The sequence below is a fragment of the Faecalibacterium sp. An121 genome, assembly GCF_002160915.1.
GTDB classification, from domain to species: Bacteria; Bacillota; Clostridia; order Oscillospirales; family Ruminococcaceae; genus Faecalibacterium; species Faecalibacterium avium.
The window spans coordinates 55,544-110,566 of record NZ_NFLM01000005.1; the positions used below are offsets into that span (position 1 = coordinate 55,544).

General features: G+C 62.7%; 54 protein-coding genes, 2 tRNA genes and 1 pseudogene (1 of these 57 running past the window's edge). 14 read left to right on the top strand and 43 right to left on the bottom strand.

Going from position 1 to position 55,023, the window contains the following annotated elements; genetic code table 11:
- Nucleotides 1-11: 11 nt before the first annotated feature.
- The 4 genes from B5E66_RS04045 to coaBC all read right to left on the bottom strand — a co-directional run bounded on the left by B5E66_RS04045 (nt 12) and on the right by coaBC (nt 3,526).
- Nucleotides 12-87: transfer RNA gene (locus B5E66_RS04045), tRNA-Val, on the bottom strand.
- 66 nt (nt 88-153) lie between these two features.
- Nucleotides 154-717 (bottom strand): GNAT family N-acetyltransferase, encoded by a 564-nt coding sequence (locus B5E66_RS04050; RefSeq protein WP_087228984.1) that lies wholly within the window; start codon nt 715-717, stop codon nt 154-156.
- A gap of 7 nt (nt 718-724) precedes the next feature.
- Nucleotides 725-2,110: a UDP-N-acetylmuramate--L-alanine ligase gene (gene murC / locus B5E66_RS04055; RefSeq protein ID WP_087228988.1), complete on the bottom strand. Its 1,386-nt coding sequence runs from the start codon at nt 2,108-2,110 to the stop codon at nt 725-727.
- 222 nt (nt 2,111-2,332) lie between these two features.
- Nucleotides 2,333-3,526, bottom strand: coding sequence for a bifunctional phosphopantothenoylcysteine decarboxylase/phosphopantothenate--cysteine ligase CoaBC (gene coaBC / locus B5E66_RS04060; RefSeq protein ID WP_087228991.1), 1,194 nt, complete (start codon nt 3,524-3,526; stop codon nt 2,333-2,335).
- A 208-nt stretch (nt 3,527-3,734) separates the two neighbouring features.
- On the opposite strand from coaBC, the gene B5E66_RS04065 reads away from it, so the two are divergent.
- The 5 genes from B5E66_RS04065 (at nt 3,735) to B5E66_RS13150 (ending at nt 8,847) form a co-directional block, all read left to right on the top strand.
- Entirely contained in the window at nt 3,735-5,102 is a 1,368-nt protein-coding gene (locus B5E66_RS04065) for a prolyl oligopeptidase family serine peptidase (protein ID WP_087228994.1), read from the top strand.
- A 133-nt stretch (nt 5,103-5,235) separates the two neighbouring features.
- Nucleotides 5,236-6,693, top strand: a complete 1,458-nt coding sequence (locus B5E66_RS04070) for an ABC transporter substrate-binding protein (RefSeq protein ID WP_158098317.1) — start codon at nt 5,236-5,238, stop codon at nt 6,691-6,693.
- 9 nt (nt 6,694-6,702) lie between these two features.
- Entirely contained in the window at nt 6,703-7,527 is an 825-nt protein-coding gene (locus B5E66_RS04075) for a carbohydrate ABC transporter permease (protein WP_087228999.1), read from the top strand.
- On the top strand, nt 7,514-8,254 hold the full coding sequence (locus B5E66_RS04080; RefSeq protein ID WP_087229002.1) for an ABC transporter permease subunit: 741 nt from the start codon (nt 7,514-7,516) through the stop codon (nt 8,252-8,254). The genes B5E66_RS04075 and B5E66_RS04080 overlap by 14 nt, the downstream gene beginning before the upstream one ends.
- Nucleotides 8,255-8,439: 185 nt before the next feature.
- A complete protein-coding gene (locus B5E66_RS13150) occupies nt 8,440-8,847 on the top strand; it encodes a hypothetical protein (RefSeq protein ID WP_087229005.1) in 408 nt (135 codons plus the stop codon).
- Nucleotides 8,848-8,987: 140 nt separating this feature from the next.
- Here the strand turns inward: B5E66_RS13150 and B5E66_RS04090 are convergent, their stop codons facing one another.
- From B5E66_RS04090 to B5E66_RS04100, 3 genes are read right to left on the bottom strand one after another with little or no spacing between them, the layout of a single operon-like run.
- Nucleotides 8,988-10,826, bottom strand: coding sequence for a carboxylesterase family protein (locus B5E66_RS04090; RefSeq protein ID WP_087229008.1), 1,839 nt, complete (start codon nt 10,824-10,826; stop codon nt 8,988-8,990).
- On the bottom strand, nt 10,783-12,189 hold the full coding sequence (locus tag B5E66_RS04095) for a PTS transporter subunit EIIC (protein ID WP_162609597.1): 1,407 nt from the start codon (nt 12,187-12,189) through the stop codon (nt 10,783-10,785). The genes B5E66_RS04090 and B5E66_RS04095 overlap by 44 nt, the downstream gene beginning before the upstream one ends.
- A gap of 25 nt (nt 12,190-12,214) precedes the next feature.
- Nucleotides 12,215-13,648 carry a 6-phospho-beta-glucosidase gene (locus B5E66_RS04100; protein ID WP_087229014.1) on the bottom strand — a complete coding sequence of 478 codons (1,434 nt, stop codon included), beginning with the start codon at nt 13,646-13,648 and terminating at the stop codon, nt 12,215-12,217.
- Between the two features lie 291 nt (nt 13,649-13,939).
- On the opposite strand from B5E66_RS04100, the gene B5E66_RS04105 reads away from it, so the two are divergent.
- Nucleotides 13,940-14,833 carry a MurR/RpiR family transcriptional regulator gene (locus tag B5E66_RS04105; protein ID WP_087229017.1) on the top strand — a complete coding sequence of 298 codons (894 nt, stop codon included), beginning with the start codon at nt 13,940-13,942 and terminating at the stop codon, nt 14,831-14,833.
- A gap of 47 nt (nt 14,834-14,880) precedes the next feature.
- Here B5E66_RS04105 and B5E66_RS04110 read toward each other — a convergent pair whose 3' ends face one another.
- Complete coding sequence (locus B5E66_RS04110; RefSeq protein WP_158098319.1) at nt 14,881-15,807, bottom strand: AEC family transporter; 927 nt, start codon at nt 15,805-15,807, stop codon at nt 14,881-14,883.
- A 329-nt stretch (nt 15,808-16,136) separates the two neighbouring features.
- Nucleotides 16,137-16,991 carry a PTS sugar transporter subunit IIA gene (locus tag B5E66_RS04115; RefSeq protein WP_158098320.1) on the bottom strand — a complete coding sequence of 285 codons (855 nt, stop codon included), beginning with the start codon at nt 16,989-16,991 and terminating at the stop codon, nt 16,137-16,139.
- Between the two features lies 1 nt (nt 16,992).
- On the opposite strand from B5E66_RS04115, the gene B5E66_RS04120 reads away from it, so the two are divergent.
- Nucleotides 16,993-17,730: a family 1 glycosylhydrolase gene (locus B5E66_RS04120; RefSeq protein WP_242958080.1), complete on the top strand. Its 738-nt coding sequence runs from the start codon at nt 16,993-16,995 to the stop codon at nt 17,728-17,730.
- A 268-nt stretch (nt 17,731-17,998) separates the two neighbouring features.
- Here the strand turns inward: B5E66_RS04120 and B5E66_RS13505 are convergent, their stop codons facing one another.
- The 8 genes and pseudogenes from B5E66_RS13505 to pdxR all read right to left on the bottom strand — a co-directional run bounded on the left by B5E66_RS13505 (nt 17,999) and on the right by pdxR (nt 22,336).
- Nucleotides 17,999-18,226: a transposase domain-containing protein gene (locus B5E66_RS13505; RefSeq protein WP_087229028.1), complete on the bottom strand. Its 228-nt coding sequence runs from the start codon at nt 18,224-18,226 to the stop codon at nt 17,999-18,001.
- A 59-nt stretch (nt 18,227-18,285) separates the two neighbouring features.
- Nucleotides 18,286-18,405: pseudogene (locus tag B5E66_RS13590) on the bottom strand (hypothetical protein); the annotation flags it as partial.
- Nucleotides 18,375-18,554 carry an IS66 family insertion sequence element accessory protein TnpB gene (gene tnpB, locus B5E66_RS13595; protein ID WP_143406924.1) on the bottom strand — a complete coding sequence of 60 codons (180 nt, stop codon included), beginning with the start codon at nt 18,552-18,554 and terminating at the stop codon, nt 18,375-18,377. The gene tnpB (B5E66_RS13595) and the pseudogene B5E66_RS13590, both read right to left, overlap by 31 nt.
- A complete protein-coding gene (gene tnpB, locus B5E66_RS13600; RefSeq protein ID WP_143406925.1) occupies nt 18,484-18,642 on the bottom strand; it encodes an IS66 family insertion sequence element accessory protein TnpB in 159 nt (52 codons plus the stop codon). The genes tnpB (B5E66_RS13595) and tnpB (B5E66_RS13600) overlap by 71 nt, the downstream gene beginning before the upstream one ends.
- A gap of 1 nt (nt 18,643) precedes the next feature.
- The gene (gene tnpA / locus B5E66_RS12765; RefSeq protein WP_143406926.1) at nt 18,644-19,009 is read right to left on the bottom strand and encodes an IS66 family insertion sequence element accessory protein TnpA; all 366 of its coding nucleotides are present in this window, start codon (nt 19,007-19,009) and stop codon (nt 18,644-18,646) included.
- A 546-nt stretch (nt 19,010-19,555) separates the two neighbouring features.
- Nucleotides 19,556-19,642: transfer RNA gene (locus B5E66_RS04145), tRNA-Leu, on the bottom strand.
- A 115-nt stretch (nt 19,643-19,757) separates the two neighbouring features.
- Entirely contained in the window at nt 19,758-20,003 is a 246-nt protein-coding gene (locus tag B5E66_RS04150; protein WP_087229034.1) for a hypothetical protein, read from the bottom strand.
- Nucleotides 20,004-20,908: 905 nt separating this feature from the next.
- Nucleotides 20,909-22,336 carry a MocR-like pyridoxine biosynthesis transcription factor PdxR gene (pdxR, locus tag B5E66_RS04155; RefSeq protein ID WP_087229037.1) on the bottom strand — a complete coding sequence of 476 codons (1,428 nt, stop codon included), beginning with the start codon at nt 22,334-22,336 and terminating at the stop codon, nt 20,909-20,911.
- Nucleotides 22,337-22,481: 145 nt separating this feature from the next.
- Between pdxR and B5E66_RS04160 the strand changes: the two genes are divergently transcribed.
- Nucleotides 22,482-23,162: an ECF transporter S component gene (locus tag B5E66_RS04160; protein WP_242958081.1), complete on the top strand. Its 681-nt coding sequence runs from the start codon at nt 22,482-22,484 to the stop codon at nt 23,160-23,162.
- An 82-nt stretch (nt 23,163-23,244) separates the two neighbouring features.
- Nucleotides 23,245-24,633, top strand: a complete 1,389-nt coding sequence (locus tag B5E66_RS04165) for an alanine/glycine:cation symporter family protein (protein WP_087229040.1) — start codon at nt 23,245-23,247, stop codon at nt 24,631-24,633.
- A 56-nt stretch (nt 24,634-24,689) separates the two neighbouring features.
- Here B5E66_RS04165 and B5E66_RS04170 read toward each other — a convergent pair whose 3' ends face one another.
- From B5E66_RS04170 to B5E66_RS04180, 3 genes are all read right to left on the bottom strand, one after another.
- Entirely contained in the window at nt 24,690-25,571 is an 882-nt protein-coding gene (locus tag B5E66_RS04170) for an aldose epimerase family protein (protein ID WP_087229043.1), read from the bottom strand.
- Between the two features lie 117 nt (nt 25,572-25,688).
- Nucleotides 25,689-27,179: a UxaA family hydrolase gene (locus B5E66_RS04175; protein WP_087229046.1), complete on the bottom strand. Its 1,491-nt coding sequence runs from the start codon at nt 27,177-27,179 to the stop codon at nt 25,689-25,691.
- Between the two features lie 85 nt (nt 27,180-27,264).
- Nucleotides 27,265-28,779 carry a tagaturonate reductase gene (locus B5E66_RS04180; RefSeq protein ID WP_087229049.1) on the bottom strand — a complete coding sequence of 505 codons (1,515 nt, stop codon included), beginning with the start codon at nt 28,777-28,779 and terminating at the stop codon, nt 27,265-27,267.
- Nucleotides 28,780-29,098: 319 nt separating this feature from the next.
- Between B5E66_RS04180 and uxaC the strand changes: the two genes are divergently transcribed.
- Entirely contained in the window at nt 29,099-30,532 is a 1,434-nt protein-coding gene (gene uxaC, locus B5E66_RS04185) for a glucuronate isomerase (RefSeq protein WP_087229052.1), read from the top strand.
- Between the two features lie 176 nt (nt 30,533-30,708).
- Here uxaC and B5E66_RS04190 read toward each other — a convergent pair whose 3' ends face one another.
- The 17 genes from B5E66_RS04190 to B5E66_RS04265 all read right to left on the bottom strand — a co-directional run bounded on the left by B5E66_RS04190 (nt 30,709) and on the right by B5E66_RS04265 (nt 46,426).
- Nucleotides 30,709-31,638 (bottom strand): alpha/beta hydrolase, encoded by a 930-nt coding sequence (locus B5E66_RS04190; RefSeq protein ID WP_087229055.1) that lies wholly within the window; start codon nt 31,636-31,638, stop codon nt 30,709-30,711.
- Complete coding sequence (locus B5E66_RS13550; protein ID WP_087229058.1) at nt 31,635-32,390, bottom strand: TetR/AcrR family transcriptional regulator; 756 nt, start codon at nt 32,388-32,390, stop codon at nt 31,635-31,637. Before B5E66_RS13550 ends, B5E66_RS04190 begins: the two co-directional genes overlap by 4 nt.
- Nucleotides 32,336-32,944, bottom strand: a complete 609-nt coding sequence (locus B5E66_RS04200; protein ID WP_087229061.1) for a helix-turn-helix domain-containing protein — start codon at nt 32,942-32,944, stop codon at nt 32,336-32,338. The genes B5E66_RS13550 and B5E66_RS04200 overlap by 55 nt, the downstream gene beginning before the upstream one ends.
- 258 nt (nt 32,945-33,202) lie before the next feature.
- Nucleotides 33,203-34,606 carry a lipopolysaccharide biosynthesis protein gene (locus B5E66_RS04205; protein ID WP_087229064.1) on the bottom strand — a complete coding sequence of 468 codons (1,404 nt, stop codon included), beginning with the start codon at nt 34,604-34,606 and terminating at the stop codon, nt 33,203-33,205.
- Nucleotides 34,591-35,862 (bottom strand): O-antigen polymerase, encoded by a 1,272-nt coding sequence (locus B5E66_RS04210; RefSeq protein WP_242958085.1) that lies wholly within the window; start codon nt 35,860-35,862, stop codon nt 34,591-34,593. Before B5E66_RS04210 ends, B5E66_RS04205 begins: the two co-directional genes overlap by 16 nt.
- A gap of 41 nt (nt 35,863-35,903) precedes the next feature.
- Nucleotides 35,904-36,782, bottom strand: coding sequence for a hypothetical protein (locus tag B5E66_RS13090; RefSeq protein ID WP_158098324.1), 879 nt, complete (start codon nt 36,780-36,782; stop codon nt 35,904-35,906).
- On the bottom strand, nt 36,779-37,966 hold the full coding sequence (locus B5E66_RS04215; protein WP_087229070.1) for a glycosyltransferase family 4 protein: 1,188 nt from the start codon (nt 37,964-37,966) through the stop codon (nt 36,779-36,781). Before B5E66_RS04215 ends, B5E66_RS13090 begins: the two co-directional genes overlap by 4 nt.
- 2 nt (nt 37,967-37,968) lie before the next feature.
- A complete protein-coding gene (locus tag B5E66_RS04220; RefSeq protein WP_087229073.1) occupies nt 37,969-38,640 on the bottom strand; it encodes an acylneuraminate cytidylyltransferase family protein in 672 nt (223 codons plus the stop codon).
- Nucleotides 38,637-39,491 carry a 6-hydroxymethylpterin diphosphokinase MptE-like protein gene (locus tag B5E66_RS04225; RefSeq protein ID WP_158098325.1) on the bottom strand — a complete coding sequence of 285 codons (855 nt, stop codon included), beginning with the start codon at nt 39,489-39,491 and terminating at the stop codon, nt 38,637-38,639. The genes B5E66_RS04220 and B5E66_RS04225 overlap by 4 nt, the downstream gene beginning before the upstream one ends.
- The gene (locus B5E66_RS04230) at nt 39,473-40,624 is read right to left on the bottom strand and encodes a glycosyltransferase (protein WP_087229079.1); all 1,152 of its coding nucleotides are present in this window, start codon (nt 40,622-40,624) and stop codon (nt 39,473-39,475) included. Before B5E66_RS04230 ends, B5E66_RS04225 begins: the two co-directional genes overlap by 19 nt.
- 74 nt (nt 40,625-40,698) lie before the next feature.
- On the bottom strand, nt 40,699-41,373 hold the full coding sequence (locus B5E66_RS04235; RefSeq protein WP_087229082.1) for a sugar transferase: 675 nt from the start codon (nt 41,371-41,373) through the stop codon (nt 40,699-40,701).
- A 95-nt stretch (nt 41,374-41,468) separates the two neighbouring features.
- Nucleotides 41,469-42,197, bottom strand: coding sequence for a hypothetical protein (locus B5E66_RS04240; protein WP_087229085.1), 729 nt, complete (start codon nt 42,195-42,197; stop codon nt 41,469-41,471).
- 1 nt (nt 42,198) lies between these two features.
- A complete protein-coding gene (locus tag B5E66_RS04245) occupies nt 42,199-42,927 on the bottom strand; it encodes a CpsD/CapB family tyrosine-protein kinase (protein ID WP_158098326.1) in 729 nt (242 codons plus the stop codon).
- The gene (locus tag B5E66_RS04250) at nt 42,924-43,703 is read right to left on the bottom strand and encodes a YveK family protein (RefSeq protein WP_087229091.1); all 780 of its coding nucleotides are present in this window, start codon (nt 43,701-43,703) and stop codon (nt 42,924-42,926) included. Before B5E66_RS04250 ends, B5E66_RS04245 begins: the two co-directional genes overlap by 4 nt.
- A 20-nt stretch (nt 43,704-43,723) precedes the next feature.
- Nucleotides 43,724-44,725 (bottom strand): LCP family protein, encoded by a 1,002-nt coding sequence (locus tag B5E66_RS04255; RefSeq protein ID WP_087229094.1) that lies wholly within the window; start codon nt 44,723-44,725, stop codon nt 43,724-43,726.
- Entirely contained in the window at nt 44,722-45,435 is a 714-nt protein-coding gene (locus tag B5E66_RS04260) for a CpsB/CapC family capsule biosynthesis tyrosine phosphatase (RefSeq protein ID WP_087229097.1), read from the bottom strand. The genes B5E66_RS04255 and B5E66_RS04260 overlap by 4 nt, the downstream gene beginning before the upstream one ends.
- A gap of 280 nt (nt 45,436-45,715) precedes the next feature.
- Entirely contained in the window at nt 45,716-46,426 is a 711-nt protein-coding gene (locus B5E66_RS04265; RefSeq protein ID WP_087229099.1) for a Bax inhibitor-1/YccA family protein, read from the bottom strand.
- 111 nt (nt 46,427-46,537) lie between these two features.
- Between B5E66_RS04265 and hemW the strand changes: the two genes are divergently transcribed.
- Complete coding sequence (gene hemW / locus B5E66_RS04270) at nt 46,538-47,611, top strand: radical SAM family heme chaperone HemW (RefSeq protein WP_087229102.1); 1,074 nt, start codon at nt 46,538-46,540, stop codon at nt 47,609-47,611.
- Nucleotides 47,612-47,893: 282 nt separating this feature from the next.
- On the opposite strand, the gene B5E66_RS04275 is transcribed toward hemW, so the two are convergent.
- The 4 genes from B5E66_RS04275 to B5E66_RS04290 form a co-directional block, all read right to left on the bottom strand.
- On the bottom strand, nt 47,894-48,580 hold the full coding sequence (locus B5E66_RS04275) for a hypothetical protein (protein ID WP_087229104.1): 687 nt from the start codon (nt 48,578-48,580) through the stop codon (nt 47,894-47,896).
- Nucleotides 48,581-48,826: 246 nt separating this feature from the next.
- Entirely contained in the window at nt 48,827-49,411 is a 585-nt protein-coding gene (locus B5E66_RS04280; RefSeq protein ID WP_087229107.1) for an ABC transporter ATP-binding protein, read from the bottom strand.
- Nucleotides 49,408-50,175: an ABC transporter permease gene (locus B5E66_RS04285; protein WP_087229110.1), complete on the bottom strand. Its 768-nt coding sequence runs from the start codon at nt 50,173-50,175 to the stop codon at nt 49,408-49,410. Before B5E66_RS04285 ends, B5E66_RS04280 begins: the two co-directional genes overlap by 4 nt.
- Nucleotides 50,176-50,295: 120 nt before the next feature.
- On the bottom strand, nt 50,296-51,363 hold the full coding sequence (locus tag B5E66_RS04290; protein WP_087229113.1) for an ABC transporter substrate-binding protein: 1,068 nt from the start codon (nt 51,361-51,363) through the stop codon (nt 50,296-50,298).
- Between the two features lie 208 nt (nt 51,364-51,571).
- Between B5E66_RS04290 and B5E66_RS04295 the strand changes: the two genes are divergently transcribed.
- Genes B5E66_RS04295 through B5E66_RS04305 form a run of 3 tightly spaced genes read left to right on the top strand, consistent with a single transcriptional unit; the run spans nt 51,572 to nt 53,841 of the window.
- Nucleotides 51,572-52,252 (top strand): Crp/Fnr family transcriptional regulator, encoded by a 681-nt coding sequence (locus B5E66_RS04295; protein ID WP_087229116.1) that lies wholly within the window; start codon nt 51,572-51,574, stop codon nt 52,250-52,252.
- A gap of 27 nt (nt 52,253-52,279) precedes the next feature.
- Nucleotides 52,280-53,257, top strand: a complete 978-nt coding sequence (locus tag B5E66_RS04300) for a glycosyltransferase family 2 protein (RefSeq protein WP_087229119.1) — start codon at nt 52,280-52,282, stop codon at nt 53,255-53,257.
- Entirely contained in the window at nt 53,254-53,841 is a 588-nt protein-coding gene (locus tag B5E66_RS04305; protein WP_087229122.1) for a flavin reductase family protein, read from the top strand. The genes B5E66_RS04300 and B5E66_RS04305 overlap by 4 nt, the downstream gene beginning before the upstream one ends.
- A gap of 115 nt (nt 53,842-53,956) precedes the next feature.
- Here B5E66_RS04305 and B5E66_RS04310 read toward each other — a convergent pair whose 3' ends face one another.
- Together B5E66_RS04310 and B5E66_RS04315 are read right to left on the bottom strand one after the other, a co-directional pair.
- Nucleotides 53,957-54,412 carry a threonine/serine exporter family protein gene (locus B5E66_RS04310; RefSeq protein ID WP_087229125.1) on the bottom strand — a complete coding sequence of 152 codons (456 nt, stop codon included), beginning with the start codon at nt 54,410-54,412 and terminating at the stop codon, nt 53,957-53,959.
- Nucleotides 54,409-55,023, bottom strand: partial view of a threonine/serine exporter family protein gene (locus B5E66_RS04315; RefSeq protein ID WP_087229128.1) — the 3' portion only. 174 nt of this gene lie beyond the right edge of the window; only the last 615 of its 789 coding nucleotides appear in the window; its start codon lies off the right edge, out of view; it ends in the stop codon at nt 54,409-54,411. Before B5E66_RS04315 ends, B5E66_RS04310 begins: the two co-directional genes overlap by 4 nt.

Consider the following 55,023-nt stretch of genomic DNA (forward strand, 5'->3'; position numbering starts at 1 on the left):
GGGTTTTATTTTGGTGGACGGTACAGGACTCGAACCTGTGACCTCCTGCACGTCAAGCAGATGCTCTACCAGCTGAGCTAACCGTCCAAAGGGTCTTGCGACCTAAGTATAATACCACACTTTGGGCGGAAATGCAAGAGGGTTTTCAATTTTTCAAATGGTGCCGGGGCGGCTGGGGTTCCAGAGGATGCTCTCCAGAGAGGTCTCCACGGTGCCATACTGGGTCTGATAGGGCAGGACCTTGTACGGGCGGAAGCCGCACTTTTCGATCACACGCCCCGAACGGGTGTTGCGTTCGAAATGCCCTGCGATGAGGAAATCCAGCTTCTTCATCTCAAACAGGTAGCGGATGACTTCCTTCACCGCCTCCGGCATCAAGCCCTGGCCCCAGCAGGGCTTGGCCAGAACATAGCCGAGCTCCCGGCCCTGGTATGGGGCCAGCTCGGGATAATTCTCCTCGTCGTACGGCTCAATGCCCAGGGACCCCACCACACGGCCCTGCCATTCCAGGGCAAAGGTCTTGTGCTGGCTGATGAACAGATCCAGGATCTTCTGCGTCTCCTCCCGGTCTTTGTGCGGCAGCCAGCCGGCCATCTGGCCCACCCCATCCACCCGGGCATAGGTATAGAAATCCTCCAGATCATCGGGGCGCCAGGGGCGCAGGAGGAGCCGGGCGGTGCGAAGTTCCACGCCCCGGATATCGACAGGCGCGTTCATCGAGCGTTCAGCCCTCCTGCACCATCTTGCGGGCTGCCTTGTAGATGTCGCCGCAGCCCAGGGTGATCACCAGATCTCCCTCTCCTGCGTTCTGTTTGACCCAATCGGCGGCCGCGTCCAGGCTGTCCACCACCACGGCGCCGGGGATCTTGGCGGCCAGCTTCTCACTGGTGATGGAGGGGTCGTTGGGCTCGCGGCTGCCCAGGATGGGGGTCAGCACCGTCACATCGGCCATCTGGAGCACCTGCGCAAAATCATCCAGCAGCATCTTGGTGCGGCTGTATGTAAAGGGCTGGTGCACTGCGATCAGACGCTTGTAGCCCAGTTCTTTGGCGGTGGCCAGAGTGGCGCGCATCTCGGTGGGATGGTGAGCGTAGTCGTCCACCACTACGGCGCCGTTGCACTCGCCGTACACCTCAAAGCGGCGGCAGACGCCCTTGAACTGCGCCAGCGCGTCGGCACACTGCTGGACGGTCAGGCCCATCGAGCGGCAGACGCCGCACATGGCCAGGGCGTTGTAAATATTGTGGTAGCCCGGCACAGCCAGCCTGATGTGGCCGGTGACGCCGTTGCTGGTCCACTCTTTCAGGTCGAACTCATAGAAGCCGGGACGGTACTCCTGAACGTTCACCGCCTGGTAGTCGCCGCCGTTCTTGATGCCGAAGGTGCGCACCCGGCGCTGGATGGTGTACATGACGTCCATGGTGTTCTTGTCGTCCGCGTTGGCAAAGATCATGAACTGGGTCATCAGCGAGAAGCGTTTGAAGGCAAACTTCAGCTCGCCCATGCTGCCGTAGTAGTCCAGATGATCGTTGTCGATGTTCAGCACCACCGAGAAATAGGGGGTCAGCTTGAGGAACGTCTCGGCATACTCGCAGGCTTCCACCACGATGTCGTCCCCTTTGCCTGCCTTGCCATAGCCGCCGATCAGCGGCAGCTTGCCGCCGATGACCGCGCTGGGGTCACGGCCGGCCAGCTCCAGGGCGGCGGTGATCATGGCGGTGGTGGTGGTCTTGCCGTGGGTGCCCGACACACAGATGCTGTTCTTGTACAGACGGCTGATGTACCCCAGCAGGACGCTGCGCTCGATGGCCGGGATGCCGTAGCTGTCCGCGGCGGCGCGCTCCACATTGTCCTTGGGGATGGCGGCGGAGTAGACGACCATGTCCGCACCGATCACGTTGTCAGCGTTGTGTCCCAAAGTCACCTGGATGCCCATTTCCCGCTCGGCCCGGATGATGCTGCCGTCCAGCACGTCGCTGCCGGTGATCGTATAGCCCCGTGCGGCCAGGATCTGGATGAGCGGGAACATCCCGCTGCCGCCGCAGCCGATGAAATGGATCTTGTGGACATGATCCAGCAGGCGCTGGTCATAGTTACTGAACATGGTCATTAGGCTTTACCTCCCTATCAATGCCTCTTGATACAGCCCGACCGGCCGAAAGGCGCTTCTGCGCCCGGACAAAACCGGGCGCAGGGCGCAGTGACACATTGTTATCACTCATCATTATATATTTTTTGCAGTCCAAAATAAACAGGTCGGCCCCATTTTCGAGAAAAAGCCGGAAATCGCTTGCATTTTTTGTAGGATACTACAAAAGCGTCCGGCCCCGTCTCAGCCGCGGCGGGCCAGGATCTCGTCCAGGATGGCCCCGGCCACCGCCTCCTTGCTCATCAGCGGCAGCTGCCGCACCCCGCCGTCCGGCGTAAGGAAGGTGACCAGGTTGGTGTCCACGCCGAACCCCGCCCCGGGGTCCTTGAGGTTGTTGGCCACGATCATGTCCAGGTTCTTTTTGCGCAGCTTTTCCGCCGAGTGGGCCACCATGTCCCTGGTTTCCATCGAGAAGCCGCAGAGGAACTGGTGGGTCTTCTGCGGCCCGATGGTGCCCAGGATGTCGGCGGTGCGCACCAGAGGGATGCTCATCTCCCCTTCCCCTTTCTTGACCTTGTCGGAGGCCACCGAGGCCGGGCGGTAATCCGCCACCGCCGCCGCCATCACCAGGATGTCGGTATCCGCAAAGCGGCCGGTCACCGCCTGGTACATTTCCTGGGCCGACACCACCGGCACATCCTCGGCAAAGCGCACCGGGGCCAGGGCGGTGGGCCCATGGATCAGGGTGACCTGCGCGCCCCGCAGCGCGGCGGCCCGGGCCACCGCATAGCCCATCTTGCCGGTGGAATGGTTGGTCAGGCAGCGCACCGGGTCGATGGCCTCCTGGGTGGGCCCCGCCGTGACGGTGACCCGCAGGCCCGCCAGGTCCTTGGGGGCCAGGGCCCTGTGGATGTAGTCCAGCAGCACCTCGTCGGCAGGCAGCCGCCCCTTGCCCACGTCATGGCAGGCCAGCAGGCCGCTCTCGGAAGGGATGACGGTAAAGCCGTACCGTTCCAGGGTGCGGATGTTGTCCTGGGTGATGGGGTTTTCCAGCATACCGGTGTTCATGGCCGGGGCCACCAGTTTGGGACAGCCGGCAGCCAGCACGGTGGTGGTGAGCATATCGTCGGCGATGCCGTGGGCCATCTTGGCGATGACGTTGGCTGTGGCGGGGGCCACCAGGATGACGTCCGCCTTTTTGGCCAGCTCGATGTGGGTGACCTCGAACTTGAAATCCCGGTCAAAGGTGTCCACCATGCACTTGTGCCCGGTCAGAGTCTCGAAGGTGATGGGGGTGATGAACTGGGTGGCGTTGCGGGTCATGATGACCTCCACATCCGCCCCCTGTTTTTTGAGGGCGCTGGCCACCCCCGCCATCTTATATGCGGCGATGCCGCCGGTGATCCCCAGCAGCACGCATTTGCCTTTCAGTTCCATACAGAAGACCTCCCCGTTTTTTCTTCCCTTACAGTATAAACCAATCCGGCCGGGATGACAAGCATGGAGCCTGCGCCCGCCCAGGGCCCCGTCCCGGTTTGACATTTTGCCCCGGGATATGGTATGTTTATAGAAAGAAGACGGGCCGCCCGGCAAGCGGTCCGCCCATTTCGGACAGAACGCCGTCAGGCGGGAAAGGAGCAGTGCCATGGGCAGGATTTCCAGACGATCGTTCCTCAAAGGGGCCGGTATCTCCGCCCTGGCCACCGTGCTCTCGGCCTGCCAGCAGGAGGATATACCCATGTTGAGCCTAGTAGACGAGATCGGCGAACCCGGCACCCAGATCGCCATCATTGAAGGCTGCCCCTGGGGGCCGGCGGTGCGGGGCACCATCTTGTGCCTGCCCCAGGCGGTCAAGAGCAGCTCGGTGTCGGCGGACAAGTTCACGGTGATCGAGAGCAAGGAGGTCTTTGACCCCGACACTTCCCGGCATATGCTGGCAAGCGCGCCCCGCACCGTGGTGGAGGCGGTCACCGTCACCCCCGATGGCCGGGTGACCAAGCTGTCCTCCCGGTACATCCTGCTGACCTTCCGCATCCAGCCCGATGTCGGCTGCCCCCTGTGCTACGATCCCCTCACCGGGCAGTCCACCCGCTGCGACCCCTACCAGCTCAAGATCTTCCTCAACGCCCCCCTCAAGACCCTGGCCGGAGGCCCCATGAACGGCCTGGCCATCGACCCCAACGTCTCCCTGGCGGCCCCCTGCCTCAAAAACGTGGACTTGAACGGGGTGTTCACCGGCCCGGAAGGGCATACATTCTGCTACGCCTCCTACCAGCCCCAGCACCCCGCCGGGGAAAAGCATCCCCTGGTGGTGTGGCTGCACGGCGCAGGCGAGGGCGGCGAGGACCCTGCCGTGGTCCTGCTGGGCAACCAGGTGTCCTCCCTCTTTTCGGACGCCTTCCAGTCGGTGATGGGCGGCGCTTACATCCTGGCCCCCCAGACCCCCACCTTCTGGATGTGCTACAACGAAAACGGCGACTGGAGCGACAACCCCGGCGTCTCCTCCGTCTACCGGGAGGACCTGATGGCGCTGATCCAGAACTATGTAGCCCAAAATCCCGGCATCGACCCCGACCGGATCATCCTGGGGGGCTGCTCCAACGGGGGCTACATGACCATGGACCTGGTCATGCACCATCCCGGCTATTTTGCCGCGGCCTATCCCATCTGTGAAGCCTATCTGGACGCAGGCATCACCGACGAGGAGCTGCACGCCATCGCTGACACCCGCCTGCCCATCTGGTTCGTCTATGCCCGGAACGATACCACCGTCCCCCCTCAGCTGTATGCGGCTCCCACCATGGCCCGGCTGGCCGCCATGGATGCCGACCTGTATTCCACCGTGTGGCCCAGCGTCACCGACGCCACCGGCCGGCTGACCGGCCCGGACGGCGAACCCTACCAGTACAACGGGCATTGCAGCTGGATCTACTTTTTCCAGGGCCTGTGCAAGGACGACGCCACCGGCGCCGATCTGTGGACCTGGATGTCCCGCCAGCACCGCACCATCTGATCCTTTGTCCCCTGCCCGTCTGCCAGGCGTCCGCCTGCAGGCCGGCAGGGTTTTGTTTTTCCTGCACCCGGCCATATGGTACAGGCCGATGCGGCAAAGCCCCAAAACCATCTTCCAAAAGGAGGGAATCACCATGTTTGCAAAACGGCTGCGGCGGCTGGCTCTGACGGCCGCGGTTTGTCTGTGCCTGGCCGGCTGCCAGGCCCCCTCTGCCGGCGGGCAGCCGGCCGGAGCCTCCAGCGCTTCCGCCCGCCCGGACGAGCCTGTCGCCCTGTCGGTCTATCTGCCGAAGCAGTATGCCGACCCAACGACCCATTACCCCATCTATGAAAAGCTGATGGATTATCAGCAAGCGCACCCGAACATTGAGCTTACCTTTGTGACGCCGGCAAGCAACGACCTGGCCGAACGGGAGGCCATCATCAACCAGCTCAACGCCGAAATCCTTTCGGGCGGCGGACCGGATCTTTTTATTATGGAGGGCCACCGCTGGACGGAAATCAACCTGTTCCCCGACATTGAGAAAGCCATGGGCAACGGGACGTTCCTGGACCTGACCGAGGCTATGGAGAAAGAGGGCCTTTCCCGGGAGGAGGATTTTTACACCGCCGTGCTGGACGCGGGTCAGTGGGAGGGACGGCAGTACATTCTGCCCCTCGGCTTTTCGGTGCCACTGATGGTCAGCGCAGCCGATGTGCTGAATGCCAGCAGTTTTGACTTGCAGCGCGCCATGCACACCATGGACACCCTGCTGACGGAGCTGCTGCGCATCCACCAGGAGCAGTCCATTCTGGTGATCGCCAGCTTTGACGCATTGGGGGCACTGGCACAGCCGGTGCTGGATCATGAGGCGCACGAGGTGAGGCTGGATACGGCTGCCGCCCGTCGCGCGCTGGAACTGGAGAAAGTTTTTCGGACCGGGGACATTGCCTACGGTCTCGCCCATGGATTATTCGATCCTTCCGATCCTGCGCAGGTTCAGGATGGATTTGCCCGGGGCGCGCCGTTTGCGGTCTTGAGGAAAAGCGACTTCAGTATGAATCTGCTGCGGCAGTGCCAGGCGCTGGGAATCGAAACATCGGTCATGCCGGTCCCCAACGAGGAGGGAACCGTTACGGCAGAGATCGGTTCGTATGCCATGGGCAATCGAAACACAAAACATCCTGAGGAAGTCGCAGATCTGCTGCTTTATCTAGTCAGTGAAGAATGCCAGTCTGCGGCCGCCTATGCGGACTCTGACCTGTTCCCCATCCGAAAAGGATGTATGCAGGCTTGCTTCGATGCACAATATCGGTTCTCCGTCTACGATGCCTCGCGCGAACGAGTGACCGAGACGTACATTGCGGGACGAAAAGAGCGAAACGGCGTCCCGCTCGATGCGGCCCGGATCCGGCAGTTCGAAGCCATCTGCGATCAGATAACAGCCGCACACTACCAGACCATCTGGTATCGCGGCGTGGACTTGGGAAAGACCGAAAACGGGGAGAATGTGGCAAGTTACCTCCATATGCAGTACTGGAACGACGAGATCACCCTGGACGAACTCGTTGAGACCCTCTCCTCCAAGATGCGCCTCTATCTGGACGAATAGGAGGCGGCCATGAACAGAAACAAGATGCGGGGCTGGCTGCTGGCGCTGCCCGCCCTGATCGCCCTGGGGGTGGGGTATCTGCTCCCGCTGGCCATCGCTTTGTACAAGAGCCTTTTCGCCGGGATGAGCACAGATTTTGTGGGTCTGGAAAATTACGCCGATCTGTTCGGAAATTACGCCTTTGGCTTGGCGGCCAAAAACCTGCTGCGGCTGTGGTGCATCGCCATTCCCCTGAATTTGGTGCTGGGCGTTCTGCTGGCGGTGCTCTGCGTGGAAGCGGCAGGCCCCCGTCTGCGGCTGGCCTTCTTTTTCCCGGGTATCCTGCCGGCGGCCTGTGTGGTGATGGCGGCCGCCGAGGGAGTCAGCCTGCTGGGTTGGGAAGACACCTGGACCTTTGACGCAGCGTCGGCTTTGGTCTGGCTGGCCATCGTCCTGTGGAAAACATTGGGCTATACGGTCCTGATCTGCGCCGCCTTTTTCGAGAGCATCCCGGCGGAGGTCACCGACGCCGCCCAATTGGACGGAGCGGGGTTCTGGCAATGCCTGCTGCGGGTGCGGCTGCCCCTCATCGGGAGGGGGCTGGTTCTGAGTGCCATTCTGGTGGTTTTCAACGGCTACCGCTGTTTCCGGGAGGCCTATCTCATCGGCGGGGAGCACCCCCACGAGGAACTGTACAGCTTGCAGCATTTTTTGCAGAACAACTTTGCCAACATGAACTACGCCCGGCTGGAAGCCGCCTCCATCCTGGTGGTGGCGGCGGTGCTGGCTGCCGGGCTGGCCATTCTGGGGATCTGGAAACGGTATCATGGGAGGACAGGCCATGCGGACAAATAGATTTTGGCAGCTGGGCCTGGCGGCGCTGGCCGTCTGCTTCCTGGCGCCCTGCGTCCTGTTGGTCCTGCCGCTGGCGGGACAGCCGCCGGAAACGCTCTGGCAGGCGGTTTCCGCGCCGGACTATCTGCGCGCCTACCGCAATACGCTGCTGCTGGCGCTGGGCGGCGTTCTGGTCCAGACGGGCGTGGCCCTGCCCGCCGGCTGCTTTCTCGCCAGGCTGGCGCCCGGACGGGTCCGGCAGGTATGCCTGGCGCTCTGCCTGCTGCTCATGCTGCTGCCCCAACAGGCCCTTATGCTGCCCCAGTATCTGCTGCTGCAAACGTTTGGCCTGCTGGATACCCTGGCCGGCCTGTTGCTCATGACCGCCTTTCAGCCTTGGATGGTGCTGCTGTTCTGGTTCGGCACCAGCCGCATCGACCGGGAACTTTTCGATGCGGCCGCCTGTGACGGCGCGGCGGGCCTCTCCTTCTGCCGCCGGATCTACCTGCCGCTGATGGCTCCCTATCTGGCAGCCGCGGCGCTGCTGTCCATGGCGGAAAGCTGGAATCTGCTGGAGCAGCCCATGATCTTCCTGCAGCAGCGGGCAAACGATCCGCTGTCCATCCTTTTCTCCCGGCTGCCCGGGGCCAGCCCGGCCCAAAAACTCTTTGCCGGGGTGCTGTTTGCCCTGCCCCTGGTCATCCTGTTTGGATTGGTCGCCCGCAGCAGCCGTCCGCCCCGTGCATAAGCCCGCCGGGTCTGCGCAAAATATACGTTTTGTATAATACATAGTATCCATTACGCACCGGCTGTGCCGGGCACGTTGCATCCCCCTGCGGCCTGTGATACAATAACAGCGTATGCGGCCCCAGGCCGCCGCTGAATTTCCGGGCCGGCCTCTGCCGCCCTGCAAGCACAAGGAGCAATCAAACTATGTGGATCGAACTGAACCGCCGCTGCGACACCGACATGGGCGACCACGAGGATGTGGAGCTGAATCCCTGCCAGATCGACACCTTTGTGGCCGAGCTGGTGGGACAGGAGGACGGGCGCACCCTCTACTGCACCGCCTGCTGGACCCCCTTCATGCCGCAGGTGTACTCTTTTTCGGTGACCGACGAGTCGGTCTATGGCTGGATCGTGGACTATGAGCGGGAGGACAACGGCCAGCTGGCCGCCATCCGGGCCCGGGGGCCGGTGAACTGCGAGGCCGACGAGGACTACGACGGCCCCTACGCCGAGCAGTTCCGCCAGCTGATGCGGATGCTGTCCGACGCCGCATCCAAAAGCGGCTACCGCACCGAGACCTACGACTCCTCCGACGATCTGGACGCCCTGTAAGGCACGGCGCTTCCCCGGCCTTCCGCTGAAAGGCCGCCTTTGCAGACAAACCAAAAGACCAGAGCCCGCCCGGCCAAAAGGCCTGACAGCTCTGGTCTTTTCTTTTGGGGATCATCCCCCAGCACAAGGCGAGGTAAGCTTTACTTGCTCATCATCAACTCATACAGCGCACGGTCAAAGTCCACCTTGCATTCCGACTTGACATCAAACACCATGGTGTTGTGCTCGGCAGAGGTATAGGGTTTCCACTTCAAACGCCAGGTCGAAGGATCGCCATTTGCCATAAAGGCAGCCAGCGCATCCGAGACAGAGTCAGCCATCTTCCGGGCGCCCTTCTCGTCGCCGCGCATCATGTACATCACGGTATCCAGAGAGTTGAACCAGAATGGGATATCCGCGGTATGGCACATGGTCTGCCCTCCAAAGAAGGGCATCACATATACATCGATGTAATTGTACACTTCCACACCGTTTGCATTCAGCGCAGCCAGAACGCCGTTGGGCTCAATGAGGCCCCAGCGGGACAGGCCGGAGAAGCCGCCCATGTCGTTCAGCCACAGGGCGTGGCCCAGGCTGCGGTCGGGATAAGCTGCACGGAAGGCGGCAATGAACGCGTCTGTCTTGTCGCCGTATTTGGCACGCAGACGGTTGGCTGCATCGTCATCGGTGATCCTGGACAAGTCGGCAGATTCGTCCTGCTCATTGATCAGGGGCTTCGTATTGGCGTTGAACTCCGAGAAAGCCGTGCCAAAGATCCATTTGCGCTGGGCAGCATAGGGGTTGACTGTACCGTTCTCGTCCACCATGGGGCTCTCAAAAGTGCCGTTGCCGTAGCAGGCAGCCCAGTTGCAGCCCGCCTCGGTAGATGCATAGTACAGCTCCTCGTACGTCATGCCAGTCAGCCTTTCGGCCACTTCTTCCTTTTTCAGACCCAGATAGTCCACCAGTTTCCGGGTGTTGGCCAGGCCGGATTCTTTGGTGTCGCTGTATGTAGACATCGCGCCGCTCATGACGAAGACCTTGTTGAACAGCCCCACCGTGTTGGACATACATGCCAGAGTGGTAACTTTTGTACCGCCGCCGGACTGACCCAGGATGGTCACGTTGCCGGGGTCGCCGCCAAAGTTTGCAATGTTGTCATGCACCCACTGCAGAGCCACCACACAGTCCTCAATACCAGCGATCGCACTGTTCTTGTATTCGTCGCCATATTCGGACATATCCAAAAATCCCAGAACATTCAGCCGGTGGTTGACAGAAACGAACACTGCATCTTCACGCTCCGCAAAGTACTGACCGGTATAGCATGCCAGCTCGCTGGAAGCACCGTTGCTCAGGCCGCCGCCGTGGAAGAACACCAGGACGGGCTTTGCACCAGTCAGGCTTTTGGTCCATACGTTCAGATACTGGCAGGTCTCGTTGGCCACCATGTCAGCCGCGCCGGACGGCGTGCGGAACTCCGTGCCATTGATGGTGCCTGTACCATTCAGGCACCGGTCCTGCGGAGATACAGGACCATAGACCATGGCGTTCTGCCAGCCGTTGGGATAAGCCTTGATCGGCTGCGGGCTCTGGAAGCGCTTTGCCTCCGCATACTGGATCCCGCGGAAAGTATACATTCCCTGGTCCTCATAGCCGATCACCCGACCGGCCGTTACATTGACAGATGCCATCCGGATGGGATCTGTGCCGCCCAGTTTCAGGTCTATGCAGTTTTCTTCTGCATTAGCCGACGCCTGCGCAGCCGAGGCTATCATCCCAGTGCTTCCAACCAGTGCAGCAACGCCTGCTGCAGCTGAAGCCTGAAGAAAATTACGGCGTGACAGTTTTTTCATGGTGGATCCTTCCCTTCTTCTCATTTGTACATCATCGTTTTTTGAACGCCGCAGCCCGGAGACTGCGGCGTTGCTTATTCTTTTTGGGGCAGCGGTCCGCTTATTCGCCTTCCTCCAGCTTGCCCTGTTTTTTCCACACGCCATACAGCACAAAGCTGACGACAAAGGAGACCACCATGGCGATCACAGTGCCGATGCAGGCGTTGATCAGGTTGGCCATGCTGTCACCGCCGATGTAAGCGGGCAGGACCAGCAGGCCGGGAGAGCCGGAAGCGTAGCGGCCGACACCGGTCAGGCCCAGGTACAGACCGCCCACACCGCCGCCGATCATGGCAGAGATCAGCGGATAGATGAACTTGAGGTTGATGCCGTACAGCACCGGTTCGGTGATGCCCAGCACGCCGGTCAGACCGGCGGACATGGCCAGCTGCCGGGTATCCTTGTTGCGGGTGCGCAGGCCAACCGCCAGACCGGCAGCGCCCTGGGCCACGTTGGAAGCCAGCATACCAGGGCCGACCACGGTGTCAAAGCCGGCAGTCGCCAGGTTGTTGACGCCAATGGGGATCAGGCCATAGTGGGTACCGGTCATGACCAGCAGCGGGTTGAGGGTGCCGACCAGGGTGGGCACAGCCCAGCCTGCGTTGACCTCCAGCCACTTGAAGAAGGCAGCGATGACATTGCCGATCCAGGTGCCGATGGGGCCCAGGGCCAGGATGGTGACAATGCCTGCGGCCAGCAGGCTGGCCAGGGGTACGGTGAAGAACTTGACCGCATTGGGGGAGATCTTCTGTACGGCGTGTTCAACGACAGACATGAACCACACACCCAGCAGGATGGGCACCACCGAGGAGCTGTAAGACGCCAGGGTGACCGGCAGGCCAAACAGGCTGACCGAGCCGCCCGCGTCCTTGGCCGCGTTGATCAGATCCACAAATCCCGGGTAGACCAGCACACCGCCCAGGGCCATGGCCACATACTGGTTGCATTTGAAGGTCTTGGCCGCAGAGCTGCCCAGCAGGATGGGCAGGAAATAGAACGCGGCGTCTGCAATGGCGTTCAGGATGACATAGGTCTGGGAGCTGCTGTCCAACAGACCGGTCACAGTGCCCAGCGCCATCAGGGCCTTGAGCAGGCCGGCGCCGGTGATGGCCGGGATGATGGGCTGGAACATGCTGGCAATGTACTCCAGTACGCTGCTCAGCTTGCTTTGGTTCTTCTTGTTTTTGCTGTCAGGCTTCTCATCCACCGGCTTGGCAGCCTCAAAACCGCCCAGAACCACCACTTCCTGATAGACCTGCGGCACGTCCGGGCCTATGACTACTTGGTACTGTCCGCCTGCATGGATGACGGACATGACCCCTTTGGTCTTTTTCAGGGCTTCGGTGTCAGCCTTGCTGACATCTTTCAGGGTGAAGCGCAGACGGGTGGCGCAGTGCAGCACCTTGTCCACGTTCTCTTTGCCGCCCACCTTTTGCAGGATGACTGCGGCCAGCTGTTTGTAGTCCATAGTGTTCCTCCTGATTCCTCTGTTTTTATCCAAGGTCCTCACCGTTGGTGGCGATGACTCTCTTGTACCAGTAAAAACTGTCCTTTCTGCTGCGGGCCAGTGTGCCGCCGCCCTCATTGTCCTTATCGACGTAGATCATACCGTACCGCTTTTTCATCTCGCCGGTAGACGCCGACACAATGTCGATGGGACCCCAGCAAGTGTAGCCCAGCAGGGGCACCCCGTCCAGGTTCACTGCATCCCGCATGGCCCGGATGTGCTCCCGCATGTAGTCGATGCGGTAGGGGTCGTGGATCGAGCCGTCCGCCTCCACCTTGTCGGTGGCGCCCATCCCGTTCTCCACAATGAACAGGGGTTTGCGGTACCGGTCGTACAGGACGTTCAAGGTCAGCCGCAGCCCCAGCGGATCGATCTGCCAGCCCCATTCGCTGGCCTTCAGGTAGGGGTTGACCACGCTGCTGACCACCGCGTTGCCCCGGGCATGCCGGGCCGCGATCTCGGGGTCCGCCGAGGCACAGCGGCTGGAATAATAGCTGAAGGAGACAAAGTCCACCCTGCCCTGCCGCAGTGTCTGCTCGTCCTCCGGCTGGGTCTGCAGCAGGATGCCAGCCCGCTCCATCCGCTTTTGGGCCCATACGGGATATTCGCCGTTGGCCTGCACATCGATGAAAAAGTAGTTGTCACGGTCCCGTTCCATGGCGAGGTAAACGTCCTCCGGCGCGCAGGTATAGGGATAGAATTGGCCTGCCGCCAGCATACAGCCCACCATGACCCCGGGGATCATCTCGTGGGCCAGCTGCACCGCCCGGGCGCTGGCCAGCAGCTCGTGATGGGCCGCCTGGTACTTGACCTGTTCCTTGTCCTCGCCCTCCTCAAAGACGATGCCCGCCCCCATAAAGGGCATATGCAGCAGCATATTGATCTCATTGAAGGTCAGCCAGTAGCGCACCAGGCTGCCGTACTGCTCAAACAGCACCCTGCAGTACCGCACAAAGGCGTCCACCATCCGACGGTCTTTCCAGCCGCCATATTTCTCGATCAGGGCGATGGGAGTGTCAAAGTGGCAGATGGTCACCAGCGGCTCAATGCCGTATCTGCGGCACTCCTCGAATACGCTGCGGTAAAAGGCGATGCCTGCAGCGTTGGGCTGCGCGTCATCCCCATGCGGGAAGATCCGGGTCCATGCAATGGACATCCGGTAGCACTTGAACCCCATCTCCGCAAACAGGGCGATATCTTCTTTGTAGTGGTGGTACAGGTCGATGGCCTGGTGGGAAGGATAGGTGTGCTGGCTGTCGCAGGCCAGCATCTTTTTCTCACCCCGCGCCACCGGGCCGCGGTCAGGCCCAAACGGCACTACATCCACGCTGGACAGGCCCCGGCCATCCTGGTCATAGGCCCCCTCGCACTGGTTGGCCGCAGTGGCGCCGCCCCACAAAAAGCCTTCTGGCATCTTCATAGCAGCATCCTCACTTTCCGATTTATCTCCGAGCTTTTCCTGCCGCCCTTGTGGCAATAGTATAGCGAAAATCTCTATGGCAGAAAAGGCCTTTGGTCAATTTGGGACAGCGCATTTTAAAATCCTGTAAAAACGTGGCAGATTTAAAACAGAGCGTTCACTCTGTCAAAAAATCTTTTCTGACATTGTGCAAAATGTGTATTTATCCGCCCGGCGTTTGACCTGCCTTTCCATCAATGATACAATAAGAAAGAACTTTGGACTTGCCATACATTGAGAAAGGAAAACGACATGGATCTCAACAAGCGACTGCGCGAGCACACGGGCCTGACGCCAACCGACCAGTGCCTGCGGGATTACTTTCTGCGCTACCCGGAACGCGTTGCCCGTATGAATACGCGCCAGCTCGCCGAGGCCACCTTTACCAGCCCCTCGGCTGTAGTTCGTTTCTGCCGCAAGTTCGGCTATCAGGGCCTGCAGGATTTCAAGGCCGACTATTTCAGCGCCATCCCGGACGCGCTCGCCTTCGACCTGCCGGACAGCGATTTTCCGTTCCAGGCCGACACCCCGCCCGATGTGCTGGTGCGGGACCTACTCAAGCTGGAAGCCGGTACCCTTCACCGCCTGTCTGCCTCTCTGGACTTCGACGCCTTTGACCGCGCAGCCGCCCTGCTGAGCGGCGCCAGCAGCATTGAGCTGTGCGCCGCCGGCTCGGGGCTTTATCTTTTGGAGGAGTTTGCTTTCCGGCTGATGAAGTTTGGTTTCCGGATCAATATGATCTCCAACAGCGTCAACCTGAGCTACATTGCAAACCAAATGGACTCCACCCACTGTCTGCTTGTCGTGAGCTATACCGGGATGAACGAATCCATCGGCTCAGCGATGCGATTCGCCCGCCAGCACGGCACCCCTATCCTGCTCATCACCGCCCACGCAGACAGTCCGGCAGCCAGGCTGTCCGACTGCGTCCTGCTTCTGCCCTTGCTGGAGTCCAACGACAACAAGATCTCGACCTTTTCCTCCTCCATCGCCGCCAAGGCCATGCTGGATCTGCTGTTTGCCCGGTTGTTCCAGAATGATTACGACGCCAACTGCGACTTTGTCCGCCGGGATGCCGCCTGGCTGAGCGTCCGCCGCCCGGTGGGCTTCCAGGACGGGATCAACGGCACTTCCAAGCCCCGCTGAACGCAAAAAGCGCCCTTCCGCTTCGGCAGAAGGGTGCCTTTTTTCGTTCAGGCTACTATGCGGATCAGCATCGAGACCAGCGGCAGGGTGATGACCGAAAAGACGGTGGAGAAAAACACGCCTTTGGAGATATAAGCGGAGTCCCGCCCCTGTTCACTGCAGATCATCACGATGTTGGAGGCGACCGGCATCGCTGAGACCAGGACCAGCACCCCCAGCAGCATCGGGTCGCCGATCAGCCATCTGCACGCCAGCAGAGTCACCGCCGGCAATACCAGCAGCCGCAGCAGAGTGAAGGGCAGCAGGCTCTTTTCCTGCAGCACCTCCTGGATGGGCTGACGGGACAGAGATGCGCCGATCACCAGCATGGCCAGAGGAGTGGTGGTACTGCCGATGGATGCCACCGGCTGCAAAAGCAGGTCGGGCAGCTGCACTTGCAGCAGATACAGCAGGATGGCTGCCACCGCCGAGACGGTGCCCGGGTTGATCATCTTGCGCAAGTCGGCTCTTCCTCCCCCACCCTGCTGGAGCAGCAAGGTTCCATAGGAGAACACTGAAATGTTGAACACCGCCATGAAGATGGAGAGATAGAGGATCGAGTCCTGCCCCAGCACGGCATTGGCCACCGGGATGCCCATAAAACCGATGTTGGAGTAGATCAGCATCCCCTCGTATTCGGCCGCCCGGCCGGCCGGCACCCGCAGCAGCCGGACAAGCCCCTTGGACAGCAAAGGCAGCAGGACATAATAGACGGCCGCCGCCGCAAAGATCACAAACAGCGCGCCCAAACTCTCCAGCCGCGCGCTGGTGGTGACGTTGTTGATGATCAGAGCCGGACAGGTAAGGTTGACGATCAGCCTGGAGAACAGCTGCTCCGACTCCCGGCTCATCACCCCGCACCGGCCGGCCACATACCCTGCCGCCATCATCAAAAACAAAACGATCATCTGCTGCAATACCAAAGCCGTTCCCATACGATCCCAGTCCATCCTTTCCGCAACATACAGACGCCGGCTACGCCTATGGACCCATCATAGCGTTGTGGCCTGCGCTTGGCAATCTAAAACGGAGCGACTGGTGATTTTTGATGCAAATAAATCTTTCTGCGCCTTTTTTTGAAACATCTCTGCCCCAAAGGAGGCAAAAGAATCCCCGCAGAGTTTTTTTGCTTCTCTGTGGGGGCGAAGGGACATCTGTCATCGTATCTGGTGCTTCTTTTTTGCAGCGGATCCTTTTTCCTCCAAACTTCCGCCTCTTCTAACGCGCTTCCTGCCGGAACCGCGCCGGCCGTCATCACCGGAAGTCAATACATCTGCTCGCAAAACTCTTCAAAAGAGTCTGTCTTAAGCAGACTAAGGGTGCGGCTGGTGGAGCTGAACAGCTCCACAATCAGATTGAAGGCATCCTTGAAATACTTCATCTCCTGCTGGGTAATACCGATCATCAAAACAAAATGGATTCGCTTGTCCTTCCATACGATCGGCATATCATTGTGCAGGACACAGATAAACGAACGTTCGGCGTACTGGCTGACCGCATGGGGCACTGCTAGGGCACTCGTGAACGCCGTGCACGACAGGGATTCCCGCAGCAGGACATCCTGTACGAACGCATCGGTGGCATAGCCGTTATCGATGCATTTCTGTCCCAGGAACTGGATGCAGTCGGTCTCATCTGCAAAGCATACATTCCGGAAATAGAGTTCCTTATGCAGCAGCTGTTTCAAAAAGGACCGTGCGCTCTCCAGCTCACGCTGACGGTCTATCGCATCCAGCATTTCACGGATAGCGGTGATGTTCTGCTTGGTCAAAATCGGGCTCACTTTTACCACTGGGCGTCTCTCCCCTTCCAGAGGCAGCGCTGTAATGATAAAGTCACAGGCGGGCCGGTACTGTAAATACCGGTTCAGGGGCATCACATCCAGAATCAACAGCCGGTCAGTGAAATTTTCGCCCACTTCCCGCACCAACGTCTGTGAGAGCGTATGGTAGCTTTCTGCAAGGATGATGCAGGTGATTCGTTCTGTGGTATGGGTAGTATTTTCCAAATAGGCCCCAATATGAAAAGCGACAAACGCTATTTCGTCCTCATTCAGTTCAATTCGGTAGATGCTTGCAAAGCGGTGGGTAAAATAAACTGCCATATCATAGATGGGCAATATGCTCTGCCGCCTGGAGAACTATGCCGAGAGTTCCAAACCCGAGGATCAGCTGCAGGTCATGTTTGAGGATCATTTCAATTGGTTCTTTACCGATGTACAGGCCACCGGTGCGTATCCCTATTACATGCAACGTTTCTTTGATGAGAACAACATCACAATCGAAATGGGTCCCGACGACCTCCAGATTCTGAAAGAAGGCGCTGTGGACTTCATCACCATCAGTTACTACATGACCTACATCATGCGGTACAAAGGCAGCCCGGTTCCCAAGCCCACCGGCCGCCTTGTCTCAGATATCAAAAATCCTCATCTGCCCAAGTCGGACTGGGGCTGGACCATCGACCCCATCGGCTTCCGCATCACTCTGAACCGGATCTACGACCGTTACCACAAGCCTATCTTTATTTCGGAAAACGGTCTGGGCGCGGTGGATCATCCTGACGCTGATGGCCGTATTGAGGACGATTACCGCATCGACTATATGCGCGCCCATGTGGAGCAGCTGCGGGAAGCCATTGCCGATGGTGTGGACGTTTTTGGTTACGCCTGGTGGGGCCCTATTGACCTAGTCTCCTCCGGCACTTCCGAGATGACCAAGCGCTATGGCATGATCTATGTAGATCAGGATGACTACGGCCATGGAACGGGTAAGCGCAGCAAGAAGAAGTCTTTCTATTATTACAAAAAGCTGATCGCTTCCAACGGAGCAGATCTGGAAAACAACGTTGCATATTAACCTTTCCAACCACTCATAGCCGCACATCCTTTGCTGCTATGAACCATCTCATATCACGCATAAACGCCGCCGCTCTTCTGCAAATCTGACCGGCGCACTTTGGTTCAGTCCAAACAAAAACCCACGGGAGACCTTACAGTTTCTCGTGGGTTTTTGTTTGTCGGAACTTGATCTTCAAGACTTCGGTATGGATTTTTTGTAACCGCCCCATCATCCCCCGTGAGGGATAAAGAAAAGAGCTCCCATGAGGAGCTCAAATCGGTTAAAATTATTTGAGTTTGCAATATTGGGGAAGGCATTCGGTCCAGGGGAGCAGCGGAAGCAGTTGGTCCTCGGAAGGATTTTCGCCCAGTTTGGGCAGCTCCTGAAGCAGGAACAACAGGTAACCAAAGGGATCCAGACCATTGCGCTTGGCTGTCTCGATCACGCTGAAACACAGGGCACTGGCATCGGCACCCTTTGCGGTGTCGCAAAACAGGAAATTCCTGCGCGCCATTGTTGAAAAGCGCTGCTTTTCAGGCAGAATATTCCCCGAAAAACGCCTCCCTGGTGGAATTATACCAGCTCTTTCGGACGTCCGGGACGGATCGCTCTGGGCTGCTCAATATTCAGCCCCTGCATGAGCCAGGTGAACTGCTCCCAAGTCAGCTGCCTGACCTCCTGTGCATTCCACGGCCACTGATACCGGCATTATCCAGCCGCTTATACAGCAGCACAAAGCCGTCCGGTTGCCACAACAGGGCTTTCAGCCGGTCACAGCGTTTGCCGCAGAACAGAAACAGGCTGCTGGGATAGTGATCTATTCCCAAAGTTCTGCTGCACAAAGGGAACCAGGCTGTTCAGCCCCTTGCGCATATCGGTATAGCCACACACAATATACACGTTCTTTGCCTGTCGGATATCGCCCAGCATCTTAAGCCAGCCCTTTCACCAGCTTGACCAGATATTCCATTGGCACATCTGCCGGCAGATAAATGCGAACTTCTCCCTTTTCGATGCAAATACCGGATGTTCCTGCCTCGTCTGCACAATAGTCTGAAGACGATGTAGATGCATGTACTTCTTCACCTGGCTTTTGGATCTGTACCGGAACAATCTCTTGTCCCGAAAGAATTTCTCCCGCCAGTTCATCCCTCAGCAATCCCTGCCATCTCATGAGCGTTGAATATTTCACGCCGGCCTGTGCGCACCATTCCCGTTTCTTCTTTCCGCTGCGGGCGCACTCCCGCAGCAGGCCAAGGTAGTGCTGCTTTTTTAGTTCCTGATATTGATTGCTCATTTTTACCCCCTGTGAGACTTCTAAGACTTCTATGATTTCTAAGACTTTTGATACTCTGTCTTATTTTCTCACAGATTGGTTTGTTTTTACAGTCGGGGGATTATGGAGCGGGTACCTTGTATTCCACACCTAGGGCTTTGCAAATCGGTTGCCCCCATAAGCCAGGCGGTGGACCGGAACAGGAGGTGGACTTGAACAAAAAGAAAAAAGTCGTCAACATTTCAATTTATCCCGAAGCGAGGAAGGCCAGCGGGCCTTCGCCGCCTGGCAGGCAGAACAGGCCAGACTCACATCCAAAGAAAAACAGGACGTTCCCTCCGGGGAACGCCCTGCTTTACATACAGACCGCAAGCGACTTTTTTCAGACGAAGCGCACCTTTCGGGGTGCGCCTTTCTTTTGGACTTCCAGGCAACCCGTCACCGCCTGGCCCGCCCAGCCTTCTGGTACGGCTTCGGGCAAGGAACTGTTCCGTGATTCAGCTCCCCGAAGAAAACGAAAAATCCGAACCCTTCTCCTATTGGAAAAAGGTTCGGATTTTGTGCTTGTGGTGCGGATAAGAGGACTTGAACCTCCACCGAGTTGCCCCGATTAGAACCTGAATCTAACGCGTCTGCCAATTCCGCCATATCCGCTCATCTTTGGTTTTGTGTCCCGCTGTCTGGCTGGGACGTGTGTTATTATACCACACTGGCGCGGATTGTCAAGCACTTTTTTCAGATTCTTTTTGCTCTCCTTGGGGGCGCGGGGTCAGCGATCCTCGGGGGGCAGGTCGTCCAGGCTCCCCTTGCCCGGTTCGGCACCGGTCCAGCCCAGGCGTTCTGCATCGGGGCTGGCGTCGCCCTCCCGCACAGCGGTGTCATAGGCCGGGGTGCCGCTGTAAGCGCTGGGCGGGCCCAGCTCCAGCCAGAACTGCTCCGCCTCGGGCATTTGCAGGTCCTTGGCCTGCGGCTCGGGGACCGGGGCGTGCTTTGTATCCTTTTGTGCTCGTTTCATCTGACCGTCCTCCTTGGTTGGATGTGCTGCGGACTGTATACAGTCTGGCCCCGGGGCCTATACTTTATGCACCATCTGTCAAAGGAGGCTGTCCCTATGGAGACCAAAGGCTGGAAAAGTTTCTGGACCGCCCTGTGGGTGACTCTGCTGGTCCTGCTGCCCCTGGTGGCAGGCACGCTGGTGCTGGCCCAGCGCCAGGCGCTGCAGCGGGTGCGGGCATCCGAGAGCCAGAGCGGGGTGCCGGTGCGCCTGCCTCGGGAAGAAAACCACCTGACCCTGCTGGCCTGTGTGGCCGGAGAGGACCCGGCTTTTGTACTGCTGTACCTGAACGCCGACCAAAACTGCATCCACCTGCTGGCCCTGCCCAGCCAGTTGGCAGTGCCTTTCAGCGACGGGGAAGCCACCCTGGCCCAGTGCTACCAGGCCGCAGGCCCCGCACGCTGTCTGCAGGGTCTGGGGCAGGTGCTCAGTCTGCCCGAGGACGCCCATTATCTGGCGGCCACCCCCGAGACTCTGGCGGAGCTGTGCGGCGGCTATGGCAGCTTGCGGGTGGGCTTTTCGGGGGCGCTCACCCCCAGCCAGCTGGAACAGACCGGCCAGAGCGGGGTGAGCGACTGGACCGTCTCCTCTGCCCACGCTTTCCTGGCCGGGCTGGAGGGCGCTTTGCCTCCCGGCACGGTGGCTGCCGCCAGGGCCGCCGTGTGGGACGCCTTTTTCCGGCAGAACCTCGATGCCCTGCCCGCCGCTCTGCCCCAGGCCCTGCGGGACGCCAGCGGCTCCCTGCTCACCGATCTGACAGCCGGGGATCTGCTGACTTTGGAGGACACCCTGGAACTTCTGGCCAACGGCGGGGCCGCCGTGGAAAGCGGGGTCCTGCCGGGACAGTACCGCCCGGGCACCGGCTTTTACACCCTGGACGAGGAGGCGCAGGCCGCACTGATGGCTTTCTTCAATGTGGAGGCCAGCTCGGGGCAGAGGGAGTCCTCCAGCGCGCCGTACCCCAGCACCAGCGTGCCCGAAGGGCAGCGGACTGGGGACGCCATCGAGTAACCGCTCAGGGCGGCCAGGCGGATGCCTGCCTGCCGGGCCGCCCGGACCAGCGCCTGGTCTGAGGGCACCGGCCCTGCCAAATGGAGCAGCAGATGCAGGCCGGTATGCAGCCCGGACAACCGGGCCTTTGGGCCGAAAGCCTCCGTCAGCGCGCCGGCAAGGGCATTGCGCCGGGCCTTGTAGGTCATACGGCTGCGGGCCAGATGGCGGGTAAAATACCCTTCCTGGATGAAGCGGGCCAGGGTCTGCTGCTCGAACCGGCCCACCGTGGCAGAATAGAGGCTGTACCTCTCCTGCCAGGCGGGCAGCAGGCTGCGCGGCAGCACCATATAGGCGATGCGGATGCCGGGAGCCAGGCTGCGGGCCACTGTGGACAGATAGATCACCGGACCGTCTCCCCCGGCCATCCCCTGCAGACTGGGCAGAGGCCGGGTATCGAAACGGAACTCGGAATCATAGTCGTCCTCGATGATATACCGGCCGGGGGCGGCGGCCGCCCAGCCCAACAGTTCGGCCCTGCGGGGGGCGGGCATGGTCACACCGGTGGGGAACTGGTGGCTGGGGGTGACATAGCACACCGCCGCATCCGAGGCGGCCAGGTCCGCCACCGACAGTCCCCCTTCGTCCACCGGGATCAGCCGACAGGGCCGGCCGCTGTTTTCCAGCACCTGCCTGGCCCGGGGGTAGCCCGGGTCCTCCACCGCCGCAGGTCCCGGCAGCAGAGGGGCCAGCAGGCTGAGCAGGTATTCGATACCCGCCCCCACCACGATCTGGCCGGGGGTACAGCGCACCCCGCGGTACTCCTCCAGATAGCCCGCCAGGGCCTGCCGCAGCTGGATATCCCCCCGGGGGTCGCCCCGGGCCAGCAGCTGCGGGCTGGTATAAAGCAATTCCTTCTGGAGCCGCGCCCAGGTGCGGAACGGGAACAGCCGGGTATCCACTCCGCCGGTGGACAGGTCGAACCGCACCGGCGGGCCGGCGGGCGCAGCCGCAGGCGCCGGGGCTGCCGGCGGCTCGGGACGGCCCGGCAGGGCGGGATATTCCTGCACATAAAAGCCGCTGCGGGCCCTGCTGGCCAGATACCCTTCGGCGGCCAGCATCTGATAGGCACCGTCCACCGTGTTCACCGATACGCCCAGGGCCTCGGCCAGGCTGCGCTTGCCCGGCATCCGGGTCCCTGCGGGCAAAGCCCCCGAGCGGATCTCCCCTGCCAGGCTGCGGTAGAGCTGCTGGTACAAAGGCACCCGGGAAGCCGGGTCCAGAGCTGCGGTCAAATGGAGCATAACAGGCGCCTCCTCTCAACTGATACCATAAAAAAGTTGTATTCTGGGTATTTTCATGGAGCCAGTTTTGGCTATAATAGGAGCATACCCGCCGGGGACCCAAAAGTCAAGACCCCACGGGAATCTGTTGTTTGGAGGGACCGCCATGTCATCCACCGCCATGTGGCTGCTGTTGGCCGTCGTGGTCATCGGCATCTTGTTTGTCAGTGTGCTGTACAAGCGCACCTTTACCCCCCATGAGCTGGCCCTGACCGGCGTCATGGCTGCGCTGAGCTTTGTCGCCTACCTGTTTTTCCGCGTGCCCTTTTATGGGGGGTCCTCCTTCCATCTGGGCAACACCTTCACCGCCCTGGCGGCTCTGCTGCTGGACGGTGTGTCCGGCGGGCTGTCGGGGGCCATCGGCCTGGCCCTGGCCGACATACTGGCCGGCGACCCGGGCTATGCGGTCACCACCTTTGTGCTCAAGTTCATCATCGGGGTGGTGTGCGGCTTCACTGCCCACCGTCTTTGCCGCATCGATGCCGCCGCGCCGGGGCGCAGCCTGCCCTATCTGGCCCGGGTGACGGTGTCGGCCGGTTCGGGTCTGCTGGTCAATGTGTTCACCGACCCCCTGCTGGGCTATTTCCGCAACGTGTACATCTTCGGGCAGGATTACTCGGCAGCCCAGGTGCTGGCCTCGGTGGCGGGAGGCGTCACCCTGGTGAACAGCCTGGTATCCACCCTCTGTGCGGTGCTGCTGTACCTGGCCGTCCGCCCCGCTCTGGACCGGGCCGGGCTGCTGCCCAAACCCCAGGACCGCGGCCTGAGGCAGGCTCACCGGGCATAACACAGCCTTTTTTCGCATATACATCCAGGAGCTGCGCCGCCAGGCGCCGCTCCTTTTTCTGTTGTGCGGGGAGGTGTGGCCTATGCTGGAAGAACTGAACCGGGTGCTGTGGGGCCCTCTGGGGGTGGGCCTGCTGGGGGCCGCCGGCCTGTGGCTGACGGTGCGCACCGGCTGGTTCCAGCTGCGGCAGGCCCGGCTGTGGCTGGGCCAGACCCTGGGCGCCCTGCTGGCGGGCAGTCCCGAGCTGGACCGTCAGAGCGGGGACAACATTTCTCCCCTGCAAAGTCTGTGCACCGCCCTGGGGGCCACCATCGGGGCCGGCAGCGTGCTGGGTGTGGGGGCGGCCATTGCCAGCGGCGGGCCGGGGGCGGTGTTCTGGATGTGGGTGATGGCCCTGTTCGGGATGATGACCGCCTACGCCGAACATCTGCTGGGGCTGGCCTACCGCCGCCGGCAGGGCGGTATGTGGCAGGGCGGGCCCATGTATTATTTGTCGGAAGGGCTGGGCGCAAGGCCGGGCTGCAAGGCTCTGGGCAGGGCTCTGGCCGGGCTGTTCGCGGGCCTGTGCGTGCTGGCCTCCCTGGGCATGGGGAATCTGAGCCAGGTCAACGCCATGGCCGCAGCCCTGCAGGGGGCCTTTGGCACGCCGCCCCCGCTGACAGGGGCCGTGGTGGCCCTGGCCACCGGGGTGCTGCTGTGGCGCGGCCTGAAAGGGGTGGCGGCCGCCGCCGGGCGCCTGGTCCCGCTGATGGCGGCCTTCTATCTGGCGGGGGCCCTGCTGGTGGTGGGACTGCACGCCGCGCGGCTGCCGGCGGCGCTGGAAGCCATCGTCCGGGGCGCCTTCGGGCTGCGGGCCGCCGGGGGCGGCCTTGTGGGTTACGGCGTCTGGACGGCGGTGCGCTGGGGCTTTGCACGGGGGTGTTTTTCCAGCGAGGCGGGACTTGGCTCCTCGGCCATCGCCAGCGGCTCGGCCTCCACCCCCGAGCCGGTGCAGCAGGGGATGTGGGGGATGTTCCAGGTGTTCGTATCCACCTTTGTGGTGTGCACCCTCACCGCCCTGGCCATCCTGACGGCCGGTCTGGTGGATCTGGACACCGGGCAGGTGGCGTTCTCCGCGCCGGTGGAGCAGCTGGCCGGGGCGGCTTTCGCTTCCGCCTTCGGACCGCTGGGCCCGGTGTTTTTGGGCGTCACCGTGGCCCTGTTCGCCTGGTCCTCCATTTTGGGGTGGAGCCAGTACGGTGCGGCCTGCTGGACCTATCTGCTGGGGCCGGACAGCCTCTGGATTTACAAGCTGGTGTTCCTGGCCCTGACCGCCGCCGGGGCCTGCGCCGACTTCACTCTGGCTCTGGCCCTGGCCGACGCGGTGAACGGCCTGATGATGCTGCCCAACCTGGCGGGGCTGTTCGCCCTCTCGGGGGAGGTGGCCCGGCGCACCCGGCGCTATCTGGAAGAAAAGCGCATCGCCCCATGACGCAAAAACCGCCTCCCCTTCGGACGGTCCCGAAAAGGAGGCGGGATGTTATGGATTTAGACTTTGTCGATGGTGATGCTCCAGGTGCTGCCCAGGGCCTCGTCGGGCTCCAGCACCTCGTGCCGGCCCTCCTCGTTGACGCTGTTGGCCCAGCCGTTCCAGGGTTCCATGCAGACAAAGTTCTCGGCATCCTGCTGCCACAGCACGCCGTTGGTGAAGCTCTCGTCGGCATCCACCGTCACCTTGTGGCCGTTGCCCTTGTCGGTGAAGGACATGGGGAACTGCACCCCCGTCAGCAGCCGGATGCTGTCGGCGGCGCCCTCTTTGCGGGTGAGGGTGATGGTCTCGGGTGCGGCGGGCTGTTCGCCCTTGGCGTTTTCCGAGCAGGTGGCGCAGTGGATGTCAAACGCCACATTCTCCAGTTTGCTGGCCATAAAATAGGGATGATAGCCAAAGCTGAAGGGCATGGGCTTATCCCCGTCGTTGATGACGGTCAGGTCGATGGTGGCGGTCCTGCCCTGCAGGTTGTAGGTCACCAGCAGGGTAAAGTCGAAGGGATACAGGAACTTGGTCAAAGGCGAGGACTGCAGCATCAGGGTGACCCCGTCGGGTCCCACGCTGTCCACCTGCCAGGCGCACAGATCGGCCAGGCCATGGGTCTCCATGGGATAGGCCTTGCCCTCAAAGATGTGGACGCCCCCGTCGGGGTTGGAGCAGCTGGGGAACAGGATGGGCACACCAAAGCGGGGGCGGTTGCACTCGCTGAAGTTGGGGCGGCGCACCCAGATGTACTCCTCCCCGTTCAGGGTGAAGCCGGTGATCATCCCTCCGCGCTCGGGGGTGATGACCAGCTCGGTGCCTGCGGCGGGGTCGGTGATGACGTACTGCTCATAGCAGGCATCGCCTTCGGTGACATAACGGGTGGTGATCTGATTCATAGCGTATACCTCCTGTAAGATGGGGCGGGGCCGGCCCGTCCGGTTTTGCCTCTATTGTACCAGATTTTTCAAAAAAGGGCCATGCCTTTTGGCACGGCCCTTCTCTTTTTTCCGCTTTTACAGCACCACGCCGTCCTTGAAGATGGAGATATCCCGGAAGCCGTTGATCTCTGCCTTGGTCTGTTTGCCGCTGGCGGTGTCGATCACCAGCTGCAGCAGGTCCTGGGCGGTCTGGTCGATGGTCTTTTTGCCGTCGGCGATGACGCCTGCGTTGAAGTCGATCCAGCCGGGCTTCTTTTCCGCCAGGGGGGTGTTGGTGGAGATCTTCAACGTGGGAGCCGGCGCCGAGAAGGGGGTCCCCCGTCCGGTGGAGAACAGGATCATATGGGCCCCTGCCGCCGTCATGGCGGTGGCGGACACCAGGTCGTTGCCGGGTCCGTAGAGCATATTCAGGCCCTTGGTCACCACCGGGTCACCGTAGTCGATCACGTCCATGATGGGGGCGGTGCCGCCCTTCTGCACGCAGCCGCAGCTCTTGTCCTCCAGGGTGGTGATACCGCCCTGCTTGTTGCCCGGGGAGGGGTTGTCATACACCACCTCGTTGTGGCTGATGAAGTAGTGCTTGAAGCCGTTCAGCATATGCTCGGCCTTCTCGAACACCTTGCGGTCGATGCAGCGGTTCATCAAGAAGCCCTCGGCGCCGAACATCTCGGGCACCTCGGTCAGGACGGTGGAGCCGCCCCGCTGGCCCAGCATATCCGAAAAGCGGCCAATGGTGGGGTTGGCGGTGATGCCGGACAGTCCGTCCGAGCCGCCGCACTTCATACCCACCACCAGCTCGGACACCGGGATGGGCTGACGCTCAAACTGGCGGGCGTAATCGGCCAGCTCCTCCAGCAGCTTGCGGGCGGCGGCGAACTCGTCCTCCACGTCCTGGCAGACCAGGAACTTGACCCGGTCGGGGTCGTAGGGGCCCAGCTCCTCCTTGAACTGGTCGGGCTGGATGTTCTCGCAGCCCAGGTGCAGCACCAGCACGCCGGCGGCGTTGGGGTGGCGCACCAGCGCGGCCAGCAGCTTGCGGGTCTGGGCATGGTCATGGCCGGTCTGGCTGCACCCAAAAGGATGGGGGAAGGTGTACAGGCCTTCGATGCTGCCGGTCACCAGGTCCTGGTTATCCTGCACCATCTTTTTGGCGTTCTCGTTGACACAGCCCACCACCGGGATGATCCAGATCTCGTTGCGGATGGCTGCGCGGCCGTCCTTGCGGCGGAAGCCCATGAAGGTCTCGGGCTCCACCCTGGGCAGGGGGGCCAGATCGGGGGCGGGATCGTAGCTGTACTCCACCTCTCCCGAAAGGTTGGTCTTGACGTTGTGGGTGTGCATCCAGCGGCCGGGCTGGGCGTCCTCGGTGGCGTGTCCGATGGCAAAGCCGTACTTGACCACGTTTTCCCCTGCCCGGATGGGCCGCACCGCCATCTTATGGCCCTGGGGGATGTCCTCCAGCGCCGTCACCGACAGGCCGTCGGTCTGGACCAGTTCCCCCTTGGCGATGGGGTGCAGCGCCACCACCACGTTGTCGATGGGGCTGATGTGAATAGCCTGCGCCATAGTGTTCTCCTTTGCAAAGAAAAGGCCGGCGGGGCGCACGGGAACGGCCCCCGCCGGCAACGGTTCTGTTGATGCAGTCAGCGCCTTACAGGCAGCTCTTGTAGGCGGCTTCGGCGCCCTGGGTGCGGATCAGCTCCAGGTCGGCCAGCACAGCCTGCTCCACGCCGGGGATGGCGCTGAGATCCTGGTCCCACATCTGGGTGTTGCTCAGCACAGCCTTGACCAGCTGGGCGGCGGTGTCATCCTTGTGGGCATAGTAGAAGTCCAGCGCCCATGCGTCGTCCTGGATCTTGTAGGTGTTGCCCTTGGGGCGCTTGCAGATCAGGCCGTCGGCAGCGCGCTCCTGGATGTCATTGGAGTAGAAAGCGATATAGGCCGCCAGGCTCATGGTCAGGCACTTGGGCAGCGCGCCGGTCTCCTTGATATACTCCAGGAAGGAGGGCATATTGCGGGCCTTCCACTTGGAGGTGGAGTTCAGGGAAATGCTCATCAGCTCGTGGTTGATGAAGGGGTTGTTGAAGCGGTCCTGCACGGCGGCGGCAAACTCCTTCAGGTCGTTCTTGTCCAGCGGCAGCGTGGGGATGACTTCCTCATACAGCATCTTGTTCATGAACTCGCGGATGGTATCGTTGTGCATGCAGTCCCGCACGATGTCATAGCCCGCCAGGTATGCGCCCAGGACAAAGCCGGTATGGGCGCCGTTCAGGATGCGCACCTTGCGCTTCTTGTAGGGGGTGACGTCAGGCACCACCATCACGTTGACGCCGGCCTTCTTGAACGGCAGCTTGTCCTCCAGCCAGGCCGGACCCTCGATGACCCACACGCCGAACACTTCGCCCACGTCCAGCACCTGGTCGTGGTAGCCGTTGGCCTCCTCCAGGGCGGCCAGCTCCTGGGGATCGCGGATGCGGCCGGGCACGATGCGGTCCACCAGGGTGGAGCAGAAGGTGTTGGCGGTGTTCATCCAGTCGATAAAGCCCTGCTCCAGGCCCCAGTCGGCGGCATAGCTGTTGCAGCACTTCTGCAGTTCCTTGCCGTTGTTGTCGATCAACTCGCAGGACAGGATCACCAGGCCCTTGTCCGCCGCGCCGTCAAACGCTTTGTAGCGCTCGTACAGCACCCGGGTCAGCTTGGCCGGGAAGCTGTTGGGGGGCACCTGGTCAAATGCGCTGTCCCCTTTTGTATAGGCGATGCCCGCCTCGGTGGTGTTGGAGGCGATGATCTCCAATGCGGGGCTGGCTGCCAGGGCCAGCACCTCGTCCCACTTGCCTTCGCTGTAAGGGCACACGCAGTTGGCCACGCAGGAGATCACCCGCTTGTCATCCACCTTCTGGCCCTTGTCGCTGCCCCGCAGATACAAGGTGTACAGGCCCTCCTGGGCGTTGATCCAGTCTGCCATCTGGGGGAAATTGCCGATGGGCTGCACCAGGCTGACCTTGCCGTTCCAGCCCGCCTTCTCGTTGGCGATATCAAAGAAGTAGTCCACAAACGCCCGCAGGAAGTTGCCTTCGCCAAACTGCATCACCTTGACGGGGGCGTCCTTCAGCACATACCCCTTGTAGCCGGACTGCTCCAGCACCTTATAATTCAACGTTTCCATCTCAAGATCTCCTTTTACAACGTACTCTAGCCAGCGCCGGCAGGCCGGTTTGCCGCCGGGGTTCCTTGTTTCATTTTAAGCTCTTGTATACAAATAAGTCAAGCCCTTTCTTGCAGATTTTCCGTTGAAAACAGGCCCTATTCACAAATTCCGGCGGTTTACACAATCAATTCTAGGAAATTTCGGCAATTTTTCAGTTGTATACAATTGCCCTTTTAAGGTATACTATACATAAGTGAGATTCTGTCCATATGCTCTGCGGACAGAGGCACACCCGAAACACGCGCTGCAAACAAGCGGAGAAAAGGAGTATCCAACCATGAAAGCATTTATGGATAAAGACTTCATGCTTCAGTCGCCCACGGCCCAGCACCTGTACCACGATTACGCGGCCGGGATGCCCATCTGCGACTATCACTGCCATATCCCGCCCCGTGAGATCTACGAGAACCGCAAGTTCGAAAACATCACCCAGGTATGGCTGGGCGGCCGCAATCCCGACGGCAGCTATTTTGGCGACCACTACAAATGGCGCGTGATGCGCTCCAACGGTGTGCCCGAAGAATACATCACCGGGGACAAGCCCGACCGCGAGCGCTTCCAGAAGTTTGCCGAGGCCCTGCCCATGGCCATCGGCAACCCCATGTACCACTGGACCAACCTCGAGCTGCACACCTTCTTTGGTTATGACGGCGTGCTGAACGGGGACACCGCCGAAGAAGTCTGGAACCTGTGCAACGACAAGCTGCAGAACGATCCCAAGCTGACCGTCCGCGGCCTGATCGAGCAGTCCAACGTGGCGTTCATCGGCACCACCGACGACCCCATCGACAGCCTGGAGTGGCACGAGAAGATCAAGAACGACCCCACCATCAAGTTCACGGTGGCTCCTTCCTTCCGTCCCGATAAAGCCATCAACATCAACAAGCCCGGCTTTGCGGAGTACATGGGCCAGCTGGCCAAGAGCGTGGGCAAGGAAAAACTGGCCTGCATCCACTGCGTCATGGACGCCCTGACCGAGCGGCTGGAGTTCTTTGTCAAGATGGGCTGCCGCGCTTCCGACCACGGTCTGGACTATGTGCCCTACCGTGAGGCCACCCTGGAGGAAGTGGACGCCATTTACAAGAAAGCCATGGCCGGCGAAGCCGTCACCACCGAGGAGGCCGAAAAGTACCAGACCGCCATCCTGATCCATCTGGGCCGCCTGTACCACAAGCACGGCGTGGCCATGCAGCTGCACTATTCCTGCCTGCGCGGCGTCAACCGCAAGATGAACGCTCTGCTGGGCCCCGACACCGGCTTTGACATGATCAACCAGAACACCTGCGGCGGCAACATCGCAGCCCTGCTCAGCGCCCTGAACGACACCGACGAGTGCCCCAAGACCATCATCTACAGCCTGAATCCCATCGACAACGAGCAGATCGGCACCATCTGCGGCTGCTTCCAGAACGATGAGATCCCCGGCAAGATCCAGGCCGGCTCTGCATGGTGGTTCTGCGACCAGAAGGTGGGCATGGAGAACCAGATGAAGTCCCTGGCCAACCTGGGCCTGCTGGGCAACTTCATCGGTATGCTGACCGACAGCCGCAGCTTCCTCAGCTACACCCGCCACGACTACTTCCGCCGCATCATGTGCAACCTGATCGGCCAGTGGGTCGAGGACGGCGAATATCCCGCTGACGAGAAGGCCCTGGAGAAGATCGTCAAGGGCATCTGCTTCGACAACGCCAAGCGGTACTTCGGCCTGTAAACCCCGCGCCTCAAGGTACTTATAAGCCCTTCCGCCCGTACCGGCGGGAGGGCTTTTATATATCTTTCCCCTTTTGCAGCCAACTTTGACAAAGGATAAATAAAAAAGCGGGGAGGCCCTTTGCAGCCTCCCCGCCTTTTGTCTCCCTTCCGATGCGCGCCCGGCAAAGGCGGGCCTTATTCCGCCAGCCTGATTTTCGGATCCTGATACAGCGGATTCGCCGCGATTTCGGACGCATCTCCCCAAAAGGCTTTTCCCGCTTCCCGATCGGCCTGCAGCCAGTACATAAACCAGGCTGTCACATAGCCATTCGCAGCATACAGCATTTCGCCATGCGGGGTATCCTTTCTTCGCAGCATGACTTTGCTGCCGCTCACATCGTTGTAGATTTCTTCCAGCTGCTCTCCCGTCACCACCCAGTCATCGCCGCCGCCTGCGCCGGAAAGCAACAGGACAGGCGTATCGATCTGCGCGGCGTCATAGTCCCATTCCAGATCATGCGCCAGTTTTTTGTTGGTGGGAGACAGACTTACGGCAGCCTTGTATAGATTTCCGTGCCTTTGCTCCGTGATGGCATTGAACACGCCGACGCCGCCCTGCGAGTGGCCAACAATGCCCACCTTTTCAAAATCCACCTTCTGATAGAATCTGTTTTCGTTCTCTCCGATCCTTTCGTTGTCGTTGAGTTTCTGCAAATGCCGGATGCACATCTCCGCACCAAAGCCATTCCAGTCATACGCTTCTTCCGTCCCTATCACGATAAAGCCCCACGAAGCAAAATGTTCCGGCACCGAAAGATACTTTGAAACCGGCGTCCCGCTGCCATTGCAGAGGACGATCACAGGGTATGTTTCATCCGTTGTCTCCAGGTCGGACGGATAGCAGATGGTGTACCTGGAAAATCCTTGCAGCACGGGTTCCTGATAGACCGACACTTCATGGCCGCCTTTTCCCATATATTTTGCCTCAACAGGTCCGGCGGTCTCGGTTTTCTGCGTATAGTCGGCAGGCGCAGCGGGACGGCTCTCCAGCAGCTTGGGCACCGCAAGGCCACCGGCCGTCAGGATCAAAGCAATGATACCGATCGTTTTCAGTGTTTTGTTCATGGGTCGCCGTTCTCCGTTTCCTGTTTCAAAAAGATTTGCTCCATCTTCTCCGGGCTGTCTTTCATCCCCTGCAGCACCCATTCATTTACCAGCCCGCACAGCGCGCCGGACAGAAAGGCGGTTTGATAGGTGTTTTTCCATTCGCCGGTCCGGCTCTGCTTTCCGCACCGGACGATATGCTCCATCAGCAGATGGGAAAGGCCTGTGCGATAGAGCAGTTCGATCTCCTCCCTCATGTCCAGAAAATGCTGGAACATTTCCGAGATCACGTGCGGGTAGCGGTCCGGGCAGGCGATCAATCCATCCCACCACCGGGAAGTTCTTTCCTCCAGAAACTGGCGGATGATCTCCTCGATGCTTTGATAATTCCGGTAAAAGGAGTTGCGGCTGACGCCGGCTTCACGCACCAGGTCGGTCACAGTGATCTTATGATACGTTTTTCTTTTCATCAGACGGAACAGAGACTGCGTGATGCATTCGCAGACAAACGCATTGGTTGGGTGGGTCCTTTTCATTCCTTTGCCTCCTATCCTGCGGCTCCAGGACAAGTGTACCAAAGCGCGCACCCAAGCGCAATATCCGAAGGCTCCACTGGTACAAAGCCGATGCAATTGCTCCAGCCGAATCAAAAAACGGGAAAGGGACCCGTCCCTTTCCCGTTTTTCCGTTTCAGCCCATCGCCGCCGCAAAGCTTCCCTTACTTCCGCACAACGCGGCGGCGGCACATACCGGTCTTGCCGCAGACGGGGCATTGCAGCCTGCGCCTGGTAAGGGTATGATAGCCCTTCACATAATCCCGCAAGCTGGGGACGAACAGCGCCCCGCAGTCAGGGCACTCGTAGTAGCCCGCCCGGACATCCAGCACGGCGGCGGCGCCTATCCCGGCTACTGCTGTCGCCACCGCCAGTACCACCAGAGCCACCCGGACCGCCGCGGGCATCTGGATGTACGACGCCAGGGTCACCAGCGAGACCACTGCGATCACGGTGATCGTTCCACAGATGACCGTCAGGACCATATACTTTTTGTTTTCCTGATTTTCCTTCATGAGATCCATCATATTTTCCTCCGCTTTCTTTTGGTAATCTGCGGGCTGCACCTTCTCCCCCGACAACAGGTCATTGACGGTGATGTGCAGCGCCTGGCACAGGGGCAGCATCAAGGAGACTTCCGGCAGGCCCTTGCCGGTCTCCCATTTGCTGATCGTCTTGTCGCTGATGTCCAGCTCTCCGGCCAGCTGGCGCTGGGTGAGCTGTCGGGCCTTTCGCTGTTCCGCGATGAATCTGCCGATCTTCACCTGGTCCATCGCTCCACCTCCTTTCTGCCTCCATTTTACCGAACGGACGGCCTGTTTTGCAACACACGCTGCGTAGATAAGCGGAACTCTGCGCTGCGTAGACCTCACAAATAGCGCCTGACCCTCTGCATATAGTCCCGGTAGGCCGCGCCGAACCGCACCAGGCACTCCCTCTCCTCGGCCAGGATCACCCTATGGCCTGCCGCCCCTTTCGGGCCAGCACCCCAAACCGGATCGCAAAAAATGGCACCAGCAGCAAAAACCCGTTCATCCGTCCGCCTCCTTTTTTTCAGTATACCATTTCGGAGGCGCTTTTTCTACTGCCCAGACCCAGCGGGCGGCCAGGCACGCCGCCAGCACCGGCGCCGTCAGCTGCCAGGGGGCGCGGCCCGCCAGAGCTACAAACGCCGCAGCCAGACCCGCGTCCCACAGGCCCCGGGCGGGGCCGCCCAGCGCTTTGCGCAGGGCCCGCTGGGCCAGGAGGCAGCGGCAGGCCGATGCCAGACTCATGCCGCAGGCCACTCCATAGACGCTGTCCAGGCCCCAGGCCGCCGCCAGACTGCACAGGATGCACACACCCACAGCGGTCAGGTTGATCCACAGCAGCTGGTCCTGCCGGCCGAGCACCTTGAGGAAGGTGGCCCCCACCAGATGCATCTGGCAATCAAAATAGCATATGGGCATGAGGGCGGGCAGGCAGGCAAGGCTGGCCGCATAGTCCGGGAGCCACCGTTTTAGGAAAAATGCGCAGGGAAAATACAGAATGTAGACTGCCGGCAGCAGCAGGAACAGTCGTTTCTGCATCCGCCGGAAGGCGGCCGCGCACCCTTCCGCCTCCATCCGCCGCAGCGCCGGGAACAGCACCAGCCCCACTTGGGCCAGAAAAGCCAGTCCGGCATTCACCAGGCTGAGGGCAAAGGACAGCTGCCCAAAGGCCTGCACCCCCCACCGCAGGTCTGCCACCTGCCGGCCTGCGCCCAGCACCAGCATCGAGCAGAGATTGGCCAGCATCAGGCTCCAGCCTGCCCGGACGCTGCGCCGCCATTCGGCCCGGCCCACGGCCAGGCTGCATTTCGCCCGGACAAAGGCCGGTCCCATCCGCCCAATCAGATAAAGGGCCGCGCAGCCCTGGGCCGCCAGGTAGCATCCCAGCAGCTGCCACAGCCCGGCGCGGCCCAAAGCCAGCAGCGCCCCCAGCGCGGCCAGGCAGAGGCCGCGGTCCAGCAGCAGGGATTTGGCCCAGACCTCCGCCTCCCCGCAGGCCTGGAACAGATAGCCCAAAAAATTGTGACAGGTGTACAGCAGATAGTAGACCAGCGCCGCAGCGGCCATCCCTTTGCGCCAGGGATCGCGCAGCAGGGCCAGGGCGCACCCGCCTGCCGCGGCGGCCGCGCAGCCCTGGGCCAGCAGCCCTGCCGCCAGCTGGCTTTTCAGTGCCGCCAGATCCAGCCGGGCCCGGTCGCAGCCGCCATAGCGCAGATAGACCCCGTCGTTCAGGCCCAGAGCCAGACAGGGCAGGTAGGACGCATGGAACAGGAACAGCTGCCAATAGCTGAACGCTTCCGCCCCCAGGGCTTTGGGCAGCACCAGGCTGCCCACCCCGCCCGCCGCCAGGGCCGCTCCCTGCCCCAGCAGGACAAAGCATACGTTCCGCCTCAGCCTGCGGTCCATGGCCGGCCTCTCCTTTTGCCCATCAGCGGCAGATACAGCGCCGCCGTCATTCCCAGCCGGATGGCGAACCCGAAGGACACCAGATTGGCGTAGAAGAAATTGGAGATCATGTAAAAGGCCAGCGCGTAGTACATCATGGCCAGCACGATCAGCCCGAGGTCGGAGCGGCGCCGTTTCTGGTACTCGTAAAAGACCGAGAAGAACAGCACGAACACGATGTGCAGCAGGTACATCCCCACCAGTCCAAAGTCGTAGTGGTAATCCCGCAGCGCGGTGTAGACGTTGCCGATCGAGCCGCCCCCGCTGCGGCGGAACTCATGGTGGACCAGATAATAGGGGATCTCCAGAAGCCCCAGCTTGCGCAGGCCCTGGTTGAGGGAGTAGAAGGTCTCCTTGCCCCAGATGTCCGAGGGAGGCGGCGGGTCCTTGAAATAGAGGTCCAGCCCGGGCAGGCTGCCCCCCGCATAGTGTGTGATGTATTCCAGCATCCCCTGCTCCGACTGGCGGCCCACAAAGACCCTGACCCCGTAGAACAGGTACAGCGCCCCCAAAGCCACCAGGGCCGCCTGAACCATCCGACCGGGGCGCAGCGCCCGCGGCCCGTCCGGCCCCAGCATATACCACAGCACAAAGGCGGCCACCAGGGCGGTCATGGCCGAAAAGCGACCTCCCGTCAGGAGACTGACCAGGGTAGCCAGGGCCACCACCCCCAGGTTGAGCGCCCGGTCCAGCCGGCCCATCCGCTTGCCGTGCTTGAACAGGTTGAACAGGTACAGCACCTCCAGCACCGCCGCCAGGCTGAGCAGCTGGCGCACCCACAGGGGCAGCTGGTCGGCCAGGTCGGTGCCGTAGGAATTGCGGGTCCGGAACCGCACCATCACCTCGACAAAAAAGCCGGTGCCGGCGATCTGACGGATCTGGCTCAGCATGATCCCCGCCACCACCGCCAGTACGGCCAGCACGGCCCAGGAGGCCCCGGCAGGGATGGGCCGGCTCTGCCCCTGCCAGGGGATGATGCGCACCCGCCGGGCACAGGCGTGCACCAGTCCGTTGAGCACCACCCCCACGGCCAGGGTGCTGACCAGCAGCCACACCGTCCAGCCCGAGAGCTCGAACTGCCACAGGGGCATATTGTACAGCGCGCATCCCGTGGTGAAAGCCGTCACCAGCACCAGCATCATGCCCGGGGCAAACAGATCCCTGCCGCAGGCCCAATAGCCCAGCAGTCCCAGGGGGACCAGCGCTGCCAGCAACATATAAACCACCCTATCCCCTCCCCATCCCGCCCCGGCGGCGGTCATCCAAACCGCTCCACCCACCGCTCCAGCCCGTACTGTGCCAGGATGGCCGGACGGACCGGACGGCAGGCGCTGTGCAGGAAGCTGCCCAGCCGGGCCGGGTCGTCCTGCCCCCAGATAAAGATATTGTCGGGGTGGTAAAACGCCTCCCCCGCCAGCCGGCTGTCGTTGGTCAGCAGCTTTTTGCCGTAGAACAGCGCCTCCAGCGGACGCAGGGTCATCCCCTGCTGGCCGCTGCACTTGCAGTCCACCAGTACCCGGCAGCCCGCGATCCCCTGCAGCACCTGGGCGTAGGTCAGCCGGGGGCTGTTCACCCCCGCGATGCAGAACCGGGTGCTGCACCCCTGGGCCTGCAGGGCCGCCTCCATCCGGGCCAGCAGCTGCCGCCGCCCTTTGTCCCGCCCCACAAAAAAGGCGTCCCATGGCCCGGACGCCCCGGCACGGCAGGCGGGGCTGGGCACATAGAACTGGGGGTTGTACCCAAGGCCATAGGCCCGGCAGTCCCCCGGGTCAAAGGACCACACCTCGCAGCCGGGCGGAGCCTGACCGGGAGGCTGGGACGCCTGCACCAGGTTGCGGTACCACAGGATCAGCCGTTTTTGGGGCCAGCGTTCGCGGATCAGGCCCGCCACCGCAAAGCTGTTGCCCGCGTCGGCCAGGATCACCTGGCTGCATTCCCCGATCCGCTCCATCCAGGGGGCCAGCCAGCGGTCCGCCCAGGGCGCCCGGACGGACAGTTCCAGCTTGCGGGCCGCCCGGACGGCCAGGCCGGGCCGCGCCGGACGCAGCATGGGCAAACACAGGATCCTCGCTTCCTCTTTGCCCCGCAGCCCGTACTGGTAATAGAGGTCGTCGATGAGGACCAGCGTCCGTTTCATGTTCCCTCCTGCATAAAGGCCAGGTAAAAGGCTTCCCGCAGCGGATCCAGCCGGGCCTTGGCATAGTCCTGGGCCCGGGCAAAGCAGGCCATGGCCTGTGCCTGCCTGACTGCGGGGCTGCTCATCTTCTGCAGCAGCCGGGCGGCCTGGCGGAAGTCCCCCGGCTCAAACAGGCAGCCGGGGTCCGTCAGCTCCCCGGCGCCTCCCACCGCCGTGGAGAGCACCGGGCAGGCCCGGGCCATGGCCTCCAGGATGGCCCGGCTCAGCCCTTCGCCATAGCTGGGATGGATATAGACGTCCAGCTGGTCGTACCACTGCCGCATGGCGTCGTGACGGATGCATCCTGACAGCTTCACCTGCTGCCGGACGCCCCACCTTTCCGCACAGGCCAGCAGTTTCCTGCCGTCCCCGCCCCCCGCCAGCCGGTACTCTATGGGCGGCCAGCCCTGCCGGCGCAGCAGCCCCAGGGCGCGGATCACCACCTTCTGGCCCTTTCCGCCGTTGTCCAGAGAGGCTGCCGTCCCGATCACCAAAGGCCCGCTTTGGGCCGAAGTGCGCCGCAGCCGGCTGCTCAGCACCCGGGGGTCCAGGCCGGTCAGTTCCACGTCCGAACAGCCGATGCTGGCCCCCGCCGTGGGATACCGCTTCTGGAGGGCCCGCCGGGTCACATACACCGCCCAATCGGCCTGCCGCAGGCTGCGCCTGCATTGCAGTTCCCGCCAGGGGGCGGCCAGCTTGCCCGCCGGCCCGTGGTACCAGGCTCCCTCCCAGACCAGGCCGGTCACCTCGATCAGACAGGGCTTGCGGCAGCGGCGCGCCCACCGCAGGGCGGTGTCGGCATAGACGTTCCCCGGGCCCCGCACGATCACCCGGTCGGCCAGGCGCACCTGCCGGGCGATCTCCCTTTCCACCTGCCAGCGCAGCCGGGGGCAAAACCAATGCGATGCCGGGCGGTACAGGTCGGGCAGGGCCACCCAGTCTGCCCGGGATCGGTCAAAGGCGTTGAACCGGGCCGCCGCCGTCTGGGGCGGGTAGACGCCGGGGTCCCGCCGCAGCACCACCGTCAGGCTGCCGCAGCGCAGATACCGGTCCCATACGTCCTGGTTGGAGCTGGTGTCGGTGTAGAGTCCGCCCTCGGTGTCAAACTTCCAGCGGGAGCCCCCGTGGACGTACAGCAGGCGCATCCCTATCCCTCCCCTCCCAAGCGGTAGATGGTCCGGCCCACCCAGCCGGCCTCCCGCAGGTCCTCCTCGGTGTTGATGTCCACCGCCTGATACCGGTCCACCAGATGCGCATAGGGCCGCCGCCCGATGCGGCAGCGGTACTTTGCCAGCGCCTGGCGGCGGATGCCGTACAGCCCGGTGGTCTCCTCCAGCAGGGGAGCCAGGTCCTGGCTGCGGGGCAGGATGCCGGGGCGGTAATTGACCGGCGTGCCGCCCATCCAGTAAAAGCCCTGCCGCCGCACCGCCGTGAAGCAGGAATCGCAGCCCCCGTCGCTCTCCAGCCGCCCCACGCAGGCCCGGATGGCCTCCGGCTGCAAAAAGGGCGCCGTGGCAAACAGCTGGAAATAGCAGTCATATTCCGGGTACAGCTGCCAGTGATGCACCAGCAGGTCGTTGCCGTTGGCGTCGTCCCGGGCCAGTTCCGCCGCCCGGGGGATCACCGTAAAGCCCATGGACCGGGCATACTCGGCCACCTCGGGGCTGTCGGTATCCACATACAGCCCGTCAAAGACGTCCGCCTGCCTGGCGTGGATGCAGATGTACTCGTACAGTTTGCGGCCGCACAGCAGGCGCAGGTTCTTTTCGGGCACCCGCCGGGAGTGGGCCTTGATGGGGATAAAACAGGCAGTTTTCATGGTTTTCGCCCCTCCCTGGCGGCGTGCCGGACGGCTTGTTCCAGCGGGATGCGGGGGTAGACTTCCAGCGCGCCGCCCCGGGTGCAGTTGTACACCCGGAGCCCCCGCTGCCGGGCAAACGCCCGGAAGGCGCGGTGTCCCTGGATGATCCGCTGCCCGCTGTCCCTGGGCTGGGGGATGCCGCAGGGGATAAAGTGGGTCCGGGGCTGGGCATAGTCGCAGTCGCACCCCAGCAGAAAGATGGGTCCAAAGCCCAGGTAAGCGGCCAGCTGCAGCGCCGAGAACACCACCGAATAGCCGTCGTAGACGCAGCGGTAACAGTCGGCTGAACAGCGGAACGTCCCCCAGCCCCGCCGGTGCAGCAGCCTGTGGTCCAGCAGGTGGAGCGGGTAGGTTTTATACCCCACCGGCAGCGGAAAGCGGCGGGCGATGTTCTGCCCCACCCACACCGCTTTCAGCTGGCAGGAGGACGCCGCCAGGGCCAGCGCCGCTTCCAGGCGCTGGTAGACGTATTCGTCCTGGATCAGATAGAAGTCGGGCCGCCACCCGGTCTGGCCCAGGGCCAGCACGGCGGCGTTCACCCCAAAGGAATAGGCCGGGCGGATCCGTTCCAGGTCCTCCAGGCAGAGACTGGGACCGGTGCCCACCACAAAGCAGCTGCGGCCCCGGTACTTGCCCTGCAAGGGCGGCAGCCAGGCGAATTCCGGGTCGTAAGCGCCCCGGCCCCGGCGCCAGGCCGCCCAGGCCGCACCCAGGCGCTGGGCCTGCAGGACAGGCCAGGCCGCGCTGCGCAGCGCGGCGTCCACGGCGGGCCGGCGTTTCAGGGCCAGTTTCAGACGGATGGGGTCCACAGGGCATCTCCTCCTTCGTTCCGGATGCAGGCGTCGTAAAAGCGTTCCAGCAGCCCGGCATCCTGCGCGATGTCGAACCCTGCCGCGGCCACCCGGGCCCTGCCGTCCTGCCGGGGCAGGCTCCTGCACCCGGCCACCGCCCGGGCCCAGGCCCAGACCGGGGCCGCCAAAGGCAGCCGCCGCACGGCCGGCAGGATGTCGGCCTCCCAGGGCACCCCCTCCGAAAAGACGCAGGGCAGGCCGGCGGTCTGGGCCTCCACCGCCACCACTGGCAGCCCCTCATACCGGGAGGGCAGCACAAAGCAGTCCATGGCCTGGTAGAGAGGCGCCGTATCCTCCACCACCCCCAGAAAGCGCACCCGTTCCTCCAGCCCGGCGGCCCGGACCCTGCGGCGGATCTCCCCCTCCAGCGACCCGGTCCCGGCCAGCAGCAGCACCGCCGAAGGCTCCTCCCGGCACAGCCGGCCAAAGAGTTCCAGCAGAAAGCCGTGGTTTTTCTGTGGACAGAACCGCCCGATGTGTCCCACCACGAACCGGTCCTGCAGGCCCAGCCGGCGCCGACAGGCGGCGCGCAGCTCCGGGCAGTAGCCAAAGCGTCCGCAGTCGATGCCGTTGGGCAGGATGGTCACCTCTCCCCGGGCCATGGCCCGCCGGCCAAACAGCCATGCCCCCGCGTGGGCCGAACAGGCGCACCGGTGGGTGGCGAACACCCCCGCCCAGGGCCGCAGCAGGGTTTTGAGAAGGTTCCTGGCCGGCTCGCCCGGGGCCGAGGTGCTGTGGCTGTGGCAGATGCGCACCGGCACCCCGGCCGCCCAGGCCGCACCCAGGGCGAACACCGACAGGCTGTTCATCCCCGCATGGACGATTTGGTAGCCCTCCGCCCGGAAATGCCCGGCCAGGGCCGCCATGTACCGGGGCAGCTGCTGGTAGGGCGGGATGACAAAGTACCTCGCCCCCAGCTCCATCAGGCGGCGGGAAGGCGGGATCACCGAGTCGGCATCGATGTAGAAATCGAACTGGTAGCGGCTGCGGTCGATGTGCTGGTAGTAGTTGCTCACCACCGTCTCCACCCCGGCCGCGCTCAGCTTGCCGATCACATGGGCCACCCGCACCGGCTGTCCCGCCCCCTTCATGCCAGGCCTCCTGCGGACCTTTGCGGAATCCGAACGTTCATAAGATGCCCTCCCCTTTCCTCTCTTTGCCGGTCTTATGCGCCGTACATCCGCCCCACCGCCCCGAAGGTCTTGAAGATCAGGACCCAGTCCAGCCGCAGGCTGCGCCGCCGGATGTACTCCAGGTCCAGCTCCACCCACCGGTCAAAGGGGATCTGGTTGCGGTCGGGCTGCACCTGCCACAGACAGGTCAGCCCCGGCTTGACGTACAGCCGCTGGCGCTGATAGGGGGTGTACCGGTCTGCCTCCCGGGGCAGGGCCGGCCGGGGGCCCACCAGGCTCATTTCCCCTTTCAGCACGTTGAGCAGCTGGGGCAGTTCGTCGATGCCGGCCCGGCGCAGCCACCGTCCCAGCCGGGTGACCCGGGGGTCCCGCTGCATCTTGAAGACCGGGCCGTCCATCTCATTGCAGGGCAGCACCTGTTCCAGGCGTGCCTCGGCATCGGGCACCATGGTGCGGAATTTGTACAGCCGGAACAGCCGGCCGTTCTGCCCCACCCGCTGCTGCACAAAGAAAGGGCTGCCGCCCGGACTGTCCAGCCAGACCGCCAGGGCCACCGCCGCCATGGCAGGCCACAGGACCGCCAGGGCCGCTCCCGCCAGCAGGACATCCTGGAAGCGCCGGGCCGCACGGTACAGCCGCCGGCCCTGCTGCACCTGCCGCCGGTCCAGCCAACCGTTCCGGGGCGGCCGGGCTGCCGCCGGCCTCATCTCTCTACCCCTTCATACACAGCGCCCCTTTCCTGCGATAAAGGGCCGCCTTCCTCCCCTTGCCGGCGAAAAAAGCGGCCCTCGGCCTTCCGGTGTTACCGGGCGCGCACCAGGATCATCACCGGGCCGGAGGTGATCACGTTCAGATAGACCACGCTGCCCGCCACGGCCGCCGGCACCACCCGGGAGTTGCCTGCCCGGTCCCAGCAGACCGCCACCACCAGGGCCCCGTTGGTCACCCCGGGGACCGACAGGGGGATGGTGGCATTGCCGCCCTGGGCGATGATCCTCTCCGCCCCCGCCGAGACCCCTATGTCATACAGGGCCAGAGGGGTATAGGCGTCCGCCGGGGCGCCCGCCACCTGGGTGAAGTTGGCCGCAGCCGCAGGGGCGTTGGCCGCCAGCAGAGCCCCCACCGAGGTGGCCGCATTGACCAGGTTGTAGAGGTTGTTCAGCTGGCCGTTGGCCGCATAGCTCAGGCCGCTGGCGGTGGGGTTTGCGGACAGCTGCCCGGCAGACAGGCCGGGGTTGGCGGCGTTGATGGCGTTGTTGACCGCCAGGGTCTGGGACACCGGCGTCACCTGGATCACCGCATTCTGGGACTGCTGCACCTGCAGGATGCTGCCGGTGGCGGGGTTGATGCTGGGTCCCGCGGTGACTGCCACCTGCGCCCCGATGCCGGTGGAGACGACGCTCTCCACCACCTCCACCTCGTTCTGGGTGCGGCTGGGCTGCCAGCCCACCGCCAAAGCCTGACTGCCCGCCGTCGCGGCCACAGCCGCCGCCAGAGACACGCTGGCCACCCTTTTGACCATTCGTTTCATATCATTTGCCTCCCTCTTTGCCGTTTGTATCGTGGGTATGGTCGTAGCTGCCGCCATAATAGCGGTAGTAATAGCCCCCTGCCCCGCCGCCGGCATTGGCCCGGTTGAGGGCCACCCCCAGCAGAGGCTTGCCGGTGCGGCCCAGCAGCTGCACCGAATTGTGCACCAGGCGGCGGGGGGTGGATCCGCAGCGCACCACCAGGACGCTGCCATCGCAGTAGCGGGCGATGTTCAGACCGTCGGCCACGCTGCCCAGAGGAGGTGTATCCACCAGCACGCACCCGAACCGTCCGGCGCAGTCCTCCAGCATCCGGGCAAAGCGGGGGCTCTCGAGCAGGATGGTGGGGTTTGCGATGGTGGACGCCACCGGGATCATATAACCCTGGGGAATATTGGTGCTGTAAATCACATCTTCCAGCTGGGCCTGGCCCGCCAGGCAGTGAGCCGCACCCAGCAGCTTGCCGCCGTCCGTGCTGCGGATTCCGTATTTACGGCGCATCTCGGAGTTGCGGAAGTCGCAGTCCAGGAGCAGCACCGGGGTGCCCACCTCGGCCATCCGCTTCCATAGCTGGATGGTCAGGAAGCTCTTGCCCTCGTTGGGCACGCTGCTGGTGATCATGATGGTCTTGATCTGGCTGCCGCAGAACCCCAGGTTGATCCGCAGCTGGTTGATGGCCTCGGACACCTGGAAGGGCAGCTGGGGCATCTGGTCGATCACAAGGGTCTTCATGACTGGTCTTTCCTCCATCTGGGCAGGGTGCGGCCGGGCCACCCGGCCCCGCCTTCGGGCTGGGCCTCGGGGATGGTGGCCAGGGGCTGCAGCCCCAGGCTGCCCGCCACCTCCTCCGGGGTGACGAAGGTATCGTTGAGCAGGCGGCGGCACAGCAGCACCCCGCAGCAGAGGACTGCCCCGGCCAGACCTCCCAACGCTCCGTTGAAGGCGTAGCTGGGGCTGGAGGGCCGCTGGGGTGCCACCGCCGTCTCCACCAGGTTGGGCTGGTCGGTCTCCATGACTTCGGGCAGGTATACCCGGGCCAGGTCCACCAGCTGGTTTGCGATCCGGGCGGCCATCTGCGGGTCGGGGCTGGTGACGGTCACCTTCAGGATACGGGTGTTGGCAGCGTTGGTGATCCGGATCTGCCGGGCCAGCCGCTGGGGGGTGGTGTCCAGTTCGAGACGCCGGATCACGTCCTCCAGCAGGGGGCGGCTGCGCATCAGTTCCTGGTAATCCGCAGTCAGCTGGGAGCCGATCTGCAGGTCGCTGAGGTTGACCACAGAGTTGTTGGAAGCCGACACGATGTAGATGCTGGACACCGCCTGATAGAGGGGTGTGACCAGAAGCCGGGTGGCGCACAGAGCCAGCAGGGCTCCCGCCGCAAGGCAGGCCAGGATCTGCCGACCCTGCCCCCAGAGCAGGTAGAAGATCTCCACCAGATCGACGCCGTCCTCCGCCGGGCGGCCGGGCTGCCAGGCCGCCGCGGCCTGGCTGTGGGGTTGGTTCTCCATAACAGCGCTCCTATCCTACCTTATATCTCGGTGTAAAAAAGCTGCAGGATCACCTGCTGCAAACTGTCCTGGTCCAGGTAATAGGCCCAGTAGCCGTCTTCCACCCGGTTTTCCCCCGCGATGGTCAGCAGGGGCAGCCGGGTATAGTCCCGCAGGCACTGGGCCGCCCGGGCCGCCGTACCGCTGGGGATATCGGTGACCACATAGTCGGCCAGGGCCTGCCATACGCGGGCTGCAAGATCCGCGTCCAGCGTGCGGGCCTTTTGTTCCAGTGCAGCCAGGAACTGCCGCTGCCGCTCCATCCGGGCCAGGTTGGTCTGGTCGTCCACGTCCTTGCGGGTGCGGACATAGGCCAGGGCCTGCCGGCCGTCCAGTGTCAGCGTCTCGCCCTCGGTCAGGGTGGGGTCCACGGCGGAAAAGTCGGACTGGACCGTCAGGGTCACCCCGCCGATCTGGTCCACCAGCACCTCCACGCCCCCCATATTCATGGCGAAATAGCCGTCGATGGGCTGATCCTCCAGCATCATCGAGACGGCGGCGGCGCTGTTCTCACAGCTCTCCTCCAGGCCGTTCCCATAGGCGTGGGCCAGGGCGATCTGCTGCACCACCGTGTAGGGGGATCGGCCCATCATGCCCAGCACCGGCACTTCCACCATACTGTCCCGATTGATCTGCAGCAGCTGCCAGGTCCGGGCCTGATGGTCCAGCACCAGCAGGATCTGGGTGTCGGCCTGCCCTCCGGCAATGTAGCTGTCCGCCCCTGTGGCGGGGCCCATCACATCGATGCCGAGAAAGAGATAGCTCTCCACATCGCTCTTTTGGCGGTAGGTCCTGCCGTCCCAGACCCGCTTTTTGCAGGCGGGCTGCGAGGACGGCACGCCGGCGTCCCCCGATGTCTCCGGGCCGGGCGGGATCGGACGCTGTTCCCATCGGCGCAGCAGGGCTACCCCTGCCCCAAAGGCTGCCAGCGCTGCCGTCCCCTTGAGCACCTGCCGCCGGGTGATCTGCACCGGGGCCCTCATAAGGCGGCCTCCCCGGGGCGCGGCCGGGTCAGGCGGGCGGCCTGCCGGTCCATCCGGGCCAGGAAGTCCGGACCCAGCCTCCGCCGGATCACGGTCCTTGCCTCCTCCAGACGGGGCGGGCGGCGGGCCAGGTCATGGCAGTCGCTGCCCAACAGGGGGATGGCCGCGCCCCGCAGCAGTTCCAGCGCCAGGCCCCGGAGCGGGCGGCGCAGAAGGCTGTCGGCGTTCACCTGCAAACCGACGGGCAGCGCCGCCAGCCGGGCCAGCTGCCGCCGGTTGCCCTGGCTGAAGCAGAACCGCTCCGGATGGGCAAGCACCACATCGTACCGGCAATCCAGCGCCAGGGTCGTGACCGTCTCCACCTGCAGGTCGGTCCAGTCCGCAAAGGGCATCTCCAGCAGCAGCGTGCGGGTGCCCTCCACACACAGCAGACCCAGAGGCTGCTGTTCCATCTGGGGGAAATAGGCCACCTCCGCCCCCAGCATCACCCGGGGCAGGCCCGGAGGCGCGGCGGCCAGCAGCCGGCCCAGAGCTTCGGCCCGGCGCAGGCAGAAGGCTGCGGGAGCGTTCTGACGCCGGTAATAGTGGGGCGTCGCGCAGACGGCCGTGACCTTCTGGGCCTGCAAACGGCGCAGCATGGCCACCGATGTTTTGACGTCGGGGCTGCCGTCATCCATGGCGGGCAGCAGGTGGGCATGCAGGTCTGTCACAGCAGCCAGCCTCCTTTCGAGTCTCTGCCATTGTATGTGTCAGAGCTCCGGAACATACCGTCCCGGCGTGCAATCCCTCTACATCCCCTTCCTATGCAGCGGGCCGCCGGGATGTGCGGCCAAGGACCGGCAAAAGAAAAGTCCCGGCCGTACGGCGCACGTACGGTCGGGACACAAAAAACCCTCCGCCTGTTCTTCACAGGCAGAGGGACTGGTTGAGGAGGAACCAGAGGGATCATGAAACTCGTTCAGGAGGCAGGGGCCTCCCTGGGGCGCAGGCTCAGTCGCGGCTGTGGCTGCTCAGGCCCAGCAGACGGACCACAAACAGGAAGATGTTGATGAAGTCCAGATAGAGGGTCAGAGCCCCGTAGACGCTGGCCTTTTCGGCCAGTTCGCTGTCGGCGGCGTAGTAAGCGTACATCTGGTGCAGCTTCTGGGTGTCATACGCGGTCAGCAGCATGAACACCACCAGGCCGATGCCGCTGTACAGCAGCGACGCGCCAATGCCAAATCCGAACAGGGTGCCCACCAGGCCGGTGATGATCATGGCGATCAGGCCCATCATCAGCTTGGGGCCCCAGCTGGTGAGATCCCGGTTGGTGGTGTGGCCATAGAAGGCCATCAGGCCGAAGTAGACCGCCGTAGCCAGGAAAGCCATCACCAGGGTGCCCACCGAGAAGGCCACGAAATAGAAACTGAGCACCATGCCGTTGAGGGCCGAATAGGCGAAGAAGACCGCCCGTGCCGTCCCCACCGACATCTGCTGGATCCGGGCGCTGAGGAAGAACACCAGCGCCAGCTCTGCGATGGTCAGCACCAGATACAGGGAGCTGGCCACATAGAGCAGAGGCGTAGTGGCCGTCAGGAAGGCCACCGCAAAGGTCACGATCAAGCCGCAGGCCATCCAGCGGTAGGTCCGGGCCATATAGTCAGCCGCAGACATCATCGACTCGGTGTAGCCGCGGTCGTAATCATTGTTGTAATAATTCATAACAGACACTCCTTTTCCGCCAGGCGGGGGTGTCACGGCCTATTGCCCCGCTCTGATGGTTTTAGTATACTATATAGAAATGAACGATTCATGAAAAGGCTGTGACTGATTTTGTCTTTTGGACTCTATTATCATATTCCCTACTGCTTTTCCCGCTGCCGCTACTGCGATTTTTACGCCGCAGGGGCCTGGCGCGGGGTGCCGGACGCCTACATCGACGCCCTTGTGGCCGCTCTGGGCCGCCACGTCCTGCCCGGCCGGCCCGACACCCTGTATTTTGGGGGCGGCACCCCCAGCCTGCTGACGCCTGCCCAGTGTGCGCGCCTGATCCAGGCTGCGGCGCCCAAACCCGGCGCCGAGATCACCCTGGAAGCCAATCCCGAGACGGTGACCCTGGCCTCTTTGCAGGGATACCGGGCCGCCGGCGTGAACCGGCTCTCCATCGGGGTGCAGTCGGCCCGGGACAGCCAGCTGCGCACCCTGGGCCGGCCTCACACCGCCGCCCAGGCCCGCCAGGCGTTTGCCCTGGCCCGGCAGGCCGGGTTTGCGAACATCAGCGGGGACATCATGCTGGCCTTGCCCCATTACACCCGGGCCGAGTTCGACGAGACGCTCGAGCTGATCCGGCAGGGCGGCGCCGGGCATATCTCGGCGTACCTGCTCAAGATCGAGCCGGGGTCCGCTTTTGGCCGCCGTCCCCCTGCGGGCCTGCCGGACCCCGACCAGGCCGCCGGTTTTTACCTCTATGCGGTGGAGCAGCTGGCCCGGGCCGGCTACCGCCAATACGAGATCTCCAGCTTTGCCCGCCCCGGTTTTGAGGGCAGGCACAACCGCCTCTATTGGGACTGCGAAGATTACCTGGGTCTGGGGCCGGCGGCCCACAGCTGCCTTGGGGGCAAGCGCTTTTTCTACCCTGCCGACACCGCCGCTTTCATCGCCGGCGCGGACCCTGTCCCCGACGGCGGGTGCGGCGCCGAGGATTACCTGATCCTGCAGCTGCGGCTTTCCACCGGCCTGGACCTGGCAGAATACCGGCGGCGCGGCGGCGCGGCCTTCACCCCGCACCAGCTGGCCTTCCTGGAGCGGTGCGCACAGGCGGGCTATCTGACTTTGACCCCCCGCCGTCTGACACTGACCCCGCTGGGCATGATCGTCCAGAACAGCATCCTGGAAGAGCTGATCTGACCCCCGCCCCCGCAAGGGATGGCGGGGGCTTTTTTGCGCCGCCCGCACGCAAAACAATGCGGGGGCCGGCCAAATGGCCGACCCCCGCAGAGGGACCCTATCTTTCGTGACGCAAAAGTTCTTTTGTTTTGGTGCGATCAACAACAGAAGGAATATGGTTCTATTCCTCTTTGCCGCCACATCGGATGGGTGTTTTACCCGAGCGTGCAGGTGGTCTCTGGCACCTGCCCGCCCCTTATATCATCTCCCGGTATGGTGCCCCGGGGGTGTTATAAGTAAAATTTAGGCCAGAGCGTTAGCAGCCTCAGTGACATTCTGTGTCACGGCGATTGCAACAACCCAAGCGCTCTCAACAGTCAGGCTACTGTTGGTTACTTTCACAGCGCTAATAGCCAAATCGTAAGTGCAATCATACTTATCAGAATCCAAAGTAGGAACAGCGCCGCCGTCATTTACCATCCAGTCGCTCATCGTATTAGCCACGCTTGTAACTGCCATTCTCTCATCCAGAGCACCAGAAACAGTCTCAACCCAGACAATAGTCTTATCAGTCTTATTAGCGGGCATCATGCCAAAGCTATGAAGTTTATAGTTATTCTTAGTATAAGCTTCTTTTCCGCTCATGGAATCAACGATCTTTTCGGCCATGGTGTTTTCCCAAGAGTCATCCCAAAGACTAAACTGCTTATTGTTCTCAAAAACATCCTTAATCTCGACCGCGGAGAAATCACCCTTATTTGTCGCAGTTTTCTCCAGTGCTTCGTCCAGCCAGCTTGCACTCACATATTCCATATAATCTTTAGAAACGGAATTAAGCGTCTGGTTTGCGTAGTTCACAGCATTAGAAGCCGGAGTAACGGGATTCTCAGGCTCAGTATTGCCGCTGTTGCCGCCCTCACCGCAAGCGGTGAGCATGCTGACGGCCATGATGCCGGCCAGCGCCAGAGAAGCAATCTTCTTGAGTTTCATAATGAATTTTTCCTCCTTATGGTGTATAAAAGATAGAGACCCAAAACAGGTTCAAAGGAAGGTCCTTTCCTTTGTGTGCCTATCATAACATACCCCCCCCCGGTGTCAAGACCCAATTTCAAATTTTCCCATTTTTTCTTTATTTTCTTTAGTTTAGAGTATCTAACCTCGAAAGCAGGAGGAGTTTGGGGCAAACGAAAAGCGCACGTTTTCGCGTGCGCTTTTTGTGTCGTGAAGGGCTCGATCTCACCGGCCGGCCAGCTCATCCAGGCGGAGCACCGGCCAGCCCAGAGCCTGGATGGCGGCGCGGTCATGGGTGGCCAGCAGGGCGGGCGCGCCTGCACAGCGGCGGACCAGCAGATCCGCGGCCTTTTCTATAGCGGCGGGGTCCAGGCCGGTAAAGGGCTCATCGAATAGGCGGGTGTCCGCTCTGGCCCACAGGGCGCGCAGCAGGGCGGCCCTCCGCTTCTGCCCTCCGGACAGCCGGGACGCGGGCAGGGTCAGGGCCTCCTCTTCCATCCCCAAAAAGGCAAAATCCGCCTGCACGTCCTGCCGCTGCGCCCTGCCGTCGGGCAAAACCAGCAGAACGTTGTCCACCGCCGTCAGCTGGGGGCAGAGGCGGTCCTCCTGAAAGACGGCGGCCACCCGCCCCACCCCGTCGGCCCGTCCGCTGTCGGGCTGTTCCAGCCCCATCAGGATCCGCAGCAGGGTGGTTTTGCCCCAGCCGCTGGGCGCCCACAGCACCGCAGGCCCGTCGATCGTAAAACGCAGCTGCCGGAACAGCAGATGCTCCCCAAAGGCTTTGGTCAGGTTTTCTACACGCAGGCTCATGGCTGTTCCTCCCCGCAGACCCGGCGCACCGCCGCCCCCAACAGGGCCAGAAATCCCTTTTCAAAAGCGGCGGACAGGCATATGATGACAAAGGTCCAGGCAAACAGTTCCCCGGTGGAAAGGGTGATCTTGGCCCTGTACAGCGCATCCCCGATGCTGCCGTCGGGCAGACCGATCACTTCGGCGGCCACACCGCTTTTCCAGCACAGGCCCAGGGCGGTGCGGCACCCTTCCCGGAAGGCGGGCAGCACGGCGGGCAGCCAGATGGCCCGCAGCCTGCGGCCCCAGGGCAGCCGGAACACCCGGGCCATCTCCAGCAGCTGGGCATCCGCGCTGGCCATGCCGGTGCGCAGGGCGCTGTACAGGACCGGCACCGCCATCAGGAAACTGATCAGGATGCTCAGTTCCCGGCCCCGCACCCACACCAGGGCCAGGATCACAAAGCTGGCCACCGGGGTGGCCTTGACCAGCTGGATGATGGGCTCCAGCAGCACCTCCACGGCGCCGGACAGCCGGGCGGCCACCGCCAGAGCCGCGCTGCACAGGCACCCCAGTCCAAACCCCAGCAGGATGCGCCCGCTGCTGAAGGCCACCCGTCCCCAGAACGCCCCTGTGGGCAGCAGCCCCACCAGGGTAGACAGGGCCCGTACCGGGGACACCAGGAACACCTCCTGTCCCACCGCCGCCGCGGCCCACTGCCACAGCGCCAGCCAGAAAGCCACCGCAGCCAGCCGGGCCAGCCAGGATCTCTTTTTCGTTTTCACCCCAGCACCTCCTTTTCCAGTGCAGTATAAACCAAAAGGCCCGCCCGTGTAAAGCAAAAATCCGGCCCGGACGCAGGGCGCATCCAGGCCGGATGGGATTTGCCGGGGTTCAGGCCGGTCTCAGCCCAGCCAGTAGAAACCCTGGTCGGGCATGGCGCCGCCCACCGAGGCGGGGTCAGCGTCGTAGAGCACCTGCAGGTAGCCCTCCACATCGGCCTGCATCTCGTCGCCGGTGATGCAGACGATGTTGCAGGCGGGCAGGGCCGCTTTGGCGATGGCCGCCTTGGCCACCACGCCCTGCTCCTCACAGAGGGCAGCGGTGCCGTCCAGGTCGTTGTTGGCGGCGTCCACGCTGGCCGCGTATTCCTCCAGGAAGGCCGCGACCACATCGGGGTGCTCCTGCGCAAACGCAGTGCGCACCACCGTCACGCCGGTGATCAGCTGGGTGTCGCACACCTTGTCCCACTCCTCTGTCAGGTCCAGAGCCACCCGCAGAGTATCGTCCTGCATCGAGGCGCTGGTGACATAGGGCTGGGGCAGCACCGCGACGGCGTCCTCCGCCACCGCCATCTGGGCGGTCACTTCGGTGGCCTCGCTGTAAAATTCGATGGTCACGTCGGTGTCAGGGTCCAGGCCGTTCTGCTCCAGCAGGTAGCGCAGCACATATTCAGGGGTGGTGCCTTTGCCGGTGGACAGGATGGTGCGCCCGGCCAGGTCAGCCACCGAGTGGATGGTATCGCCCTTTTCCACCACATACAGCACCCCCAGGGTGTTGACCGCCATCACCTGGATGGCGCCCTCGGTCTTTTGGTAGAGGGTGGCGGCCAGGTTGGCGGGGATGGCCGCCATATCCAGTTCACCCTTGGTCAGCAGCGGGACGATCTCGTCAGCGGCGCCGTAGAGCTGCAGGTCATAGTCCAGAGCGGCTGTGCCCGCCTCCTCCATGGGCAGCAGATTGACAAGGCCCATGGTGGTGGGGCCCTTCAGGCCGGCGATGCGCACCGTCTGGGCCGTCAGCGGCTGGGCCGCCTGGCTGGATGCGGCCTCCGGGGAAACCGCCTGGCTGGACGGGGCCGGCGCGGCCTGGCTGGACGCCGCACCGGAAGACACTGCGCCGGAAGATCCGCCGCAGGCGGCCAGGCCCAGCAGCATGGCCGCAGAAAGCAACAGGGAAACGATTCTTTTCATGATCTGGTTCCTTCTTTCCTTGGGACGGCCGGCACGACGGGACGCGCCGGAAGCCCGGGGATTTTTACAATTTTCAAAAAATGCACAAAACCATTTGCTTTGCAGCCATCATTTTACTATAATAAGAGGGAAATTACCGTTGCACACGCAACAGAAAGCCTGCAAGCGCCTTCCATCCGGGGGCAGGCACGGCTGGTGGGAAAAGCCTATGCAAAACGAACTGACCCTTTTACAATCGACCCCGCTGTTCAGCGGGCTGGAGGCCGAGGCCCTGACCGGGCTGCTGGCCCAGATCGGCGCGGTACGCCGCAGCTACAACCGGGGCGCAGTACTGGTGCAGGCCGGCGTGCCCAACCACTGCGTGGGGGTGATCCTGTCGGGATGGATCGAGGCGGCGCGCCTGGCCCCCGACGGCAGCCGCCTGCCCATCACCCAGATGGGCCCCGGCGGGATCTACGGAGACGTACTGGGCGGCTCCAGCCTGTGCAGCCCTGTCACCGTCATCGCGCGGGCCCCCTGTGAGGTGCTGCTGATCCCCTACCAGCGGCTGCTGCACCCCGACGGCAGCGCCGCCCAGCAGCTGGTGCTGCAAAACCTGGTGCGCACCATCAGCGACAAATATTTCATGCTGGCCCGCCGGGTGGATCTGCTGCTGCTGCGCAGCCTGCGGGCCAAGGTCTCGTCCTACCTGCTCAGTGAAGCCGAGCGGGCGGGGCAGCTGACCTTCCGCATCCCCTTCACCCGGGCCCAGCTGGCGGACTACCTCAACTGCGACCGCAGCGCCCTCAGCCGGGAACTGGGCCGGATGCAGCGGGAGGGCCTTCTGGACACCTACCGCAGCAGCTTCAAGCTGCGGGACCCCGACGGGCTGCGCAAGCTGTCGCAGTGAACCTGCACGAAAAGGAGAATATCTGTCATGAGCGGAAAACCGATCCTCTGGATCATCATTCCTTGTTACAACGAAGAAGAAGTGCTTCCCATCACCGCGCCGCAGTTTCTGCACAAGATCCTGGATCTGACGGCGCAGGGCCTCATCAGCGACAAAAGCCGGGTCTGCTTTGTGAACGACGGCTCCAGAGACCGCACCTGGCAGCTGATCTGCCAGTTCGCACAGCAGGACCCCCACTACATCGGCATCAGCCAAAGCCGCAACCGGGGCCACCAGAACGCCGTGCTGGCCGGGCTGATGGAGGCCAAAGACCAGTGCGATGTGACCATCTCCATCGACTGCGACGGCCAGGACGACATCAACGCCATGGACGAGATGGTGCGCAAATACCTGGCCGGGGCCGAGGTGGTGTATGGGGTACGCAGCCGCCGGGATACCGATACCTTTTTCAAGCGGTTCACCGCCGAGGGCTTCTACCACCTGATGAACCTGCTGGGCGCAGACATCGTGTTCAACCACGCCGACTACCGGCTGATCAGCGCCCGGGTGCTGGAGCACTTTGCGGATTACCACGAAGTGAATATCTTTTTGCGCGGGATGGTGCCGCTGGCGGGCTTCCCCAGTGAGACGGTGGCCTACGAGCGCCATGAGCGCCTGGCCGGGGAAAGCCACTATCCCCTGTCCAAAATGCTGGGCCTGGCGTTCGACGGCATCACCAGCCTGTCCAACAAACCCATCCGGCTGATCACCGGGGTGGGGCTGCTGTTCAGCATCCTGAGCTTCATCGGGGTGGTCTGGGCGGTGGTGCTGGGGGTGCTGGGCAGCACGGTGGCAGGCTGGGCCAGCACCATCTGCATCGTCTGTCTGATGGGCGGCATCCAGCTGGTGTGCCTGGGCGTGATCGGGGAATACATCGGCAAGATCTATATGGAGACCAAAGCCCGGCCCCGCTATATCATCAGCGAGCGCACCTGGCAGCCCTATGAAAGGAAGTATCACGGATGAGCAAACAGAGCTGGAAGGGCGCGGCCCTTCTCAACCCGGTCCCCCCGGTGCTGGTGTCCTGCGGCAGCATCGAAAAGCCCAACCTGATCACAGTGGGCTGGGCGGGCACCATCTGCACCCGGCCCGCCATGGTGTCGGTGAGCATCCGGCCCGAGCGGTACAGCTACGGCCTGATCAAAGACAGCGGCGTCTTTGCGGTCAACCTGCCCACCGAAGGGCTGGTGCGGGCGGTGGACTGGTGCGGGGTCAAGAGCGGCCGGGATGTGGACAAGTTCGCCGCCCTGGGCCTCCATGCCGAGCCGGGGACCGTCCATCCCGATTGCCCCATCCTGGCCGAAAGCCCTCTGGCCCTCGAGTGCCGGGTGACCCAGACCATCCCCCTGGGCAGCCACGAGCTGTTCCTGGCGGTGGTGGAAGGAGTGTGCGTGGACGAGAGCCTGCTGGACAGCGAGGGCAAGCTCCGGCTGGACCGGGCCGGCCTGATCGCCTACAACCACGGAGAATACCGGGCTTTGGGCAAGCGCCTCGGCACCTTTGGCTATTCGGTGCGCAAAAAGCGCCCCGCCCACCCCAAAAAGCGATAAGACCACTTATCATGCAAAAAGCAAAAGCCGGCAGGGACCTGCCGGCTTTCATCGTGTCGAAAACGGCACGCTTTTCTATGTGTGGATCAGAAATTTTGACAGCCTGCATCCCCTTTCATTTGTCCTTCCGGGCTTTGGGGCCGGGCAGGGGCAGGCCCAGCACCAGGGAGATGCCGATGGCCAGGGCTGCGGCGATCTTAACGGTGTCGGCGGCGCTGGCCGCCATCTGGAGGTTGTCGTTCTGGATGAAGTAATAGGCCGTGTAGTAGATGTCGGCGCCGGGCACCAGGGGGAAGATGCCGCACAGCAAAAACACCGTCACCGGGGCTTTGAGGGTGATGGCAAAGATGCGAGCCAGCAGCGTCAGGGGGATGGCCGCCAGCAGGTTGGCGGTGACTGCCCCGATCCCCAGCATGACGGCCAGCTCATAGGTCAGCCAGCCTACCGCGCCGGTGGCGGCGCAGGCCAGGTAGCATTTGCGGGGGATGCCGAACAGAATGCCAAAGCACAAAGTGCCCACCCCGCCCAGGAACAGCTGCCGCACCAGCTCCAACACTTGCTGCGCCGTCATACGACCACCATCCCTGTCAGCATGGTATAAGCCCGCAGCACAAGGCCGGTGCCGCAGGCCAGGCACGCGGCCACCAGCACCGCGTCGATCATCCGGATGGTGCCCGAGAGATAGTCCCCTTTCACAAAGTCCCGGATGGACATGGTAAAGGCCACGCCGGGGGTCAGGATCATCAGCGCGCCGATGGCCGCATGGTTGACGCTGGCCCCCAGCGCCCCGCACACCGCGATGCACACCAGAGTGATCAGCCCCGACCCCGTCAGTTTGAGGAACAGCGCCGGCAGCCGCCGGCAGGTCCATAAGTAAAGGCTGACCAGGCAGCCCGCAGCGGCGGCGGCCGCAGCTTCCCCCAGCCCTCCGCCGAACATCAGCGCAAAGGCCGCCGATCCCACGGTGCCGCTGAGCACCTGGGCCTTGACGTTGGGGAAGGGGATCCGCCGCGCGGCCACCAGGCGCCGCTCGGCTTCGTCCAGGCCCACCTGTCCTGCCGCCAGCTCCCGGGACAGCTCATTGACGGCGGCCACCCGTCCCAGATGGATGGTGCGCTGGGGCACATTGCGCACCTCGCTGATCTCGGCGGTGCCGGCGCTGGCAAAGATGCCGTTGGTCAG

What these genes read in the sequence shown, in the direction of transcription:
- B5E66_RS04255 (WP_087229094.1), bottom strand. Translation starts at nt 44,725, where the DNA reads ATGAGGGCCCCGGTGCAGATCACCCGGCGGCAGGTGCTCAAGGGGACG.
- B5E66_RS04245 (WP_158098326.1), bottom strand. Translation starts at nt 42,927, where the DNA reads ATGAAGACCCTTGTGATCGACCAGATGCCCCAGCTGCCCTTCCAGGTG.
- B5E66_RS04230 (WP_087229079.1), bottom strand. Translation starts at nt 40,624, where the DNA reads ATGAAGGGGGCGGGACAGCCGGTGCGGGTGGCCCATGTGATCGGCAAG.
- B5E66_RS04105 (WP_087229017.1), top strand. Translation starts at nt 13,940, where the DNA reads ATGGATCTCAACAAGCGACTGCGCGAGCACACGGGCCTGACGCCAACC.
- B5E66_RS04205 (WP_087229064.1), bottom strand. Translation starts at nt 34,606, where the DNA reads ATGGACCGCAGGCTGAGGCGGAACGTATGCTTTGTCCTGCTGGGGCAG.
- B5E66_RS13150 (WP_087229005.1), top strand. Translation starts at nt 8,440, where the DNA reads ATGTGGATCGAACTGAACCGCCGCTGCGACACCGACATGGGCGACCAC.
- B5E66_RS04095 (WP_162609597.1), bottom strand. Translation starts at nt 12,189, where the DNA reads ATGGACTACAAACAGCTGGCCGCAGTCATCCTGCAAAAGGTGGGCGGC.
- B5E66_RS04180 (WP_087229049.1), bottom strand. Translation starts at nt 28,779, where the DNA reads ATGGAAACGTTGAATTATAAGGTGCTGGAGCAGTCCGGCTACAAGGGG.
- pdxR (WP_087229037.1), bottom strand. Translation starts at nt 22,336, where the DNA reads ATGCTCCATTTGACCGCAGCTCTGGACCCGGCTTCCCGGGTGCCTTTG.
- B5E66_RS13550 (WP_087229058.1), bottom strand. Translation starts at nt 32,390, where the DNA reads ATGCCCCGTCTGCGGCAAGACCGGTATGTGCCGCCGCCGCGTTGTGCG.
- B5E66_RS04305 (WP_087229122.1), top strand. Translation starts at nt 53,254, where the DNA reads ATGAGCAAACAGAGCTGGAAGGGCGCGGCCCTTCTCAACCCGGTCCCC.
- B5E66_RS04070 (WP_158098317.1), top strand. Translation starts at nt 5,236, where the DNA reads ATGTTTGCAAAACGGCTGCGGCGGCTGGCTCTGACGGCCGCGGTTTGT.
- B5E66_RS04300 (WP_087229119.1), top strand. Translation starts at nt 52,280, where the DNA reads ATGAGCGGAAAACCGATCCTCTGGATCATCATTCCTTGTTACAACGAA.
- tnpB (WP_143406925.1), bottom strand. Translation starts at nt 18,642, where the DNA reads ATGCTGGGCGATATCCGACAGGCAAAGAACGTGTATATTGTGTGTGGC.
- B5E66_RS04265 (WP_087229099.1), bottom strand. Translation starts at nt 46,426, where the DNA reads ATGAATTATTACAACAATGATTACGACCGCGGCTACACCGAGTCGATG.
- B5E66_RS04050 (WP_087228984.1), bottom strand. Translation starts at nt 717, where the DNA reads ATGAACGCGCCTGTCGATATCCGGGGCGTGGAACTTCGCACCGCCCGG.
- B5E66_RS04160 (WP_242958081.1), top strand. Translation starts at nt 22,482, where the DNA reads ATGTCATCCACCGCCATGTGGCTGCTGTTGGCCGTCGTGGTCATCGGC.
- B5E66_RS04200 (WP_087229061.1), bottom strand. Translation starts at nt 32,944, where the DNA reads ATGGACCAGGTGAAGATCGGCAGATTCATCGCGGAACAGCGAAAGGCC.
- B5E66_RS04290 (WP_087229113.1), bottom strand. Translation starts at nt 51,363, where the DNA reads ATGAAAAGAATCGTTTCCCTGTTGCTTTCTGCGGCCATGCTGCTGGGC.
- B5E66_RS04120 (WP_242958080.1), top strand. Translation starts at nt 16,993, where the DNA reads ATGCTCTGCCGCCTGGAGAACTATGCCGAGAGTTCCAAACCCGAGGAT.
- B5E66_RS04310 (WP_087229125.1), bottom strand. Translation starts at nt 54,412, where the DNA reads ATGACGGCGCAGCAAGTGTTGGAGCTGGTGCGGCAGCTGTTCCTGGGC.
- B5E66_RS04220 (WP_087229073.1), bottom strand. Translation starts at nt 38,640, where the DNA reads ATGAAAACTGCCTGTTTTATCCCCATCAAGGCCCACTCCCGGCGGGTG.
- B5E66_RS13505 (WP_087229028.1), bottom strand. Translation starts at nt 18,226, where the DNA reads ATGGCGCGCAGGAATTTCCTGTTTTGCGACACCGCAAAGGGTGCCGAT.
- B5E66_RS04110 (WP_158098319.1), bottom strand. Translation starts at nt 15,807, where the DNA reads ATGGGAACGGCTTTGGTATTGCAGCAGATGATCGTTTTGTTTTTGATG.
- B5E66_RS04275 (WP_087229104.1), bottom strand. Translation starts at nt 48,580, where the DNA reads ATGAAACTCAAGAAGATTGCTTCTCTGGCGCTGGCCGGCATCATGGCC.
- B5E66_RS04295 (WP_087229116.1), top strand. Translation starts at nt 51,572, where the DNA reads ATGCAAAACGAACTGACCCTTTTACAATCGACCCCGCTGTTCAGCGGG.
- B5E66_RS04240 (WP_087229085.1), bottom strand. Translation starts at nt 42,197, where the DNA reads ATGAAACGAATGGTCAAAAGGGTGGCCAGCGTGTCTCTGGCGGCGGCT.
- B5E66_RS04170 (WP_087229043.1), bottom strand. Translation starts at nt 25,571, where the DNA reads ATGAATCAGATCACCACCCGTTATGTCACCGAAGGCGATGCCTGCTAT.
- B5E66_RS04065 (WP_087228994.1), top strand. Translation starts at nt 3,735, where the DNA reads ATGGGCAGGATTTCCAGACGATCGTTCCTCAAAGGGGCCGGTATCTCC.
- B5E66_RS04250 (WP_087229091.1), bottom strand. Translation starts at nt 43,703, where the DNA reads ATGGAGAACCAACCCCACAGCCAGGCCGCGGCGGCCTGGCAGCCCGGC.
- tnpA (WP_143406926.1), bottom strand. Translation starts at nt 19,009, where the DNA reads ATGAGCAATCAATATCAGGAACTAAAAAAGCAGCACTACCTTGGCCTG.
- coaBC (WP_087228991.1), bottom strand. Translation starts at nt 3,526, where the DNA reads ATGGAACTGAAAGGCAAATGCGTGCTGCTGGGGATCACCGGCGGCATC.
- B5E66_RS04190 (WP_087229055.1), bottom strand. Translation starts at nt 31,638, where the DNA reads ATGAACAAAACACTGAAAACGATCGGTATCATTGCTTTGATCCTGACG.
- B5E66_RS04210 (WP_242958085.1), bottom strand. Translation starts at nt 35,862, where the DNA reads ATGTTGCTGGCAGCGCTGGTCCCCCTGGGACTGCTGGGCTATTGGGCC.
- B5E66_RS04150 (WP_087229034.1), bottom strand. Translation starts at nt 20,003, where the DNA reads ATGAAACGAGCACAAAAGGATACAAAGCACGCCCCGGTCCCCGAGCCG.
- B5E66_RS13090 (WP_158098324.1), bottom strand. Translation starts at nt 36,782, where the DNA reads ATGAAACGGACGCTGGTCCTCATCGACGACCTCTATTACCAGTACGGG.
- B5E66_RS04080 (WP_087229002.1), top strand. Translation starts at nt 7,514, where the DNA reads ATGCGGACAAATAGATTTTGGCAGCTGGGCCTGGCGGCGCTGGCCGTC.
- B5E66_RS04165 (WP_087229040.1), top strand. Translation starts at nt 23,245, where the DNA reads ATGCTGGAAGAACTGAACCGGGTGCTGTGGGGCCCTCTGGGGGTGGGC.
- B5E66_RS04090 (WP_087229008.1), bottom strand. Translation starts at nt 10,826, where the DNA reads ATGGCGTGTGGAAAAAACAGGGCAAGCTGGAGGAAGGCGAATAAGCGG.
- B5E66_RS04100 (WP_087229014.1), bottom strand. Translation starts at nt 13,648, where the DNA reads ATGAAGATGCCAGAAGGCTTTTTGTGGGGCGGCGCCACTGCGGCCAAC.
- murC (WP_087228988.1), bottom strand. Translation starts at nt 2,110, where the DNA reads ATGACCATGTTCAGTAACTATGACCAGCGCCTGCTGGATCATGTCCAC.
- B5E66_RS04215 (WP_087229070.1), bottom strand. Translation starts at nt 37,966, where the DNA reads ATGCGCCTGCTGTACGTCCACGGGGGCTCCCGCTGGAAGTTTGACACC.
- B5E66_RS04235 (WP_087229082.1), bottom strand. Translation starts at nt 41,373, where the DNA reads ATGAGGCCGGCGGCAGCCCGGCCGCCCCGGAACGGTTGGCTGGACCGG.
- B5E66_RS04175 (WP_087229046.1), bottom strand. Translation starts at nt 27,179, where the DNA reads ATGGCGCAGGCTATTCACATCAGCCCCATCGACAACGTGGTGGTGGCG.
- B5E66_RS04075 (WP_087228999.1), top strand. Translation starts at nt 6,703, where the DNA reads ATGAACAGAAACAAGATGCGGGGCTGGCTGCTGGCGCTGCCCGCCCTG.
- B5E66_RS04280 (WP_087229107.1), bottom strand. Translation starts at nt 49,411, where the DNA reads ATGAGCCTGCGTGTAGAAAACCTGACCAAAGCCTTTGGGGAGCATCTG.
- uxaC (WP_087229052.1), top strand. Translation starts at nt 29,099, where the DNA reads ATGAAAGCATTTATGGATAAAGACTTCATGCTTCAGTCGCCCACGGCC.